Raw genomic sequence first — 57,671 nt, 5'->3', positions numbered from 1 at the left:
TCGTTATCGACGACCGCAATCGGAAGCTTGCGAAGGATCTGGTTCAGATAGGGCTGCGGATAGTAGATGCCGTAGACCAGGGGAGCGAGAAACAGCAGAGCGAAGGCGCCCCGCGTTCCCAGCACGCGCCGCCACTCCGCCACGAAGGCGCCGCCGACGCCGCGCGGTGTGGAGATGGCTTCGGATGGCTCGTCAGGCCGCGCTATTGCAAACCAGCCCTTGCGGGTGACGTTCGCCATGCGCATCCACGCCAGGCCGGCAAAGAGCAACGCCAAACCCGCAAGCGCCTCGAAGGGAATAGCGGAATCCGCGACCGGCAATCCCCGCGCGGCTTGTCCCAGCAGGACGGCCATGTACCAGCGAAGCGGCAGGATCGCGCTCCATGTCTGCGCAAAGGCATTCATGCCGATGGTGGGAAAGCCGACGCCGGCATAGCCGAATGCGGGCGAGGCAATGAGGCCCGCAAGCCCGAGTCCGGTGGCGAGATCGCCGGCCAGAAGCTGGAGCAGGGCGCCGAGCGACAGATAGGCGACGATCAGCAGCGAGGCCGCAGCGATCATCAACGGCAGGTCGCCCTTGAAGGGAATCTCCAGCACGCCCTCCAGGAACAGCGGCTCGGCCAGCATGATCAAAATGAAGAGGCAGAACAGCGGCGCGAGCTTGCCGGCCAGCGCGACAAGGGGATCGCCGCCGGCACTTTCGAGCCAGGCCCGCGCGTCGCGGCGGCGGAATTCGGAGCCGACGGAATAGCCGGCGGCAAGGGTAATCACAATGTGGATGATGGTCGGCAGGAGCGCGCGCAGCAGGAACTGCGCGTAGTTCTTCTGCGGATTGACGAGCGCCATGGTCTCCGCCTTGAGCGCTCCCAGGGACGCCGGCGCAGGTGCCGCGCGACTGGCGGGAGCGGCCACGGCTGCCGCGGCGGAAAGTGAATCGCTCAGACCCGAGGATGCGATGCCGGAGGGAGTCAAGAACTGCTGGTTGTAAAATCCGACGATCTGCGGGCGGCGCGCAGCCTCCAGGTCGCGCTCGAAATCCGGCGGGATGTAGACGGCCGAGATCGACCTGCCCGAACGTATGTCCTGCACCGCCGTAGACAGCGTCCCCGAGCGGTCGACGATTTTCAGGCTCGGAGACGCCGCGACATATTCCACCAGGGCCCGCGAGGCGTCCGACTTGTCCTCGTCGACGATCGTCACGCCGAGCCCGCGAATGACCGGATGGCTGAACACCGTCGTAAGCACCACGAAGGCGAACAGCGGCACGCCGAAGATGAGCAGAAGCGCCACGCGATCGTGAAACAGCCAGCGGCACTCGCGTCGCGCGACCAGCAGAAATCCGGGCTTTGGCGCCGGCCTCATGGCCGCAACCGCCAATCCAGATAGGCGCTCATTCCCGGTCGCAGCTCGGGCACGGGCTGGACGGGATAGGCACGGATCGAAAACGTACGCAGGTCGAAATCACCCGAAGCACGCGTGGCCCGCCAGCTCGCATATTCGCCCTTGGTCGCGATGAGCTTGACCTCGACCGCGACGGAGCGGTCGCCGAGGGCCGGAATGCGGACATCGAAGCGATCGCCGACCTTCAGGCCTTTGACGAGATCCTCGCGCAGATCGAAATGCACCCAGAGGTCGGCCAGATTGATCAAGGTCACCAGCGGCACGCCCGGCGAGACGTATTCGCCGGGTTCCACATTGCGCTGATAGATCTGCGAGGCTACGGGCGCGTAAACCACGAGCTGGTCGATGATCGATTGAACGCTCTGGATATCAGCACTGGCCTTTTCGACATTGGTCTTGGCAATGGCCCGCTCCTCCTTGGTGTAGCCATTGACCGCCTGCTCATAGGCCGATTTGGCCTGGTCGACGGCGCGTTCGCTTTCGTGCAGCGCATCGGTTGCCTGATCGAGCCGGGCTTGCGGCGCGTTGCCTTGCTCGGTCAAGGTATGTGTACGGTCAAACGTCTTCTGTGCCAGCACCTGCGCCGCCTGGGCGCGCTCCATCTCCGCCTTCCGTGCCGCGACGACCTCCACCCGCGTTCCGACGAGTACGTTGGCAAGCTGGGCGTCCGCGACCGCCTTGGCTGCCTTCATCTGCTCGTGTTTGGCGAGCGTTTCCAGATTGTCGATCTGGACCAGCACCGCGCCCGCCGCAACGTTCTGGCCACGTTCGACGGGGATCTTGCCGACCCGTCCGTCGACACGCGCGGCGATATCGAGCCGCGTTGCATCGACCTCGCCCTGAACGAGCAATGGTTCCGGTCGCAAGAGATAGAAGGCGGAAAGCGCGACGACGACAGCCGCAACGACACCGACGATGATGGAAGGAGTACGCGACGGGTTGCGCGAGATTTTCGCCTGTCCCTTAGCCGGCTCGTCGGGTGTGTTTTGAATGTCTTTGTCAGAGCTCGGCACGTCCATGCCTGACTCCCTTTCTCGTGACCGGATGGCCCACTCTATTCGGTTGCCAGGCCCAGTCGCAATCGCGAGGCGCTGATTTTTTCGAGTCAAAACCGACCATGTAACCTGTCCGTTGCCCGTGCTTGGACATTTGATGCCGTACTTGTCAAAAGCTGCTGCTCTCGCATCGATGATCGTCCCGTTGTCCTGGAGGGGCGCAGGGGATCGAGCAGCAGACCCATTCCAGCGGTGACATTCCTGTCCAAGATGACGGACGGCGATCGCGTCATAGTCGCGTCACCTGACCCGGTTCGCGGTCGGGCCAGGATGCAGGTGCTACATGCCAAAAGCCGTCACGAAATCAAGCCCCTCACTCCCTCGTCTCTTCGTTCTCGAGCTGAATGCTGGTTGCATTCACGCCATGAACACGGATGGCTCAGAACGCACGACCATCGTGACCGGCTGCCACCTTCCGGACGGCATCGTCGTGGATGTCGAGGCTGGCCATATCTACTGGACCAACATGGGCATCCCGAACCTGAACGACGGGTCCATCGAGCGCGCCGACATCGACGGCAAGAACCGCAAGACAATCGTCCCGCAGGGACACACCCACACGCCGAAGCAGATCATCCTCGATAGGAAGGGCGGCAAGCTCTATTGGTGCGACCGCGAGGGCATGCGCCTCATGCGCTGTAACCTCGACGGCTCGCAGCTGGAGACGCTCATCGAGGCGGGGCACAGCGAAGCCGATCGCAAGGACCAGACCCGATGGTGCGTCGGACTGGCGATCGATCCGAAATTCGGACACATCTACTGGACGCAAAAGGGCCCCGTCAATGCCGGGCTCGGCCGCATCTTCCGCGCCAATGTTGAAATACCCGCCGGCCAGACCGCAGCCACAAGATCCGACATCGAGATCTTCTATGACGGTCTGCCGGAGCCGATCGATCTGGAGATCGACCACACGAATCGGATTCTCTATTGGACCGACCGCGGCGATCCCCCGCGGGGCAACACGGTGAATCGAGCTTCGATCGACAACAAGCCCGCCGAGTCCGAGATCGTGGTGACCCATCTCATGGAAGGCATCGGCATCGCGCTCGACGTCCCGAACGATCGCATGTTCGTGACCGACTTCGCCGGCTCGGTCTACTCGGCGCGGCTCGACGGATCCGGCGAGCGCAACTTCCTCTTCGCCCAGGGCAATCTCACCGGCATTGCCTATGCCGAAGTCTGACCAACGCATTGGAGAGAATGACATGACCGACACCAAGCCCATTCGCCGCATCGCCATCATCGGCACCGGCGTGATCGGCGCGAGCTGGAGCTCGCTGTTTCTCGCCAAGGGACTTCAGGTCGTCGCGACCGATATCGCGCCGAACGCAGAAGCAGCGCTGAGGAAGTTCGTCGAGACGGCCTGGCCGGCGCTCGAGCGATTGGGCCTGTCGTCCGGAGCGTCGCAGTCGAACCTCACATTCACGCCCGACATCGCGCAGGCACTCGCCGGCGCCGACCTCGTCCAGGAGAACGGGCCCGAGCGGATCGAATTCAAGCAGAAGCTCTATGGCCAGCTCGACGAGCTGTTGCCGCCGGACGTGATCATCGCATCGAGCTCGTCGGGGCTCACAATGAGTGAAATCCAGAAGGGCGCCGCGTCCCATCCCGAGCGCTGCGTCATCGCCCATCCGTTCAATCCGCCCCACTTGATTCCGCTGACGGAGATCGTCGGCGGCGCAAAGACCTCCGAATCCACGATCCGTCGCGCAGAGGAATTTTATACGTCGATCGGACAACGGACGGTGCGCCTCAACAAGGAAATGCCAGGGCACGTCGCCAACCGCCTGCAGGCCGCGCTGAGCCGCGAGGTCTATTACCTCGTAGCAGAGGGTGTGGTGAGCGCCGCCGACGTCGACACCGCCCTGAGCTGGGGGCCGGGCCTGCGCTGGGGCGTCATGGGCAGCATGATGCTCAACCATCTCGGCGGCGGTCCGGGCGGCATCGAGCACTTCTTCCAGCAGTTCACCGGCCCGATGACAGCCTGGTGGAAGACCCTTGGCTCGCCGGTGCTGACGCCGGACGTGCAAAAGAAGCTCATCGACAGCGTCCATGCCGAGGCCGGATCGCGCACCATCGCGGAGTTGGAGGCGGAGCGCGACGAAGTTCTGCTCGGCCTGATCGAGCTGCGCAAGAAAGCGGCCAAGCCGAGCTAACGAAATCGGCGGCGGCGACGAGATCAATCAGAATCAAACCGGTCCTTCACTTTTCAGGCTTCCGAGCCGCAGCGAGGAGAGATTCCAAATGCCCACCGCAACCCCAGCAAGCAAAACCGCCGCTCCGAAGCCGCCGCCTGCGCCCGATGGCGACTTCTATCAGCTGGTCGACCTTCTCACCGCCGACGAGAGAGCGCTCGTCAAGAAGGTGCGGACCTACATGGAGACCAAGGTTCAGCCGGTCATCAACAAGTACTGGTCAGACGACGCGTTTCCGTTCGAGCTGCTGCCATCGTTCAAGGAGCTCGGCCTCGGCGGGCTCGGCTTCGAGGGTTACGGCTGCGCGGGCGGGAGCCAGAAGCTGTTCGGCTTCGTCGCCATGGAGCTGGCGCGCACCGACGCCTCGTTCTGCACGTTCTTCGGCGTGCACAGCGGCCTCGCCATGGGCTCGATCTATCTTGATGGCTCCGAGGAGCAAAAGCAGAAATGGCTGCCGGCGATGGCGCGCTGGGAGAAGATCGGCTGCTTCGGCCTCACCGAGCCGCTGGTCGGTTCCGGAACGAGCGGCGGTCTGACCACGACGGCCAAGCGCGAAGGCGATACCTGGATTCTCAACGGACAGAAGCGGTGGATCGGCAACGCACCATGGTGCGATCTCTCCATCATCTGGGCGCGCGATCTCGCGGACAACCAGGTGAAGGGTTTCATCGTCGAGAACAAGTCGACGCCCGGCTTCAGCGTCGAGAAGATCGAGCACAAGATTGCGCTCAAGGTGGTCCAGAACGGCCAGATCACGCTGAAGGACGTGCGGGTGCCCGAGGCGAACCGCCTCCAGGGAGGTAACTCGTTCCGCGATACTGCGCGCGTGCTGCGGATGACGCGGTACATGGTGGGCTGGGCGTCGACCGGCATCCAGATGGGCGCATATGAAGCCACCCTCAAATACGCCCAGGAGCGACTGCAATTCGGCAAGCCGATCGCCTCGTTCCAGATGATCCAGGATCTGCTCGCCAAGATGCTCGGCAATCTGACCGCGTGCCAGTGCCTGATGCTCCGCCTAGCGACGCTCGATGACGAAGCCAAGCTTGGCGATCATCACGCGGCGCTGGCGAAGGCGTTCTGCACCGCCAAATCGCGCGAGACCGTCTCCTGGGGCCGCGAGGTGCTGGGCGGCAACGGCATCGTCGCCGACTACAACGTCGCGCGCTTCTTCGCCGATGCCGAGGCGCTCTACTCCTACGAAGGCACCTATCAGATGCAGAATCTGATCGTCGGCAAGGCCATCACCGGTCACGGCGCCTTCCTCTGACCTTTCGGCGGGGCCGGCGCATCAGCGCCGGCTGCCCTACCCAGGAGATATGACCATGGCTTCGGGAACTGCACCATTCACCACTTCGCCTGCAACAGCACCAAACTCCGTGCCCAGAGCGGCGCTGGCCCTTGCGAACGTCCTCTACGAGAAAAAGGGGCCGATTGCGTACGTCACGGTCAATCGGCCGAAAGTGCTGAACGCGCTCAATACGCCGACCTGGACTGATCTGCATGCCGCGTTCGAGGACGCAAAAGCGGATGCGTCGGTGCGCGGCGTGATCCTCACCGGCGCGGGCGACAAGGCGTTCATCGCCGGCGCCGACATCAGTGAGCTCGCACATGTCGATGCCTACGACGCCGAGGAGTCGAGCCGGTTCGGGCAGCGTGTGCTGGATCTGATCGAAAATCTCGGCAAGCCCGTGATCGCGGCAATCAACGGTTTTGCCCTTGGCGGTGGCTGCGAGACCGCGATGGCCTGCACCATCAGGATCGCAGCGGAGCACGCCAAGTTCGGGCAACCGGAGGTCAAGCTGGGCCTGTTGCCCGGCGGCGGCGGCACGCAACGCCTGCCGCGCCTGGTCGGAAAGGGGCGTGCGTTGCAGCTGATCCTCACGGGCGAGACGATTTCCGCGCAGGAAGCCTATCGCATCGGCCTCGTCAACGAAGTCGTTCCCGCCGGCCTGATTGATCGTGCCGAGACGATCCTGAAGCAGATCATGGCCAACGGTCCGATCGCCGTGAAGTTCTCGCTGGAAGCCGCCAACAAGGGGATGGAGACGAGCCAAGGCGAAGGCCTTGCACTGGAAGCCTCCTTCTTCGGCATTTGCGCCGCCACCGAAGACAAGAAGGAAGGCACCGCCGCCTTCCTCGAGAAGCGTGCGCCGCAGTTTCGCGGACGCTGAAGCAAGGCCGCCCCTACGAGGATCTGGAAAGGACACCCATGGCAAACGACAATATTTTCTCCGGACTGAAGGTGGTGGACCTCGCGAGCTTCATCGCGGGCCCCAGCGCCGCCGTGATCTTGTCCGATTTCGGCGCCGACGTGATCAAGGTCGAGCCGCCGAGCGGCGAGCTGTGGCGGCACGCAAACCATCTCCCGCCGCAGCCGGTCGCCGACGATGCCTATCCCTGGCATCTGGCCAATCGCAACAAACGCGGCATGGCGCTCGATCTGAAATCTCCGAGCGCGCATCTGGTTCTCGAGAAGCTCGTCAAATGGGCCGACGTTCTCATCGTCAACACGCCGCATCCAGCGCGCAAGAAATTGAAGCTCGAGTATGAAGATGTGGTGGGTTGGAATCCGCGGCTGATCTACGCCGACATCACGGGTTTCGGCGACAAGGGACCGGATGCGAATCTTCCCGGCTTTGATATCACGTCGTACTGGGCCCGCAGCGGATTGCTGTCGATGACCCGCGATGCCGGTGCGGCGCCGACCTGGCCGGTGGCCGGCAGCGGCGACAACGCCACCGCCGTCGGGCTCTATTCGGCGATCGTCACCGCTCTGTATCGTCGCGAGCGCACGGGGGAGGGGGCGCATGTCACGACCTCGCTGCTCGCCGAGGGCGTGTGGTCCGCCAGCGTCTCGATCCAGGCAGCGCTCTGCGATGCGAAATTCTTCGGGCTGCATGATCGTATGCACCCCGCAAATGCGGCCATGAACGTGTACCGCGCCAAGGATGATACCTGGTTCGTTCTCATCATCACGCCCGACAAGGTGGAGGCCGTGGCGAAGGCGATCGGCCGACCCGGTCTCCTGACTGATCCGCGGTTCTCCGACCCGGCCAAGCTGATGGCGAACATGACGGAGCTCACGGCGATTCTCGACAAGACCTTCTGTTCCGAGCCGATGTCACATTGGTACGAGGTGTTCAATGGCGTCCACGTGACCTTCGGAGCGGTACGTGGGCCGCAGGAGGTGATCAATGATCCCCAGCTCCGGGCGAACGACATCATCGTTCCGCTCAATGGTGCCGGCGGCAAGCTGACGTCCACAATCAGCAGCCCGCTTCAAGTGCACGGCGTCGCCAAAGTACCCGCGAAGCGCGCCCCAAAGATTGGAGAACACAACGAGGAGGTTCTCCGGCAGCTCGGATTTAGCGCTTCTGAGATCGACGGCTTGCGTGCGGGCGGCGCCATTCCGAACACAAAGGAACCTTCGGCATAGGTCGAGGCAGCCCCAGTCAACCAAAACTCACGGTCTGCAGGCCCGTTCATCGCGTCATTGGCCGTGCAGAGCTCAATGCCAGGGTCGAGAGTATTCTCGTAGAAGACCGCCGAACATGATCTATGACGATGTCTTTGCGAAGGCCTTGACGCGGTTGCGCGACGAGCAGCGCTACCGCATCTTCATCGAAATCGAACGCATCGCAGGGCGCTGTCCGTACGCTATCTGGAATTCCCCGCGCGGTCCGCGAGAGATTGTGATCTGGTGTTCGAACGATTATTTAGGCATGAGCCAGCATCCGGATGTGATCAGCGCCATGTCCGAGACCGCGTCGCGCACCGGAACCGGTGCCGGTGGCACGCGCAACATCGCGGGCACCAATTCACCGCTGGTCGAGCTTGAGCGCGAGCTTGCCGACCTACACAGCAAGGCGGCGGGTTTGGTGTTTACCTCCGGCTATGTGTCGAATCAGGCCGGAATTTCGACGATCGCAAGGCTCATTGGCGACTGTCTTATTCTGTCGGACGAATTGAACCACAACTCAATTATTGAGGGTATCAGGCAGTCGGGCGTTGACAGAAAGATCGGGCAGCACAACGACGTTGCCGATCTTGAGCCCCTGCTTGCGGCAGAGCCCGCAAGGCCCAAGCTAATTGTCTTCGAAAGCCTGTATTCCATGGATGGCGACCTTGCGCCGGTTGGGCAGATTTGCGATCTGGCCACCCGCTACGGCGCTATGACCTATTGTGACGAGGTCCACGCTGTCGGGTTGTACGGCGCGCGCGGAGCCGGTATTGCGGCGCGCGACGGCACGATTCATCGGATCGATGTGATCGAGGGAACTCTTGCCAAGGCGTTCGGATGTCTTGGTGGTTATATCGCGGGGAGCAGCAATCTGATCGACGCGGTTCGTTGCTACGCGCCCGGCTTTATCTTTACTACCGCTCTTCCCCCTCCGCTTTGCTCTGCCGCGACTGCAGCGATCCGGCATCTCAAGACGTCCGACCAGGAACGCCGGCTGCAGCAGGCGAGCGCGGCACGCCTGAAGCAGGTTATGAGCGCAGCGAGGCTGCCGGTCATGCCGACAAGCACACATATCGTGCCGTTGATGGTCTGCGACGCCGGCCTTTGCAAGCAGGCCAGTGACTTGCTGCTGCGCGACCATGGGATCTATATCCAGCCGATCAACTATCCGACGGTGCCGAAAGGAACCGAGCGGCTTCGGATAACGCCGACGTCTTTCCATGGTCAGGCGTTAATAGACCAGCTCCTCGATGCGTTGATCGACGTTTGGCGGAGACCGGAGCTGCCATTCGCTCGATCGCCGTTGGCGGCGGAGTGACCGCTCCGGGCTGACAGGGGTCAAAATTGTCCAGCCCACATCTCATCAAATTCGTGGTGGCACGCAGCGCTGAAGCCTTGCAACAGATCGATCGTGCCGTCGATGGCCATTTCGCGCAGCTCGACGAAGCTCTTGTCCGGCTCCAAGTAGGTATCGAGGATTTTTCGGGCGACTTCGTCGGCACGCTGGACCACCGGCGCTGAAGACACGGCCCTCATCCTGCTCAACTTGGCGTAAAGACCGATCAGACCTGGAATGTCGCCTTCACCGTGCTGGAGCGCATCTATGTAGCACTTGGAGGCATCTTCGATGAATTCCGCGTAGAGGATCTGCCGGCGGCTCTTTTCGTGAAGCAGCCACTGGGCGCGGAGCTGACTTCGATGGTTCAACCAATTCGCAAGCCCGCTCGTCAAGCCACCGACAGCCGCTCCCATGAGGGCGGCGAGCCCGGAGATGATAGAAGCGTCCACAGATGCAGTCCCCAACCAGGTGCGGAATCCACCGGTAATAATTACTCAGCCTAACTATGACTATGACCCAGACGACCGCGGCCCTTCGGAAATCAGCCGTGAGCTCCGTTGCCCGGACAGATAAGTCCAGAACCATTGCGTTTGAACGCGGAACCGGTTCTGAAGCTGCGGCAGTGCGAGCACATGTAGTGCGGCCCACACCATCCAGGTCAGAAAGCCGCTGCTGCGCAAACGTCCGGCCTCGAGGATCGCAAAATTCTTGCCGACCACCGCCATATTGCCTTTGTTTCGGTACCGAAACGGTCGACCGTCCTTGCGTCCCTTGACACGGTTGGCGATGACACGCCCGACAAATCGTCCCTGTTGAATGGCTGCCTGCGCCACCCCGGGGACGGGGTGACCATCCTGGGTCATCGTAGCTGCGTCGCCGGCCACAAATACGTTGGGCGCCTCGGGGACGTCCATGAAAGAGCCAACGAAAGCGCGTCCGGCGCGGTCCGTCGTCGTTCCGAGCATTTTTACCACAGGCGAGGCGCTGACGCCCGCTGTCCAAAGCACGGTGGCGCTGGAAATCCGGGCGCCTGCCGCGATCACGCCCTGATCGTCAACCTTCTCGACCTTTACGCCCGTCGAAACTTCAACGCCGAGCTTCGTTAGTCGCTTGGCAGCCTTTCGTGACAGCGACTCTGCAAAGGTCGGAAGAATGCGAGCGCCCCCGTCCAGTAACAAAATTCGGCTCTTGGCAGGGTCGATCTTGCGGAAATTGTCGCGCAGGGTCACCGTGACCAGTTGAGCGATCGAGGCGGCAAGCTCAACGCCGGTCGGGCCACCGCCCACCAGCACGAAGGTCATTTGGCGAGCGCGTTCTTTCGGGTCGTCAGTCGACTCCGCCAATTCGAATGCACTCAGGATCCTGGTTCGAATGGTTTCAGCGTCGTTGAGGCTCTTGAGGCCTGGCGCGAACCGCGCGAACTCGTCATGACCGAAATAGCTCGGGCGCATTCCGGTGGCGACTACCAGGAAGTCGTAGTCGAGTTTTCGACTGCCAATCTCTGGGCAAATGACCTCGACCGTGCGAGCCCCGAGATTGATGCCCTTGACCTCGGCCAGCAACACGCTGAGATTCTTCTGTTTCGCCTCGAGCTGCCGGATCGGCGCCGCGATCTCGGATGGCGCCAGAACAGCGGTGGCGACCTGGTACAGCAGCGGCTGAAAGATGTGGTGATTGCGCCGGTCGATCAGCGTGATGTCGACATCGGCTCGCTTCAGTGCCCGTGCCGCTGCGATACCGGCAAAGCCACCGCCGACGATCAGGACGCGCTTTTTGCCCCGCGCCGCTTGTGTTGATGGCGGCTTTTCCTGCGGGAACGCTTTGGTCAAAACTGTCGTCATGGGTGCACCGACTCTTGGGGGCCAGCCGGCCCGACAGGATAATGCAGGGGAGGTGCGGACTGTTCTTGGATGGCGCTGCGGCGCATTGAACGGCCGTGCCTCATCATACGGGGGAGGGCGAGAGGCGTTCGTACAGCATGCGCGGGAGGATCAGCCCGAAGGCCATGGCCATGATGATCAGAAATGCCGTGGTACCGCTCGCGACGATACCGGTCAGCAGAGCCGCCGGCGCGTCCGGACCGATTGAGACCAATTCGACAAGGCCCGTCGCGGCATTGAACAGGAAGAAGCCCGGCATCAACGAGACGACGGCGGAGAAGGCGACAGCCGCAAAGGGCAGATGCAGGCGATCGACGACCGGCGCCGTGAGGATGCTGACGAGCATGCAGGCGACGAGCGCCCCCATCGGAGCACTTCCCCCGGCGAGGTAGATCAGCGCCCAGCGGGCCGCATGCGCCAGCATGCCGACCGCGATTGGGAACGTTAGCAGGCGCGACGGCATCGAGAAGAACGTGCCGAAGGAGGCGACGGCGCATCCTGCCGCGATCACGTCGATGATCAGGGGAACTGGCGGAGACGATCCGGCTATCGCGAGGTTTCCGCCGGCGGCGGTGAACCCAAACAGGCCGCCAGCGCAGATCAGGAGCACGATGACGCCGGCATAGGCCAGGCGCGCAGTTCCCAGCGCGATACGCGTACGAGCAAGGTCGATTGCACCGTTGAGAATATGCGGACCGGGGACCAGCACCATACAGGGACAGAAAGCGACCAGCGTTGATGCAACCGATAGTTGGATACGGCTGGCAGCAGCGGCCACGACTCCGGCGATAAGCGCGCCACAAAGCGGCTGGATGAGCGGGTTATGGCTGAAACCGGACAACCAGCGGCGGGCGAGCGCACCGATGGCGGCACTCGCTGCGATCAGCAGAAGGCTTGTCGTATCGAGCGCACCGAATATGACGCCAAGCGATGCCGCGCCGACGGCTGCGAACAAGATGAAGCGTGGCGTTGAGGACGGTGGCAGACGGCCGGCCGACTCGAGTGCGGATTGGGCAGCCTCGACCGGCAGTTTGCCATGGCAGACCTGTTCAATCACGCTCGAGACCGCAAGAACCCTGCCCATGTCGACACCGAGTGGCTTGGCGGGAACGATGTGTGAGAGGGGCGCGCTGTCGACCTTGACAATGAGCTCGCCCCAATATGGCAGCACCTTCACGGCCACGCCGAGTACGCGCGCAAGGCGCTCGGCGGCGACAACCGTTCGTTCCGTGGTCTGACCGTGAGCAAACAGAAGCGTGGCTGCCAGCGCGGTCATCTCCAATGCCGCCTCGCAGGCCGGTGGCTCGAGATACGACGTGTTCGTTTTCAGATTGGTCAATTGCGCTGTGCAGTCCAGTAGCCGGAGCATCGCTCACTTCCGGTGTGACCGCTCCATCTGCCGCCGCCCGTGGTCGCTGTAAGCCTGCCCGTGCCGGACGCGAATTTCTCATGAACCGTCACGGACGCTCGAACCGAGCCGGATTTCGCGACGTACCCTCTGAATTTCACCAGATTGGGGTGGGTCACGATGCCGTCGGAAATATTGACGGTGAAGTTGTAGCTGGGATCGCATGTGCCCCTTTGCGTCACGAAGACGAGATCCCAGGAGCCGTCATAGGCGGATCGCGCCTGTGCGGCGGACGCCGAGGCCATGAGGCAAACAGTTGCAACCATCCAGAGTGACGACGTCTTCATCGATAGTCCTCCAAGCCGCGTTGCTGGTATCCGAACGATGATCTGCATTAGAAAAAAGCCGGCGCAGGGCGCTTGTTGAAATGTGCTCAAATTGTCCTGAATCGTGCGATCGCAACGCGTGTCGTCAGGCCGGAATTCGCCAGCAGGAAATTTTGAGCAGGATTGGCCCCAATCGAGCAGCCCCGTTCAATCGCCGCCGAGGGCGCGAATGCATATTGCCTGCACGCATCGACGGCCAGCCGAACGCGAGAGGCGACACCGTTGAGAGAACCAGGAGGCAGCGAGATGAACGTCAAATCCATCGCTGTCCGGCTTGAGGAGAGACGGGGGCGCTTTGCATCATCGTCTCGTTTGGCTCGTCCGCAGGCCGGTCATCGCCGTGCATCCGACTTCGCCGCGCTCACGAAGCCGCGGGTGATGATTCTTGCCGTCTTCACAGCGCTCGTCGGAATGAGCATCGCCCCGACTCGACCTGATGTGCTAACCACTCTTGCCGCGGTTCTTGCCATTGCCGCCGGGGCTGGATCCGCCGGCGTCCTCAACATGTGGTACGACGCCGATATCGATGCGGTCATGAGCCGCACTGCCATGCGGCCAATTCCCCTCGGCAAGATCTCCCGGCTAGAGGCTCTTGTCCTTGGCCTCGTTCTTGGCGGTCTTGCTGTGGTGGTCCTCGCCTTGGCGACGAACCTCATGGCAGCCGCATTATTGGCCGGCACGGTTCTCTTTTATGTCGTCGTGTACACGGCGTGGCTGAAGCGGACGACGCCACATAACATCGTTATCGGCGGCGCCGCAGGTGCGCTTCCGCCAGTGGTCGGGTGGGTCGCGGCAACCGGACAAATCGGGTTGGAGCCGCTGACGCTGTTCCTCATCATCTTCCTGTGGACGCCGCCGCATTTCTGGGCGCTAGCGCTCAACCGCGCCGATGACTATGCCCGTGCAGGCGTGCCGATGTTGCCGATTGTCGCAGGACGCGCTGCAACAACGCGCCAGATCCTGATCTACAGCGGCCTTTTGGCTCTCGCCTCGGAGCTGCCCTGGGCGATCGGATTTGCAGGCACGGTGTATGGTGCGATCGCCGCCATCTGCGGAGCGCTTTTCCTTCTGCTCGCAGTTCAACTGAACAGGAGCTTTGGGCCTGATCGCCGCTCTGCTCACAGGCTATTCGTGTTTTCCATCGCCTACTTGTTCGTGCTGTTCGCGGCGCTCCTGGTCGATCGTGGCGGCAATTCATCCCCGCTCATGCGTGCCTCGCATGCTGGCCTCGGCATCTCGGTGCATGGCGAGCTTCTGTCGGAAACCGTCCGCACCGCGTGGCGCACCATCAACCTCAGCGAGGTCTAACATGCGATACGGCTTATTGGCTGGCCTCCTTATCGGAGCCATGATGCTCAGTGGTTGCACGGAAGGCGTGCTCGATCCGAAAGGGCCGATTGCGCTGGCGGAGCGGCAAATTCTGTTCAACGCGCTTGGCATCATGCTGGCGATCGTGATCCCAGTAATCCTTGCGATACTCGGCTTTGCTTTCTGGTTTCGTGCATCGAATGAGCGTGCGCGCTATCGGCCAGATTTCACATATTCCGGACGCTTGGAGTTGCTGGTCTGGTCCATCCCCGCGATGACGGTGCTCCTGGTCGGCGGCGTTGCATGGATCGGCGCACACGACCTTGATCCGGGCAAGCCGATTAGCTCAACCGTCAAGCCTGTCAACGTTCAGGTCGTCTCACTCGATTGGAAATGGCTGTTCATCTACCCGGAGCAGGGGATCGCAAGCGTCAACAAGCTAGTCGTACCGGTTGGCACGCCGATCAGCTTCGAGCTGACCTCATCGAGCGTCATGAACAGCTTCTTCGTGCCTCAGCTCGGGAGCCAGGTCTACACCATGTCCGGTATGGCGACGCGCCTCCACCTGCAGGCGGACCATCTCGGAACCTATGCAGGGATATCTGCCATGTTCAGCGGCGACGGCTTTCCCGACATGCGCTTCACGGTCGATGCAGTGACAGACGATAGATTCGCACAGTGGGTTCGCCAGGCCCGCGAAACCGGTTCGGCGCTCGATAAGCAGACTTATGCCGACCTGGTCAAGCCAAGCAAGGCGGTCGCGCCGTTCACCTATCGCGCCGTCGCCCCCGATCTGTTCAGCAGCATCGTAAACGCTGACATGGGTGCGCAAGACTCCTCTCTATCAATTTGTTCAACCTCGCAGAGGGCAGAGCGATGAATCTCCTTGGTAAGCTCGATTGGAACGCGATTCCCCTCCATGAACCGATCATCATGGGCGCGACGGGCTTCATGGTCCTGGTCGTGGTGGTTGTTCTCGGGTTCGTCACGGCGAAGGGAGCCTGGCTCTATCTGTGGCGCGAATGGCTCACCTCGGTCGACCACAAGCGGATAGGCACCATGTATTGCATATTGGCGCTCGTCATGATGCTGCGCGGCTTCAGCGATGCAATCATGATCCGCTCGCAGCAGGCGCTCGCAGCCGGCGGTGCACAAGGTTATCTGCCGCCCGAGCATTTCAATCAGATTTTCTCTGCCCACGGCACGATCATGATCTTGTTCATGGCAATGCCGTTCGTGGTGGGGCTCATGAACTTCGCGGTGCCGTTGCAACTTGGTGTTCGCGATGTCGCATTCCCTACGCTCAACTCCGTCAGCTTCTGGCTGACTGCGTCGGGCGCGTTGTTGGTCAACATTTCGCTGGCGGTCGGCGAGTTCTCAAAAGCCACCTGGTGGGGTTATCCCCCCCTGAGCGAAATGCAATATTCGCCCGGCGTCGGCGTCGACTACTATCTTTGGTCGCTGCAAATCTCCGGTATCGGCACCTTGCTGGCGGGCATCAACTTCGTCACGACAATCCTCAAACTGCGCGCGCCAGGGATGAGCTATATGCGCATGCCGGTCTTCTGCTGGACCGCGCTTGCCGCTAACCTGCTCATTGTCGCGGCTTTTCCGGTCCTGACCGCGACGCTCGCGATGCTGGCGCTCGATCGCTATCTCGGCTTTCACTTCTTCTCGCTCGAAGGCCAGGGCAATCAGATGCTGTACTCCAACCTCTTCTGGGTATGGGGGCACCCCGAAGTCTACATCCTGATCCTGCCGGCGTTCGGCGTATTCTCGGAAGTTATGGCGACCTTCTCCGGCAAGCCGCTGTTCGGCTATCGCTCGATGGTGGCCGCGACGATGACTATCTGCATCCTCTCCTTCTTGGTCTGGCTGCACCACTTTTTCACAATGGGTGCCAGCGCAAACGTCAACGGCTTCTTCGGCGTCATGAGCATGATCATCGCTTTGCCGACGGGCGCGAAAGTCTTCAACTGGCTGTTCACGATGTACGGCGGCCGGGTTCGGTTCTCGGTGCCGGTGCTGTGGTCGATTGGCTTCATGGTGACTTTCGTCATCGGCGGCATGACCGGCGTGCTCCTGGCGGTGCCTCCGGCCGACTTCCAGCTGCACAACAGCGTGTTCCTGGTCGCGCACTTCCACAACGTCGCCATCGGCGGCGTCGTGTTTGGCGTGATGGCGGGGTACAATTATTGGTTCCCCAAGGCATTCGGGTTCAAGCTCGACGAACGCTGGGGAAAAGCCTCGTTCTGGTGCTGGCTCGTCGGCTTCTATGTCGCCTTCATGCCGCTCTACGTGCTGGGCCTGATGGGCATGACCCGGCGCATGCAACATTACGATAATTTGTCCTGGCGGCCGTGGTTGATAGCGGCGGCCTTCGGCACCGCTATCATCTTGGTCGGAGTCGTTTGCCAAGTCGTGCAACTTGTTGTGTCGATCCGTAATCGCGAGGAGCTGCGCGACGTGACCGGCGATCCGTGGAACGGTCGTACGCTCGAATGGGCGACAGCGTCTCCGCCGCCGGCATGGAACTTTGCGTTCCAACCCAAGGTCGCCGAGCTGGACGCGTTCTGGAGCAGCAAGAATCGCGCGCAAGCGACAAAGGACGAGCCGACGCCGACGCGCAAGTACGAGCCCGTCGAAATGCCGAAGAACAGCGCCACCGGCTTTGTTACCGCCTTCTTCGCCGTCGTCATCGGCTTTGCGCTCATCTGGCACATTTGGTGGCTGGCCAGCGTCGGAGTGTTCGGCGCATTCGTGACGTTGCTTGCCTTCTCATTCCGCCGCTACAACGAAATCGAGGTGCCGGCCGAGGAGGTCGCCCGGTTCGTACGATCCCACCAGGCAGGAGTTGCAGCATGAATATCGCCGTCGCAATTGACCAGATTCCGCAAGACGAACTGCCAAGTGCGAGTGAGGCGGGACCCGCTCCAAAGAGGATCGTGGTCGCCTATGGCTTCTGGATCTTCCTGCTGAGTGACATCATCATGTTTGCCGCGTTTTTCGCGAGCTACGCGGTCCTCGTGCGCTCCACAGCCGGCGGGCCGACCGGCGCTCAGTTGTTCAATCAGACTACGGTCGCGATTGAAACGGTTTGCCTGCTCGTTTCGAGCTACACCTGCGGACTGATGTCCTTGGCGATCAATTCGCGCCGCTACCTCAGGACCTATCTAGGGGCCCTGATCACTTTCGCACTCGGAGCCGCGTTTCTCAGTCTCGAGATTCGCGAATTCTCTAGCATGATCGCCATCGGTGCCGCGCCGCAGCGGAGCGCCTTTCTGTCCGCATTCTTCACGCTTGTCGGATGTCACGGGCTGCACGTCGCGCTCGGACTGATCTGGCTGATCGTGATGATGGTGCAGGTGGCGGTATTCGGATTCGCTGCGAGGGTGCAGCATCGCCTGCTCTGCTTTTCCTTGTTCTGGCACGCCCTCGACATCGTCTGGGTTGGGGTATTCACGGTGGTCTATCTGATGGGAGTGAGTTCATGACCGACGCTCGACACGAACGCGCACCCGGAGACAGGCCGAGCCGCGAGATGCACGCATCGGCTCCCTCCGAGCTTCTCGTCTACACGATCGGCCTGTTTGTGGCGGTTCTTCTCACGGCCACGTCGTTCTGGGCTGCAAACACGACGCTGCTTTGGCCGGGCGGCGTACTCCTCGGGCTCGCTGTCCTCGCCATTGCCCAGATGGGCATTCACCTGGTGTTTTTCCTGCACATCACCAGCGGGCCGGAAAGCACCAACAACGTACTCGCGCTCGCCTTTGGCGTTCTCATCGTATTCGTCGTGATCGCCGGCACGATGTGGATCGTGGCAGATATGAGTACGAACATGATGATGCCTTCGGGTGCGCCGATGAGCATGCAGCACTGAGAGAGCTTGAGCCAAGACGCTACGTCGCGAGCTTGGCGAACGGATGGAGTGCGGAGAAATTCCGATGGATGGAATGATGACCGAGGCTTATGGACACCGGCTTGGCGAGCGAGCGCGAGTCGAAAACGCGTCTGCGATCGTTTCCCGAGCACTGCGCAACGCTGATATGGCCGTCACCGAGGTTCGATGCGATAATCCACGGCCGGGAATGAGCGGTCCGATTCGACCGGAAGATGCGTTCCTCGTCTCCGTGCAACTCCGCGATTGTCTCCATCGCAATACTGGTCGGATGGCCGACGAGCGTCAGTGTGCGATCTGCGGGCTGGCGATACTTCACTCCATGACCTGAGGCGAGATCCTGTCACTCTCCTCGACAAGCCCTATCACTCTCTGGTCGTTTATCTGCCGCGTGCGGTGCTGGACGTGATCGCTGACGAGGCCAACGCACCGCGAATTCGCGATCTGAGCTATAAGCCCGGTGTGGGCGTCAACGACATTACGATGTCCAGCCTCGGGAGCTTGCTGCTGCCCCCCTCAGACATCCCGACCAGGCCAACCCGTTGTTTGTCGACCACGTTCTGCTGGCGGTTGTGGCGCATGTCGCTCAGACTTATGGAGGCATGCGGCCAATGTCACAGCCGGTCCGGGGTGGGCTTGCGCCATGGCAGGAACGGCGCGCGAAGGAGCTGATCGACGCCAACCTAGGTGGTGTGCCTGTGGAGGAGTTGGCTCGGGAATGCGGGTTCTCCAAGGCCCATTTTTCGCGCGCGTTTAGCCAATCCGTAGGAATGGCGCCTCACCGATGGCTCATGAAGCGCCGCATTGAGGTGGCAAAGGAAACGCTGCGCGACGGGCGGCTGTCGATATCTGATGTGGCCGTGGCCTGCGGCTTCTGCGACCAGAGCCACCTCACGCGGGCTTTCACAGGGATGTTGGCGTAAGTCCGCGCGCGTGGCGCCGGGCTCTCGAACAGTAGACCCGCCACCAATAATCAGTAGATGCTCCTCCGGGAAGTCGTTTCAGCGAGCGGCTTGTTTTCGGACGGAAGGCATGTTGTCAGAAAATGTGCCTATCGGAGTATCTGGACCGATTGGACAACGCGAGTCATCTAGTCACCCTCGATATGCTCAGTTCGCTGTTGATCGGCAGCTTGCGCAGGTTCGTGACGTGACACACGGCCACAACGCAGATCAAGTGCCGAGCCAGCCAATGCGTCTACGACGACCTCGGCGAGCCAATGAACTGTCCACTCGATGATGGCGCCGAGGATGACTTCGCTGCCGCGATGTAGTGCGACCAGGAGCATTGGGACCGACGGTTGCGCAGTCAGCAGAATAATCGGGCAGGTCCACATCGCAACGCGAAGCGTTGGAAGCTCGCGCACGACCAGCGCACAGAGCGCCACCGCAATTGCCATCTGCACGGCAGTGGAGATTGCAGTGCGTGAGGCGATCTCGTTCACTGCGACGGTCACGCCGATCCCAAGCAGTGTGCCGAGAATGCGTCCTGTCAAGGACGAGCGCGTCTCGTGCAATCGTTCTTGCGAAACGATCATTGCCGACATCGCGGCCCAAAGTCCCTGCAGTCCCAGGAAGAACACGAACTCGTAGGCGACGGTTGCTGCTCCGGAGCAACGAAGGACAAAGGCAATCGCGCGAACGATCTTGCTTGCCACGGACGCCGCCCGATCGTCAGCGCGACAGTTGGCGAAGATGTCGATGAGTTCGCTGTGGTCGCGGCGAAGCGATCTTCATGAAAATCTCCGATCGGCTGCACGGCAGATCTGACACGCCGCCGTGGCTTGTTCAAGGTTGTTCACCGCCATTTTGAGCATGATCAGTCACGATCAAGCCGTCGCGTCCAAGAACGAACCGTCTGGAGAGAGCATTGTGTGTACGCAGCGACAAGTGCAGCGCTGCGAAACGGGATGAAATGCCGTTGCCGGAGCAGCGTGATGAATATCGAGACGACTGACGAAATGCGGATCGGCCTGGCGTCTTCATCGCGCACCGGGTTCTCCCTGCCACAGGGAAACACGCAGAATGGATAATCATATTTCCTGTTCACCGGAGAGCGAGCAGCGAGATATTCGCTGTCGGCGGCTTCTCTTTCGGTGCTGGCATCGCGGAACGCAGGAAAGCGACCTCATTCTCGGCCCGTTCGCCGAGGGCTCCCTCAAGACCCTGGACAGCAATCAACTCGGGCGGTTTGAAGCACTGCTCGATTGCACGGACCCGGATCTGTTTGACTGGATCTTCGGCGTCAGCGTTCCGCCGCCGGAACATGAACACGACGTGATGAGACTACTGCGCAGTTTCTGCACCGAGCGAGATCGTGCAGCGCGGCAGATTGGTCAGCATTGAAATCGGAATATCGACCGGAGCACCCCATGGAACGTCCGCTATCGCCCTTCATGTTTCCGATCTGGTATCGCTTCCAGATCACCTCGGCGCTGTCCATCCTTCACCGACTCACGGGCATCGCGCTGGCAATAGGCTCAATCCTGCTCGTCTGGTGGCTCATCACCGTGGCGACCGGCGGTGAACTGTTTGCAACCACCCATGCATTTCTCGCTTCGCCGATCGGCCTTGTGCTGTTGTTCGGCTGGTCGGTCGCCTTCTTCTACCACCTATGTAACGGCGTCCGTCATCTGGCTTGGGACGCCGGTTACGGCCTTGAAATCAGGGGCGCCTCTCGGAGCGGCTACGCTGTTCTCGCCGCGACCGTGCTCCTGACTGCCATGACCTGGCTCTGCGTGTTTCTGGCCTAGGAGACTCCAATGACAAAGACTTCCTCTCTATCGGACAAGACGGCGCTGCGCGACGAGGTGGTGCCTCGGCGCGTCCGCCAGTTCGGCAGCGCGCGCGACGGACTGCGCGAATGGCGATTGCAGCGCTTGACGGCCATCGCGCTGATCCCGCTGAGCGTCTATTTCGCAGTGTCGATCCTGTCACTCGCGACCTCGGACCGGAAGACGGCCGCCGACTGGCTTTCCTTGCCTGTACCAGCCCTGCTCGTGATCCTCGTCGTTCTTGCCGGGATCACGCATGCGCTGATCGGCGTACGCTCGGTCATTCTCGATTACGTGCACACACGCGCCCGGCTGCTGGCAGCCGAACTTCTCTTTCGGGCAGTTGCGGTGATCCTCGCAGGCGCCGGCGTGCTCGCTGTCCTCAAGCTCTTTCTCGGCCACTAAGGAGACCAGAATGCCAAACGCCTACGAAATCGTTGACCACTCTTTCGACGTGATCGTCCTCGGTGCCGGCGGCGCCGGACTCCGGGCCACACTCGGGATGGTCGCGGCCGGTTTGAACACAGCCTGCATCACCAAGGTCTTTCCCACCCGCAGCCATACCGTCGCGGCGCAAGGTGGTGTCAGCGCTGCCCTGGGAAATATCGAAAACGACGACTGGCGCTGGCACATGTTCGACACGGTGAGGGGGTCCGACTGGCTCGGCGACCAGGACGCGATCGCGTACATGTGTCGTGAGGCGGTAGACGCTGTCGTCGAGCTTGAGCATCTGGGGGTGCCGTTCAGTCGAACCGATGCCGGTAAAATCTACCAGCGGCGCTTCGGCGGGCACACGACGGACTATGCCAAGGGCGACATGGCTTACCGGGCCTGCGCCGCGGCTGATCGCACCGGCCACGCCATCCTGCACACGCTCTACCAACAGTGCCTGAAGCACAAAGCCCGATTCTTCATTGAGTATTTTGCACTCGACCTGCTGATGGACGACGACGGTTTCTGCCGTGGTCTGCTCGCCTTGTGTCTTGAAGACGGATCGATCCATCGTTTCCGCGCCAACATGACGGTCATCGCGACAGGCGGGTGCGGCCGCGTCTACCAGTCCTGCACCTCGGCGCACACCTGCACCGGTGACGGAAGCGCGATGGTGCTGCGCGCCGGCCTGCCGCTGCAGGACATGGAATTCATTCAATTCCATCCCACCGGCGTCTACGGCGCGGGCGTTTTGATTACCGAAGGCGCCCGTGGCGAGGGCGGCTATCTGACCAACAGCGAGGGCGAGCGGTTCATGCCTAAATATGCGCCGCGAGAGAAGGATTTGTCATCACGCGATGTCGTCAGCCGGGCCGAAGCTGTCGAGATCCGAGAAGGCCGCGGGGTCGGTGAGAAAAAGGATCACATCCATCTTCACCTCGAACATATCCCCGCGGATGTGCTCGACGCGCGTCTGCCCGGCATTGTCCAGTCAGCGCGTACGTTCGCCGGCGTTGACGCGCATAAGGAGCCAATTCCCGTTATTCCGACGGTGCATTACGTCATGGGCGGCATTCCGACGAACATCAAGGCTGAAGTCGTTCATCCGACAAAGGACAGCACAGAGACAGTCGTGCCGGGACTGATGGCGATCGGTGAAGCGGCATGTGTTTCGGTGCATGGCGCCAACCGGCTAGGCACCAACAGCTTGCTCGATCTTATTGTCTTCGGGCGGGCGGCAGCGTTGCGCGCGGCCGAGTTGATCAAGCCGGGAACTCGTGCGCGTGAGGTGAATGGTCACTCGCAGGAGGCCGCGTTGGCTCGTTTCGACCGGACCCGCCATAGCAAGGGCGGCAACAAGCCCGGTGAGATCCGTCCGCTGATGCAGGAAGCAATGCAATCGGGCTTTGGCGTATTTCGTCGTGAAGACACCTTGCAGGAGGGAATGAAGAAGCTGAACGACCTGCGCGATCCCCTGGAGCGCGTTACGGTCGATGACTCCTCGCTGAAGTGGAACGTCGCGTTGGTCTCGGCCCTTGAGCTCGCAAATCTGTCCGAGCAGGCGGTCGTGATTGCTCATTCCGCCGTGGCCCGCACGGAATCGCGAGGAGCACACGCGCGTGATGACTATCCGCAGCGCGATGACAAGAATTGGCTCAAGCACACCGTCGCCCGGAAAGATGCAGACTGGAAGGTCACCTTCGACTATCGCCCGGTGCGTCTGGAAACGCGCTCCAACGAAGTGGAAAGCTTTCCGCCGGCAGAGCGCACTCATTAGCGCGTCGGGTTCATCGATAGCAGCGAGTCATCATCAAACCAGGAGAGTCCCGAAATGTCGGAGTTCACACTTCCAGCGAATTCCAAAGTCGGAAACGGCAAACGCTGGCCGACACCGAACAATGGCGCGCGGGTCAAGAGCTTCCGGATCTATCGCTGGGATCCGGACAAGCAAGCGAATCCAACCTTGGATACATACGAGATTGACCTCGATCATTGCGGACCAATGGTTCTCGATGCGCTCGTCAAGATCAATGATCAGATCGATCCATCACTGTCGTACCGGCGGTCCTGCCGTGAAGGCGTGTGTGGCTCTTGTGCGATGAACATCGACGGACACAATACGCTGGCCTGTCTGACGCCGATCGACAGCCTGAAGACAGGCACGAGCCGGATCACGCCGCTTCCGCATCTGCCCGTCTTGAAGGATCTCATTCCTGACTTGACCGGATTGTACGCGCAGTACGCGTTGATCGAGCCTTGGCTGCAGTCAGATCAACCGCCGCCGGATCGCGAGCGCCGGCAATCCCCCGAGGAACGAGCCAAACTCGACGGCATGTGGGAGTGCATTCTCTGCTTCTGCTGTTCCACTTCGTGCCCGAGCTACTGGTGGAACCAGGACAAGTATCTCGGTCCGTCGATCCTGCTGCAGTCCTATCGCTGGCTTGCCGACAGCCGGGATCAGGCCACCGGGGAGCGGCTTGACCGCCTCGAGGATCCGTTCCGCCTCTATCGCTGTCACACGATCATGAACTGCACAAAGACGTGCCCGAAAGGGCTGAACCCCGCGCGCGCGATCGGCAACACCAAGCACATGATTTCCGAGCGCGGCTGATGTCACGGAGCAGATGAGAGCACCATGTCAGAATTTCGTACAGAGGCCGACAGCCTGGGCCGGGTCGAAGTGCCAGCTGAAAAGCTCTGGGGCGCGCAGACCCAGCGATCCCTGCAGCACTTCAGCATCGGTCGGGACCTGATTCCGCGCGAGATGATCGCTGCCTACGCGGTCATAAAGCGCGCGGCTGCCACGGCCAACCACAAGGGCGGCCGGCTCCCTGATCAAGCTTACGCGCTAATCACGCGCGTTTGTGACGAGATCCTTGGCGGCAGACATCAGGACATGTTTCCGTTGCATGTCTGGATGACCGGCAGCGGCACTCAGTTCAACATGAACGTCAACGAGGTGGTCTCGAACCGGTGCTGTCAGCTGACCGGCACGGAGCTCGGCAGCAAGCATCCGGTTCATCCAAACGATCACGTGAACATGTCGCAGTCGTCGAACGATTCCTTTCCATCGGCGATGCACATTGCCGCCGCCGTCAATGTCAAGGAGCGACTGATTCCTGCCGTCACCGCGCTACGCGATGCGATTGCGGCCAAGGCCGCCGAATGGGACGACATCGTGAAGATCGGCCGCACCCACATGCAGGATGCGACGCCACTCACGCTCGGCCAGGAATGGTCGGGTTATGCCGCGATGCTGGCGGACGACCTGGAGCGGGTCGAGCAGGCGCTGCCGGGTGTCTACCGACTCGCGCTCGGCGGTACCGCGGTCGGGACCGGGATCAACAGCGCGCCCGGCTTCGGAGAAGCCGCCGCCGCGGAGATCGCCAGGCTCACCAACCTTCCCTTTGTGAGCGCACCCAACAAATTTGCTGTTCAGGGTGCGCATGACGCGCTGGTGCAGCTCTCGGGGACGCTGCGCACCCTGGCGGTGTCTCTCTACAAGATCGGCAACGATATCCGGTTGCTCTCATGCGGCCCGCGCGCCGGTTTGGCTGAGTTGCTCATTCCCGAGAACGAACCGGGGTCGTCGATTATGCCGGGAAAGGTCAATCCCACGCAGGCTGAAGCACTGACGATGATCGCCGTGCAGGTCATGGCGAACGATATCGCGGTCGGCTTTGGCGGCGCGGGAGGCTATCTCGAAATGAACGTCTACAAGCCCGTGATGATCGCCAACATCGCCCAGTCGATTACGCTGCTCAGTGACGGGTGCACGAATTTCCGGAAATTTCTCGTCGAGGGCACGCAACCGAACCGCAAGAAGATCTCCGAATACGTCCACCACTCACTGATGCTGGTTACGGCACTCGCGCCGGTGATCGGCTACGACAAGGCTTCGGCGGTCGCCCATTTCGCAGCGGAGAACGATCTGACCCTGAAAGAGGCCGCACTACATCTCGGCCATGTGGACGAGGCGACATTCGACCGCGTGGTCGACCCGGCAAAGATGGTCCGCCCCTACGTAGCAGACAAAGCTGATCATGGCGTTCGGGGCGCAGACACTGTCGAAATCGCACGAATGGAGCAAACACGATGAACGCACTTAGCCAAAATGACTGCCAGGCAGCTTACGGGTCATGAACCGGCAGAGGACATGATCAATGGCAACTCTTTCGTCATTTGATTCCGGACTGCCCTTCGGTGATTTTCGCGCACTCATAGAGCGGTTGCCGCCGCTGGATGAGCGCGCGGCTGCCCGCGTTCGCGACGATTTCGGCCGCATCGAAAAACCCAAGACATCGCTTGGCCGCATCGAAAGGCTTGCCGGCTGGCTCGCCGCCTCGACGGGTCGGCCGCCGGCTGTTCGACGCCCGGTCGTGGCGATCTTCGCCGGCAATCACGGGATCGCGCGGCACGATGTCTCGCCGCGCCCGGTTGAGGCTACCCAGCGCTTTGTCGAGCTTGCGACGGCCAGCGGGGCGGGAGTCAACCAGGTCTGTGCCGCCCACGGCCTCGGGCTGAAGCTCTACGACCTCGCTCTCGACCTGCCGACTGCCGATTTCACCATGGGCGCCGCGATGGACGAGCGAGGTTGCGCCGCAACCATGGCATTCGGCATAGAGGCAGTCACCGACGGCGTCGATCTCATCGCAGTGTCGAGTATCGGCGTCGGTGCTTCGACTGCAGCCGCGGCGATATCGGCCGCGATCTTCGGCGGCAGCGGTGCCGACTGGGTCGGCGCGGGGTCAGGGGCCGATGCGGCGATGATCGGCCGGAAGGCGGAGACTGTCGATCACGCGCTCGCCCTGCACTCCGGACATCTCGAGGATCCGCTTGAGGTTCTGCGACGCTTGGGCGGGCGCGAATTCGCGGCGATCGCCGGCACAATCATCGCCGCGCGGACCCAGGCTACCATCCTCCTCGAAGGCTTTGCGGCGACAGCGGCCGCCGCGGTGCTTCATCGCGCCAATCCGTCGGCTCTCGACCACTGCCTGTTGGCCTATGTCGCCGCGACCGAGCCCGGCCATCGTCAACTCGCGGAGAAGATCGGCCTGACACCGCTCTTCGATCTCGGGATGGGCGAGGGTGAGGGCACCGGTGCCGCACTCGCCGCCGGCATGGTCAAGGCGGCTGCGCTCATCCATTCGGGGATGCACGCAGCAGACACTTTCGAAATTGTACAAAAGGAGCAAGCACGATGAACGCACCAGCCAAAATGACTTCGAAGCAGCTTACCGGTTACGATCGGCTGCACAACGCGCGTCTCAACAAAGGTACCGCATTCACGGAGGCAGAGCGCAGTGCTTTCGGTCTCGAAGGCTTGTTGCCGCCGGCCATGCTTTCGCTTGAGCTGCAGGTCGCGCGCCGACACGATGAGATCGTCCGCCTCGAAAACGATTTGCTCAAATACCTCGTATTGTCGGATCTGCAGGCACGCAATGAGACCCTCTTTTACGCGGTTCTGAGGTCGGATCCGGCGACCTACATGCCGATTGTGTATACGCCGACGGTCGGCGAGGCGTGCCAGAAATTCGGCCATATCTTCCGCCAGCCGCGCGGCATTTACCTGCCGATCAGCGCGCGCGGTCGCGTCAAGGAGCTGTTGTCCAATTGGCCCGAAAAGGACGTGCGCTTCATCGTCGTCACCGACGGCGAGCGCATCCTCGGGCTGGGCGATCTCGGCGCCGGCGGCATGGGCATCCCGATCGGGAAACTGGCGCTGTGCACGGCATGTGCCGGCGTGCCGCCGCAGTATTGCCTGCCGGTCGTTATCGACGTCGGCACGAATAACCAGGCTCTGCTCGATGACCCGCTCTATTTGGGACTGCGGCAAAGCCGCGTCCGTGGCGGCGAATACATGGCGTTCGTTGATGAGTTCGTGACGGCGGTGCAGCAGCTCTACCCGAAAAGCTGCATCCAGTGGGAGGATTTTGCCAACATCAATGCGGTGCCGATCCTCGAGCGGTACCGCAACGAGATCTGTACGTTCAATGACGACATCCAAGGCACTGCGGGAGTGGCCCTTGCTGGTATCCTGGCCTCGTTGCGCATCACAAAACAGAAAATCACCGATCAGCGGTTCCTGTTTCTCGGCGCTGGCTCGGCGGGGACAGGAATTGCAGAGCTGATCAGCAAGGCCATGGCAGAAACCGGCATGGATATACACGAAGCGAGGCGCCGCAATGCCCTCTTCGATGTCAATGGCCTGCTCGTCACCTCTCGGAAGGATATCGCGGATTTTCAGCGTCCGTTCGCACAAGACCGACAGCCGATCGCGAAGTTCGTCGAGGCGGTCAAGGCTCTGAAGCCGACTGGCATCATCGGGGTCAGCGGAATCCCGAAGCTGTTCACCCGTGAGGTGGTCGAAACCATGGCCGAGCTCAATCAGCGGCCGATCATCTTTCCGTATTCCAATCCGACCTCGCGCTCCGAATGCTCGGCCGAGGAAGCCTATCGCTGGTCCGGGGGGCGCGCCATTTTTGCCAGCGGCAGCCCGTTTCCTCCGGTCGAGATTGGCGGTCGGAAATTCGTGCCGAACCAGGGCAACAACGTCTACATCTTCCCCGCCATGGCCATGGCGCTCTTTGCGACGGAGGCGGAGCGGGTCACCGACGAAATGTTCCTTACCGCCGCGCAGGCCATTGCCGAACAGGTCAGCGAGGACAACCTCGCAGCGGAGCTCATCTATCCGCCGCGCGAACGGATTTTTGCCACCTCGCTGCACGTGGCCGAGCGGGTTGCCGCTTGCATTTTCGACCAAGGTTTGGCGCGAGTGCCGCGGCCTGCCGATATCGGCGCGCTGATCCGATCGTGTGTCTACCGCCCCGTCTATCCGGAGTGAGGACAATTTGAACCATTGATGAAAAGGTCTTCGGCCGTGGAGACGGTCAGCGACCCGCTCCGCACGAAGTTGCTAACCTTTGTGCTGAGCGTCATCGCAGGCAGTGTGGACGTGATTGGGTTCCTCGGGCTGGGAACCCTGTTCATCGCCCACGTCACCGGTAATCTGGTGATCCTTGCGGCAAGATCCACCGCAGGCGAGCACGCGTCGGCGGCGCATTTGCTGTCCGTGCCCGTTTTTGTCATCGCGCTCGTTGCAGCGCGACTTCTGGCGGCCGGACTCGATCGGTCCAGGATTGTTTCTCTGAGGCCACTGCTGCTCCTGCAGTTTCTTCTCCTTTCCGGCCTTCTCACGATCTGTATAGGGGTTGGCTCCCTCACTGATCCGGATGCGGCGATCATGATAGGTGCTGCCATGCTCGGCGTTTCCGCGATGGCCGTACAAAACGCACTTGTGCAACTCTCACTGAAGGATGCGCCATCTACTGCGGTGATGACGACCAACTTGACCCGGCTGGTCCTGGATCTTGGTGAGGTGTGGCTCGGAACGAACCCCGATAGCCGCGCCAAGGCCGTGACGCGGGCACGGCGAACCGGAGTAGCAATTGCGGGCTTTGTTGCCGGGGCGGGCCTTGGCGCCTGGTGTCAGGCGCACGTCGGACTGTGGTCGCTCGTATTGCCCACCGGTCTTGCGCTGGCGGCGCTCCTCATCACCTGTTGGTCACCCCGGTTCGAGCAGGCTGCGGATCATGCTCAATCATCGTTGTGAGGCGAAGCCGATTGACCCTGCGCGGCGGTGCCCCGAGAGGTGCCGGTTCAAGAGCGCGCTCGGCTAAGCGGGTCTGATCCGTAAAGGAGGCCAGTTGCTAATCAAGCATGCCTTCACGGCGGAGCGTGTTTTCGAGAGTCCTGGTGGCTTGGTCGATCAGACGGGGGTTGCTATCGGCGCACTTGACGGCGGTCTCCGCGGCGACCCATAGCCGGGTGCGGTCGCCGTGCATGTCGATGAACGCTGCCGCGTCGCAAAGGTCGACGATAATGGCGGGCCGAGCGCAAACATGAGCGACCAACTGCCGCGTGAGCCTCAGATTATTCTTTACCTGGTACATGCCTTGTCATAGAGCTGGAACTAGCGTTGTCGGCGCCGCGCAGTAGCACCCCCACCTGTCAAAACAAGATTGGAACAGGCGGATGTGTCTCGAGCATCAGCCACCATGATCGCGCCACGCGCTGTCGAGCAGCGCTGTCGCGACATCAACGGTCAGCTTCGGCCAGGCGATAGCGAGTTCGAACGGACTCGTTGAAGCAATCAACCCGACAAAGCCACTCATCACCATCCATTGGGGGTAGCAATCGATGCCGCAATAGCGTTTTGAGGTGGAAAGATCATGCAAGTAGCCCCGTTCCAGCGGTCGCGAACACTCCGTGCAGACAGAGGGCCTGCGCGGCGCCATGTCGTTCACCAGCATAAACTTCATTTTGTGAACAGACATCTCACCGATCCCTCTATCTCGAGGTGCGTTTGCGAGCTCCGGTGCTTTCGCTCGCGCTGGGAAGCTGCTTCATTCCCGCCTCGAGCGCCGCCCTGCATGCATCGCTGAGCTCGACATTCTTCTCTCTGAGACAAATCGTTATCTCATCTGCATTGGGGATGAATGCACTGCAAAGTCTGAACACGTCGGGCGTACACGCCATGCGTTGTTCTAATGTTCCTTGTGAGAAGGAGGGAGACGTCGTCGCGGACAGCAGGGCCAGCGCGACGCACCACTGCAGCGAGGACCTTAGCCGAAGTATCATCCCTATATTCTGGCGTTCTACATTCATTACAGGACCTGCCATTGGTAATCGATCACGGCAGAAACAAATACGCCCTCGCCGAGGCCCATGCTTGTAGCAAAGCGTCAGCCTTTGGAGCTTTCGACCTCGCTGCAGTCCTTCCGCTTCCCAAAAGCGTGAGTGCGGCGCATCGATTAGATAAGTGAGGCTGTTCGGTCTGATCGAATTCGCCATCAACATCGGGGGTGCACAAACCACCAAGTCACCGCACGTCTGTCCAAGCGTTGGGAACGACACCAACACTAACGTTGCACGTTGAAGTGACGAACGGCTAATACGCAATTGGTGGTGGGGACGAGGAAATGCTCAAAGGATTCACCGCCCCTCGGTCCCCTTTGGGCGCTGCTGCATTGGTCCCTTCGCCGCCCTGGCATTTTGCAGGCGACGTTCTGGCGGTCGAGTTCTGGAATGACCCCGATGTGTCAGTCCATACTCTTCCGACGGGTGTCGAGCTTGACACGAAATGTCCGGGCCACTCTGTTGCACTCTTCACGGACTACCAGTTCACCGCGCAGAACAATGAGTATCTCGATCCTGCCAGATACCAGAGTCGCGGATTCAGTGTCCTCCTGGACGCGATGTGGAAGGGGGCACGAATAGCGTGGTGTCCATATTGTTATGCCGATAACGATGCCGCCTTGATGAGAGGCTGGATCCAGGGATATCCAAAGAAGTTCGGTGCCGTACACCAGACCCGCACTTTTGCCGCCCCGAGCCCGGCCTCGGCACAACTCTCGCAAGATAGCAGGTTCGCCGCCTGCATGTCCGCTCATGGTCGGTTGCTGGTGCAAGCCCGCGTCACCTTGCGTGAAAAGGTAGACCGTCTTGTTGGCTTGCTCGATCGCCGGGTAGTGGGACGGCGATATTTTCCGCGGCTCTCCGCGGGCATGCACGACAAGCCAGCCGTGGATGAACTGGTGCGATGCGTCTCGGACCGCCTCCTGATCACAAACATCTGGAGTGGCGAGGGTGAGCTCAGTTTTCCGGAAGCCTATGGCGAAGAGCTGGAAGTGCTGGGGCCACTGAAGGTGGGGCGCGGATATCGGTTCTCGTTTTCCTATTCGGTCACCGATATCGAGATCCTGGCAAATCTGACCGCCTAGCAAATGGCGCGTGATGCTAACAAGCGCGTTCTCGATTGTGGCAGGAATAAACAAGTCAACGCACTTCAATCAAATCAATTGTGGCTGGAGTCGGTAGGCTGTTTGCGGAAAGAGATGCGTCAGGACACGAGAATGCTAAAGGGCTTTACAGTTCCGAAATCGCCATTCGGCCAGGCCGCTCTAACTCCGCCACCACCTTGGCACTATGCCGGCGACGTTGTTGGAGTCGAGTTCTGGACGGACCCCGACGCGACGGCGGCGACATTGCCGAGTGGTCTTTCCACAGATCCGAACTCAAACGGTCACGCCGTCATGATGTTTCTGGATTGGCAATTCACGGCCCAGGACGACGAACATCTCGAGCCGGCTCGTTATCAGTATCGCGAAGCGTTTATCTTAGTCGCCGCGATGTACCGCGACGTGCCGGTGATGTGGTGTCCCTACATCTTTGTAGACAATGACGCTGCGCTGGCGCGCGGTTGGACGCAGGGTTTTCCAAAGAAAATGGGTAGCATTTTCCAGACGCGATCCTTTGCGGCCTCAGGTCCCGCCGCGGCGCCGGTCGCGTCCGGGGGCCGGTTTGGCGCCAGCCTTTCCGCACATGGCCAGCGTCTTGCGGAAGCCTGCGTCACCTTGCACAAGCCGGTCGCAAACGGACTGTCTCTCCTCAGCCGACCCACGGTCTTGATGCGATATTTCCCGAGATTGGCGGCCGGCTACCAGGACAAGCCTGCGGTCAACGAACTGGCGATGTCGATCACCGACAATCTCACCGTCGCCGGCGCATGGATCGGGAAGGGCGAGCTTAACCTTCCGGAAGCGAAAGGTGAAGAACTCCATGCGCTCGCGCCAAAAAGGATCGAGTCCGGGTTTCGTTACTCACTTTCTTACTCCGTGAGCGATCTGAAGGTTCTCGAAGACCATAGCTGCTAGGGGGCTGAAAGCACCCTCGCCGTAGCGGCGAAGCGTCGAGTCCCTCGCTCCGCCGAGAGGGTCTCTGCGGCACCCCCGTCCCGTGGAGACCCTCAGCGGGAGTCGTTCTTGTGATAGGAAAGAAAATTCGATGAGCAGAACTGCATCTGGATATTTGGTCGAAGCTCTCGAGAAGGCTGGCGTGAAGCGCGTCTATGGAGTTGTGGGAGACTCGCTGAACGGCTTTACTGACGCGCTGCGGCGAAGAAAATCCATCGACTGGATTCACATGCGGCATGAGGAGGCCGCGGCCTTTGCGGCGGGCGCTGAAGCTCATCTTACCGGCAGCCTTGCTGTGTGCGCGGGGAGCTGCGGTCCAGGAAACCTTCATCTGATCAACGGCCTGTTCGACTGTCAGCGCAACGGCGTGCCTGTTCTGGCGATCGCGGCCCACATCCCCAGCAGCGAAATCGGGATCGATTATTTCCAGTCAACCCATCCGGAAAACCTGTTCAGGGATTGCAGCCATTACGTCGAGCTGGTTTCCAATCCCAAGCAGCTTCCGCAGATTTTGAAACGTGCAATACGGGTCGCGATCGCCAAACGTGGTGTTGCAGTTGTTGTGCTACCCGGCGACGTCGCACTGATGAAGATTGATGACGACGTTCCGGAATGGATAGCACCCACCGCGCCTGTTTTGCGGCCAAGCGAGGCCGATATCGGGCATCTGGCAGACTTTCTCAATAAAGCATCCCGGGTCACCGTGTTCTGCGGCGCTGGGTGTGCAGGCGCCCATGCAGGGGTCATAGAAATTGCCCGCAAACTGAAGGCTCCGATCGTGCATGCCTTTCGCGGCAAGGAGTTTGTCGAATACGACAACCCATACGACGTGGGAATGACGGGCCTGGTCGGCTTTGCATCCGGCTACGTCGCCATGAAGAATTGCGATGCGCTCTTGATGCTCGGTACCGACTTCCCATACCGGGCGTTCTATCCGGAGCATGCAAAAATTGCTCAAGTGGATATGCGGCCTGAAGCGCTCGGCAATCGCTGCTCGCTTCATCTAGGCTTGCTCGGCAATGTCAAGGACACGCTCGATGCCGTGCTACCTTCGATCAAGGAGAAGACGGATTCAAGTCATCTCAGCGATGCGCTGATCGATTACCAGAGAACGCGCAGAGACCTCGACGCCTTGGCAGAGAGCGGTCCGAACGGCGACATCATTCATCCCCAATATGTCACCCGCGTGGTCAGCGAATTGGCGGCCGATGATGCGATCTTCACCTGTGATGTCGGAACGCCGATTATCTGGACTGCACGCTATCTCAAGGTCAACGGCAGGCGCCGCATTATTGGATCGTTCAATCACGGATCAATGGCGAATGCGATGCTGCAAGCAATTGGCGCACAGGCGACCTATCCGAAGCGCCAGGTTATCTCAATGTCGGGCGACGGCGGTTTCAGCATGATGATGGGAGACTTCATCACGCTGACCCAGATGGGACTTCCAGTAAAGGTCATCGTCCTCAACAATGGAACGCTCGGCTTTGTCGAGATGGAGATGAAAGCGAACGGATTCCTGGACACAGGCTGTGATCTCAAGAACCCCGACTTTGCCCTGATGGCGGAAGCCATGGGCGTCCGCGGCATCAGGGTTGAAAAGCCGCGGGAGTTGAAGGCCGCCATCGAGGCAGCACTGGCGCACAAGGGACCGGTTCTCGTCGATGTGATGAGTGCTCGGCAGGAGCTTGCCATGCCACCCAGGACCACACTGGATCAAGCCTATCATTTTGGGATGTACATGATGAGGGCCGTTCTCGATGGTCGGGCGGCCCAGCTTGTCGACCTCGCGAAGGTAAATCTCTCCCGGTGACTGCGGGAGGTAGGAGCAGGGACATGATGGGGGGCGAGCTTCTACGGGGGGCGTGGCGCTTTCCCAAGGCATTCCAGTTCATTGCGGAGGACCAGAGCCGTCCCTTGAGAGCACATGACGTTCGCGCATGGTAATACCGGTTCACATATGGGTCTATGCCTTCAGGATATGGTTGGCGGCCGTAATCGCGCTTTACGTCGCGTTTTGGCTGCAGCTTGGAGGAGCCTCATCGGCAGCCGTTACGGTGGCAATTCTGGCGCAGCCGACGCGTGGCGCGGCGCTTGCCAAGGCAGCCAACAGGATCGCGGCCACACTTATTGGCGCTACCATGTCAGTCGTGATCGCCGGCCTCTTTGCCGGCGAGCGGATCGGAATGCTCGGCGCTTTCATTTGCTGGATATGCGTTTGTGTATTCCTCGCAAGCTACCTCCGCGGCTATCAAGCCTACGCTGCGGTACTGTCCGGTTACACGGTCGCAATCATTACCCTCGTTAACATCGATACTCCGCAGAATGTGTTCACGACGATGACCGACCGAATGGCTGCGATCACGATCGGCATCCTGTGCGTGACCTTGATAAATGATGTCTTCGGATCACCGCCGGTGTGGCGCGGATTGGAGCGCCGAATAAACGATATCTGGGCCGATATTCGAAGTTATGTGCGCGTTGTGCTGAGTGGGAACGAGGAGAAGTCCGAGCATGCGGGAGAACTCCTTGCACAAATCTCGGGATTGAGAGATCAGGTCGATATCGTCGCTCACGATATGGCGGACGGGCAGCATCGGGCTGCGGGCGCAAGGAGCGCCATGCTCGCGCTCGTCGAGATCGTCCAGCAGGTTCGGCTGTTGCGTTTGCTTGCCCACGGAGATCCGTTGGCCGTCACCATCAGAGATCAATGTCTTGCCGTTATCGACGATCACCACTCCGAGGCACCTAACCTCCTGACAAAGCTGCGTGAGACCGAGCTGTCCCGCCCGGATGTTGTGATCGGGGCGGTTTGGCAGCTTCAACAGGCTATCCGCTTCGTGGAATCGAAAAGCCTTCTCGATGACGGACTGCTGTCTTTGCGCGAAGGGCTTGAGCCCGCGCGTGACATACGCCTGCCGCATCGCGGGGAATTTGCAGTTGCATTGGGCAACGCAACGCGCATCGGAATTGCGCTAGTCGCTGGAGCGACATTCCTCGTGTTTGCCGGCTGGCCCGCATCCGTTGCTGCCCTGACGATTACAGCGATCCTGTGCGCGCTCAGCACCACAATGCCAAATCCTTCAAAATTCGCGGTAGCAGCTATGGTGAGCTTCGCGCTCGCCTCGGTGAGCGCTGGAATCGTACGCTTCTACGTCCTGACGGAGTCGCAGGATTTCTTGAGACTTGCCGTTGCAATCGCGCCCGTCGTGTTTTTTGGCTGTTTGCTCAGTGTCCGTCCTGCGATTGGCGGCATCGGTCTGATCATGAATATCATTTTCCTGGTCCTGCTCGCGCCGTCCAACCCTCAGGTCTATAACCCGCTCACTTTCTATTCCGAATGCGTGTTCGTCGCTCTCGCCCTCGGGGTGGTGTTTCTGGCCTCCCGCCTGGTGTGGCCGGTGTCCGCGCTCGACAAGCAGCATGCGGTCGTCAAAGCGACACAGGAAAGCTTGACGACATCCGTTTCGGGCACCGAGTGCAGCCTGCCAGCGCTGGAGTGTGATTTGGCGTCCCGGGTCGCCGACTACGTCACGTCGGCTGCCGGCGCACGCCGGCCGCGTCGGCAAGTGCTCAAGGCCCTCCTTTCGATCAATGACTTGTCGCTTGCTGCGGCGTCGGCCCACCTTCATTTGGTGCAGAGCTCGGACGACCCGGCAATCCGCTCGAGGATTGATCAATTGCAACGTGCTCTTTGGTCCGGCAACAGCCGAAGACTTTTAGCTGGCGCCAGGTCGGTTCTCCGACGGATGCGCGGAAGTCAAATCGAGGCACGCGAGGCGCTTCTGGCGGCGGCGACGGATCTCTGGACGGCAGGGCTGGTGCTTGCGCACGAGCAGCGAAGGATCCGGCACTTCTGTGACCATGGCTCGGTCAGGAAAGGAGATGTTCCATGGTCGTTGCACTGAAGACGAGAAGGCGGGCTGCGCTCAAGGCGTTCCGTTATGTTGCCACCGGCGTACTTGTCGTCGCGGCGCTTGTTGTCGCACGCCATGGCTGGCGGATTTACATGACATCTCCGTGGACGCGCGATGGTATGGTCCGTGTGCAGGTCGCAAACGTTGCACCACAGATATCGGGGCAGATTGTTGAGGTGCGAACAAACGACAACCAGCATGTTCACAAGGGAGATGTGCTCTACGTCATCGAAAAGTTTGATTTCGAGGTGGCGCTGGACAATGCCAAGGCGACGATCTTGACCCGAGAGGCCGACCTCGCAGTCAAGAAGGCGCAGAACGCCCGGCGCGCGATTCTTACGACGCTGTCGACCTCGATTGAGGAGAAGCAGGTGTTCGACGGCAACGCGAAAATGGCGGAAGCCGCGCTTGCGAGCGCCAAGGCAGGGCTCTCGCAGGCCGACATCAATCTTCAAAGGACGGAGGTGCGGTCTCCCGTCGACGGCTACGTCACAAACCTCCTGATGCGCGTGGGAGACTTTGCTCGAGCCGGTACGCCAAACTTGTCGGTGATCGATGAGCATTCTTACTGGATCGATGCCTATTTTGAGGAGACAAAACTCGCCAACATCCATGTCGGCGATCCAGTTGAAGCGACGCTGTTGGGTTTTCAAGAGCCGATCAGGGGGCAGATCGAGAGCATCACGGGGGGCATCAGTGCTGCGAACGCGGCAAGCAGCACACAAGGGCTTCCAAACGTCGACCCGATCTTTACTTGGGTTCGGCTTGCGCAACGAATTCCGGTGCGTGTCAGGATCGAACAAGTCCCGCCGGAGGTACCGCTCGTTGCGGGAATGACCTGCAGCGTCTCGGTTGTCGGAGGAGAGGGAATGCCGGCGGCCAGGCGCGACCGGGGGCTCTTCTATCGGCTGGAAAACCTGCTTTAGGGAAATTCGATGGGCGCACCAAGGGATATTGATTTGGGAGGCATCCTGGTGGATCCCTTTGTGCGATATCTGTTTTTCGCGTTGGTGATTCTGATAGCCGTCCGATTTGTTGTCGGTCGCCTCGGATTGAGATCAATGTTCGCGAATCCTCCGCTCGCGGAGGCGGCCCTGTACGTCTGCATCCTCGTTTCCCTTGTAGCGCGTTGGATCTGAGCCAGCCTAAGGCGTTCCGCACAGCTCTTGTTGTCGGCGATCGGTCCGCGACTGGGGCCCCGTCGCGCCGGCAACGAATTGAAAATAAACAGTATTTCATTCGATCCGAGCGTTTGCTCATGGAAAGGGCATTTGCCCATCTTTAACAGTTCAGAACGCTACTTAACAAGCCAAGGCGGGCTCCTTGCTGCACTCTCTCGCCGACCCGAAGCCTCGGATAGAGTTCGTCGAGGGAGTGATCATGGAAGGACTTCAAATTGGACCCGACTCTTCTCTGGCAGCCGGCCAGCAGTTCCACCTTGTTGCGAGCAGCCTGGCCCAGTTGCTTGAAACCGCGACGCGAGAGTTCGCGCGTGATCGGGAGGCGGCCAAGGCGTCGTTGGTCACAGCATCGCACATCCTGCAAGCGGAGATTGAACGCTGTTCAGGCGCTAACGGCTCCACAGAAGGCGGTCTGGCGGCATGGCAGGTCGCTCGCGTGCGAGCTTACGTTGACAGCAATTTACACCGCACCATTCACATTCGGGATCTCAGTGCGGTCGCGCGTCGAAGCAAGGCGCACTTCTCTCGGAAATTCAAACTGGCCGTTGGCGAGTCGCCGCATGCCTACGTGGTGAAAAGGCGTCTCGAGAGAGCCTGCCATCTAATGATGACCAACGAGGCATCGCTGAGCGAAATAGCCTTGAGCGTTGGCTTTTCGGACCAAGCTCATCTATGCAGGCTCTTTAGACGGGCCTTTGGTCAAAGTCCGGCCCGCTGGCGACGCGAGCGCGGAATCCATGGCGAAGCCTCGAGAACCAGCGCGGGCGAGAACATCCCATGAGCGGTCAGCAGGGGAAAGTCCTGAGCTTCGGCCCCTTCGAGCTGTCGATCGGAAGCAGACTTCTGACAAATGGTTCCAAGGTCGTGCCGCTTGGCGCGCGCGCCATGGATCTCCTGATCGTCCTAGTGGAGCAGGCAAACAAGGTCGTCGACAAGAGAGCTCTGATCGAGTTCGTCTGGCCAAAGAGAGGAGCCGAACAGGTCAGCCTGCGCGTCCATATCTCGGCACTACGGAAGGCTCTCGCTCAGACTGACCCTGGCAGGCGATATATCGCGAACGTGCCCGGGCGGGGATACAGCTTCGTTGTTCCGGTAACGTCACTCTCCTCGCCAACGCCGGGGGATCTCAAGCCATCCTCGAGGTCCCAACTGCCTGCGCGCTTGATGCGGATGCTCGGACGAAGAGAGGCGCTCGCCGCAATCCAGATGAAACTGGCCGAGCAGAAGTTTGTGACGATCGTCGGTCCTGGTGGCATCGGCAAAACCACGGTAGCTGTGGGAGTTGCCCATGAGATGAGCGCTACCTTCAATGGCGAGCTTCATTTCGTCGACCTGAGTGCTCTCAGCGACGCTTGGCTCGTCGCACCAGCCGTGGCCGCGGCACTCGGTGTGTCGGTACAAACAAATAATGTCGTACCAGCCTTGATCGACCGTTTGCAGGATAGGCCAACGCTCATCATTCTCGACTGTTGCGAACACCTTATCGACGGGGCGTCGGCTTTGGCAGAAGAACTGATTCGCCGTGTCCCGACACTGCATTTGCTCGCTACCAGCCGGGAGGCGATGCGTGTTGAAGGTGAGCATGTCTATGAACTCTGCCCGCTTGAATGCCCTCCTGAAGACCGCAGCGTGTCGGCACACGATGCCCTGCAATATCCCGCGGTTCAACTGCTGGTCGACCGTGTGCGGGCCGTGCGAGGTGCCTTCGAGTTGGTCGATGCGGATGCGCCGATTGCCGCGGGAATGTGTCGGCGGCTTGATGGAATTCCATTGGCGATCGAACTCGCAGCCGGCAGGGTTGACATATTTGGCCTCAGCAAGACCGCGAGCTTGCTCGACGACCGACTAAACCTGTCATGGGTGGGGCGTAGAACGGCCCTGCCGAAGCACCAGACCTTAAACGCCGCGCTGGAGTGGAGCTATGATCTGCTCGGTGAAGCAGAGAAGCGCGTACTGAGCCGGCTTAGTGTTTTTGCCGGCGGATTTATGTTCGAAGCTGCGGTCGCTGTTGTCGCTGACGAGATGATAGATGAAGCACATGTCTCGGATTGCCTTTGGGAGCTTCGTTCGAAATCGATGATTGCCGCTCGAGGGCAGGAAGGGCGGCTGCGTCTACTCGACACCACTCTTGCTTTTGCTTCACAGCGGCTTGCCAAAAGCGATGAAGGAAACCACTGTCGCCGGCGCCACGCCCTCTACTTCTTCGACTTGTTCAAACAAGGCGCTTCAATGGATATGCCTGAAAGGCTCAGGGCGCTTGGGGGCGAGGTCGACAATCTCAGAGCCGCCCTGAACTGGGCTTTTTCAATCGAGGGTGATGCGAAAATTGGCGTTGAACTTGCTGCCGCCTCGGCAAGCACCTGGATGGCAATTGCTCTTCTTACCGAATGCCGGGAGTGGATGACGAAAGCCATCAGTCGACTCGACGATGCAAGTGCCGGCTCCCGGCAAGAAATGATAATTCAGTCCGCACTCGCCAGTTGCATGATGTTTACAGATGGTATGACCGAAGAGTCGTACGCGAGCTGGGCGAAAGCGCGCCTTCTTGCCGAGTGCCTCAACGACACCGAATGCCAGCTCGATTCTCTGCTTGTTCTCTGGGCTCACCAGATACGGGTTCCAAGTTATGCCGAGGCAACAGAATTGGCAGATCGATGCGGCGATGTCGCTGAGGGGAGCGGCAATCGTGGCGCGATCGCAACGGCCAATTACATGCGCGGCGTAACATACCACCACATTGGGCGAATATTGCAGGCCGAAACTCATTTCGAATTGTCCCTGCATCGCGATGATGAAGCGTCTCGACAATCTCTCATCAAGCGGTTTGGCTACGATCGGAAAGTCGACGCCCTGGCCGTATTGGCCAACCTGGCCTGGCTCCGGGGCTGTCCTGATCAGGCGCGGCGCCTTAGCCTGATGTCGATCGCTGAGGCACGCCAACTAGATCACGCGGTACCGCTCTGCGTGGCGCTCGCCTGGGCAAGCTTCAACACGTACCTGACAAGTCCGGACGATCTCGAGACTGAAGCGCTCGCCAACGAACTTGTCGACTACGCTGGAAAATACGCCGTGGAGAGCTATCACGGCTTTGGCCTCAGCATGCAGGCTCTCTGCAGAGTCAGGCGGGGCGAGGGCGATGCAGCTTCGGCGACGCTCTACCGCGGTTTGGAGAAGTTGTCAGCGGCGCGCTATGGAGTCTTCAATTGGATCCTGCAAGCAGAGTTTGCAAGATGTACGGCGGTCGCCGGTCGGCCCCGGCAAGCACTTGCTGTCTTCGAACGAGCGAAGGTCAATCTTGACGATACCCAATGGTACGCTCCGGAGCTGCGTCGTATCAGGGGCGAACTGGCCCTTGGCAACGACGAGGGACTTGCAGTTGGCAGGCAGTATTTTCTCAGTGCGCTCGAACTATCGGACAGACAAGCGAGCTTGTCGTGGGCGCTCAGGGCCGCGACCAGCCTTGCAATTGTCGAAAAGTCGGCCGGGCGAAAGGAGGCCGCGTGGCGGACCTTACAGGCCACTCACGCGAAATTTCGAGAGGGGTTTGATACTTCCGATCTACGGTTGGCCACGCAGGTATTGAACGGCTCATACCGGCCCGATAGCGCCATCAACTCGTTACACTGACCGCTTGTTGCTGGAGGAGGTTTCGGCTAACATTTGATGGGGCGGGGTGCAAGCGGCCTAAGGCCATGCTCAGACGCCGCCTGGCGAATGAAACATTCATCGACCGGCCCTGCTCCGTGGCTTCGACGATTGCGCGCCCCGCAACGCGGATCAATAAACTCCAATTTATTTGTCCTCGAATCGTCCGCCCCTTACAATTTGCACAAGACTGACGGCGAACGATCGAATCGTCGAAGATCTTGGCGGAATAACTCATGTCGATTCAACAAATTGGCTCACCGGGTGCAATCCGGCTCCGGTTTGGCCCATTCGAGCTGAATGTCGCCGAGCGCTCTCTCAAGAAGGCAGACCAGGTCATTCCGCTTGGCGGCAGGGCCTACGACATCCTGATTGCTCTTCTCGAAAAGCCGGGTGAGGTTGTCGCGAAGGCCGAGCTGATCGCAAAGGCGTGGCCTGACGTAACGGTCGAGGAAGGCAGTCTTCGCGTCCATCTATCGGCGCTGCGCAAGGCACTTGGCGACGGTCAGTTCGGCGACAAGTATTTCGCGAATATCCAGGGGCGCGGCTATAGCTTCATCGCGCCGATCACGCGTCTTCCCGCGGACCGCGACAGGGGTGGCGCGTCTGAGGGATTGTCCAACCTGCCGCCCGCACTGGGCCGCATGGTCGGTCGCGACGATGTTGTTCGTAAAATTCAAGTCAGGCTCCAGACGGAACGTCTGATCACGATTCTGGGTGCCGGCGGCATAGGCAAAACGACGGTTGCTCTGGCCGTCGGACACTCGGTGCTGGCGCGCTTCTCCGGTGCGGCTTCCTTTGTCGACCTTTCGATAGTTAGCGACAAGGAGCAGGTCATAGGCGCCATCGCTTCTGCGATCGGGCTCGGTCCGCAGTTAGTCGATCCAAAGGAAGCGTTGCTTGAATTTCTACGCCCTCGCAGGGGGCTTATCATTCTTGATAGTTGCGAGCATCTGATCGAGAAAACCGCAGAGATCGCCGACTATATTTTTCAAAATACCACCGACGTCTACATAATTGCGACCAGCAGGGAGGCGTTGCACGTCCCTGGTGAAAACGTACTTCGTCTTTGTCCACTGGATTGCCCGCCAGAGCAGCAGCCGGGACAGACCGCGTCAGAGGTGCTTGCCCATCCGGCTGCACGGTTGTTCGCTGAGCGTGTCAGTGCTCGCCGCGGCGACTTTTCGCTCGGTGACGACGAAGCCCCCATGGTTGCCGAGATTTGCCGCAAGCTTGACGGCATTGCGCTCGCCATCGAGCTCGCCGCCGGAAGGGCCGCTATCTTTGGCGTCGGGAACACGGTGGAAAGACTGGGTTCACGCCTCGATCTCTTGAAGTTCGGCCGACGAACCGCAAATCCACGGCATCAAACGCTCATCGCAACGCTGGACTGGAGCCACGACCATCTTTCGGAGATCGAACGAGTCCTCTTGCGACGTGTCGCAATTTTCGTGGGGCACTTCACGCTGGAGGCAGCGCTCGCCGTGGCGGAGGAAGTGGGGATAGACAGGTCTGAGATCGCGGGTGCGTTAGTAAATCTCGTCAATAAATCCCTGATTGAGGTTTGGACCAGCTCTCGGGGACCGCGCTACCGGTTGCTTGATACGACGCGCGCCTACGCTTTGGAGAAGTTGGCCACCAGTGGCGAGCAAGATTCTATTGCTGAGCGGCACGCGAGCTTCTCGATTCAAATGCTGGAAGGCAACCCGGTCAACCTCTTCGATCTGGAGTCCACAGAAGCGGCAGCCAACGCCGTGCGAGACCATCTTGGAAATATCCGCGCCGCGCTTGAATGGAGCTTTGGTCCCAATGGAAACGACCTTAAAGCCATAAGATTGGCGGCTGCAGCTTCGCAGCTACTCCTGGCCATGTGGCTTCTTTTGGAATGCCGAACATGGATGGAGAAGGCGATCGACCGGATGACGCCGGACTGCGATCCTCGGCATCAGATGAAGATTCAGGCAGCGCTGGCTTTGTCGCTTATGTATACCGAAGGGAATAGTGAGAGGGTTCGCGAGGCTTTCCATGCAGCGCTGAACTTTGGGCAGCGGCATGAAGATACGCGTCTGCATTTGTCTCTACTTAGCGGAATGTCGATGTATCTTCATGGCATTGTCGACGCGGCAGGAACGTATGAACTCGCGCTTCGTAGCGAGGCCGTCGCACGGAAAACCGGAAGTCCAGACGATGCGGCCATCGCTGATTCCATGCTGGGGGCAGCATACTGTCTGCGTTCTGACCAACTGCGGGCGCAAGAGCATCTGAAACGGTCATTGCATGGCTTGCCTCAGCTCCGACGGTTCAACGCGAGCCAATACTTGTTCGATTTTCGGAGTTCTTCGCTTAGCGTTCTTACCCATTCACTTTTTTTCTCTGGCCATCTCGACCAAGCCGTCGACTGTGCCAAAATGAACATTGAGGAGGCCGCAAGGTCAGGGCATCCAATTGGACTGTTTCGGTCGCTCACCCACCCGATGCGGCTCTATTTTTGGATCGACGATTTAGAGCAGGTCGAACTTAATCTTTCAAAGCTTGAGCATACCGCTGAGAGCTATTCGTTGGCACCAGCTCGTGCGGTCGCTTTGGGGCTTAGGGGCCGCTACTTGGTCCGTGTCGGCCGAATGGCAGATGGCATACAACTTCTGCAAGAGAGTTTGGAGAAACTTGCAATTCACCGGCACGAAGTACTGACGAGCGATTATATCTCTGAATTAACGGTTAGCTTGGCGAAGCAAAACGCGCGCGCGGAAGCATTGACGCTTATCGATCGATCGATTGCCGCTGTTATCAAGGCCAAGAAGCCTCTTCACCTGCCCGCATTCTTCCTGGCGAAAGGCTCGGCGTTCGCGTCCGGGGACGGGCCCGAGAGTCTCTTGGCAGAGGAGTTTTTTGCGAAGGCGATGATGCAGGCACGGCAAGAATCAGAGCTGCCGTTCGAATTGCGTGCTGGATTGGAACTTGCGCATATCTGGATAGGGCGCGACGAAGTGCAGAGGGCCCATGATTTGATCAGTCCCGTCTACAGTCGGTTCTCCGAAGGTCTCACTACACCCGATCTCATTTTGGCTAGGCGAATCCTCGAACAGACGAGCGTTCGGGCGCGGCAAACCGGGCGAAGGGTGGCGAAATCATCAGGCAGAGCGAAAGCTTGAACGGACGGTTGCCCGAATGGCAAATAATTGAAACACAAGCCGAATCCAAAACGTCGTTTGTTTCTAGCGCTGCGACCACCGAAACTCTCGAGGGGTAGTGCCGAGCATATGACGGAAATGACGCGCCAGATGACCTTGGTCGAAAAAGCCCACGGCGAACGCAATTTCCGCTAACGGAAGATCCGTTTGAACCAACATCTCCTGGGCACGTTCGATTCGCTTTTGCGTGAGATAGGCATGCGGGGGCATCCCGGCGGATTGCTTAAATTGTCGCGCAAAATGATGCACTGATAGTCCGGCGACTCCAGCCAGCGTCGACAGATCGATGCTTTCGCCCAAATGCACTTCGACGAATTCCCGCACCCGACGCATCGCTCCGGGCGACAATCCGCCCTGTGCTTGCGGTGCTGGTGGCAGCTTTGAAATATCGATCGAGCCCAGGCGCGGGCGCGTGTGCAGGTTGGCGTCAGTCATGGGGTGACCGGGTGGAGTCACAAGCGCTGGCCGGCTGTCATTACTGCCGGCGATCAGCAATCGCGCAGCGATATCGGTCGGGTCCTGGCGCCGGAAGAGGTCGATGTTTCGCTCGAAAATCGACCACAAGCTGGTACCTGCATGGAGCCCGCGATCATCGAGCATGAGGGACGTGCGCGCGGCCCGGTTTGCGCCGACGATGCGTTGGTTGCCGGCAACCGCCAGCAGCATATCTGAAGCGCCTCCTTCCGGCGGCGCTACCGCGACGATCCACTCTCGACGAAACTGCTCACGAAAAAATCGTTCTTCTATCGCGCGCGCCGATCGTACCGTGAGCACGCCGGTCAGCGCGTGCGCTCGTTCGGAGAGTTCAGGATCGATGGCAGAGACGTCCAGGACTGCAATCAGTCGCCCATCGACCCCGAACACCGGCGCGCCAGAGCAGCTCAAGTTAATGTGTCTGGACCTGAAATGCTGGCTTCTGTGAACGGTGACAGGCCGCTCTTCGGCGATGACGGTGCCGATGCCGTTTGTGCCCTCCACCTCCTCGGACCAAACCCCGCCGAGCCAGGTTCCCCAATATTGGAACTGGCTTGCCAGCGCGTTTTCACCACGATGCGCGACTGCGACGCCCGAGCTATCACAGAGCAAGACGGTGTATCCAGCCTCACGAACCACCTCGTACAATTCATCTATCTCCTGCCGGGCAGTGAAGATGAGCTTATCCAGCGGTTCGCGAAAATGTTTCAGCTCAGCAGGCGTGAGGATGCGTGGCGCCTGGCTATCGAGTGGATCGAGGCCGTGTTTTTTTGCTGATCTTTGCCAGGAGCTTGATACCGGTTGTATCCCCAGCGGAGGCGCTGCCCCCTCGGCAACCGAATAAACGTGTTCAGCGTGCCCCGCGATAGTGTCGAGCGAGCTCGCAGACCGCTCCAAGAGTCCCATCACCGCACCCGGTTTACTATGGACGCGCTCCTGGCGACGGCGCGCCGTCCAGTTCTCGACCGTGGCGAAACGCGTTGTCGCGGTGAACGGCGCCGCAGCTCCTCAAAACCGCGGACACCAAAAGGCATTGTCGTGGCGGTATCATGATACGCCATGCGAACCACCCCTCGATCGCCGAAGGCGATTAGCGGAGCTGTGTCCGCCAATTTAGCAAAGTGCGCGCAAATTGCCGATTCCGAAGTAGCCAGATTTGGACAATCGAGCCCGACCCGTCTCTTAAAGGCGCAACAGGCCAAAATTCCACATGAAATAAGCAAAGGCCTCCGGGCCGGATCAAACTCCTCCAAGAGGGCATTGATCATTCGGGGGATGCTTACGCCGCCAGATATGCCTTCCTGCGGATTTGTGCTCCGTTCCGAGGATGCCGAGAGCACTATGATTGATTATTCGACATCTGGGCGCCGCGCCCCTTGCGCAGTTTAGCCCCGCGACCGGCTGTGATCACCAACAGGGGCTAGTCCGGCGATGGAGATGACCTTGTCTCGCAGCATAGCGAAGAGCCGAACGCGAGGTCGCAAGCTTCACTTGACTGAAGCGAAGGCGCGCGTTGGTCGGGCTCGCAAGACCCGCGCCGATCTCGAACAGGAGCTCAAAGTATCCAGACGAGAGATCGCCGACGCGCGTGAGCGCCTCGCCGAGGCGAAGATGCAGCAGCGCGCCACCTCCGAGATGCTGCGGCTGATCTCGAACTCGCCGATTCAGTCGGTGCTGGACACGGTGGCCGAAAATGCCGCCCGCCTGTGCGATGCGAACAATGTGGAGATCTTCCGCCTGGAGGACAACCTTCTTCGGTTGGCAGCTTCATACGGGGAAATTCCAGTGGTTATCCATGCCTATCAGGGCGTTCCCGTAAATCGAGACACGGTGACCGGACGGGCCGCATGCGATCGTCGGACCATTCATGTCCATGATCTCGCTGCAGAGGAGGGCGAGTACCCGGTGGGCAGCAGTAACGCAAAACGCGAGGGCCACCATACCACGCTTGGCACGCCGTTATTGCGCGAAGGTACCCCCGTTGGGATAATTCTAGTACGGCGAATGGAGGTCCGACCGTTCTCCGATCAACAGATCGCGCTTCTCGAGACCTTCGCCGATCAGGCGGCTATCGCGATCGAAAACGCGCGCCTGTTCAACGATCTCCAGGAGCGGGAGGCTAGGATTCGACGCCTGGTCGACTCGAACATCATCGGCATTTTTATCGGAGATTCTCGGGGCCGGATCATCGAAGCCAATGATGCCTTTCTGGGGATGCTGGGCTACGACCACGATGACGTTACCTCCGGTCGGATGCGTTGGACAAAATTGACACCCACCGAGTGGGTTCTTGCCGACGAAGATGCGTTGGCCCAGCTGAGCTTGACCGGAACCTGCAGACCTTACGAAAAGGAGTATTGCCGCAAAGACGGCAGCCGTGTCCCGGTTCTGGTCGGCGGCGCATTTTTCGAGAGAAAGGCAGACGAGGGAGTCGTCTTTGTCATCGACATGAGCGACCGCAAGCGCGCCGAAGGGGCATTGCGGGAACGCGAAGCGAAGATCCGGCGCTTGGTCGATTCCAATATCATCGGGATTTTCACTACAGGCTTGGAAGGTCGGGTCCTTGAGGCCAATGACGCGTTTCTTCGTCTCGTAGGACATGATCGGGACGATCTTCTTTCAGGTCGTGTACGCTGGACGGACCTGACCCCACCGGAATGGCACGAGCACGACGAGCGCGCCCTACGGGAGCTATACTCCAATACGGTAGCTCAGCCTTATGAGAAAGAGTTTTTCCGAAAAGACGGCAGCCGCGTTCCCGTGCTTATTGGAGGCGCGTTGTTCGAAGAGGGTGGCGACGAGGGCGTCGCGTTCGTCCTCGATTTGACGGAGCGAAAGCGGGCCGAGCAAGCACTGCGAGAGAGCGAATACAGGCACCGCCAAATCATCGATACGGTACCGAGCCTTCTCTGGTCGGCGGGGCCCGACGGCGAACCGACCTACGTCAATCAGCGCATTCTGGACTATACCGGCACGCAACAGGAGGATTTTAAGCATCGTGGTTGGGAGGCATTCCTGCACCCGGACGACCTTCCGGAAACTGCACAGGATTTCTATCGGGCAGTTCAGACCGGCACGTCCCACGAGGCTGTGCACCGTGTGCGTAGGTCCGACGGCGAGTATCGTTGGCACCATACTCGTGCGGAGCCCCTGCGCGATCAACTGGGACGCATCGTCCAGTGGCATGGCGTTTCTGTTGACATCGATGAGCGAAAGAAGGCCGAAGAGCGGCTACGTCGCAGCGAAACCTATCTGGCGGAAGCACAAAGGCTGAGTCACAGCGGTGTGGCGGCCTACAACGTGACGGCGATTCTATATGGGTCGGAGGAGACATACCGCATCTGGGGATTTGACCCGGCGCAGGGTGTTCCGACCCGCGAAGCCATATTCCAACGGGTCCACCCCGACGACCGGGGTGCGTTGTACGGAGAAGTTGAACGCGCGGTGAGCGAGAAAAGAGACTACAAGGCTGCGTACAGGATCGTGCTCCCCGATGGGACAACCAAACACATCGAAGTAATCGGCCGTCCTGCGTTTGCCGCGAGCGGAGAACTAGTCGAGATTGTCACTACCCAGATCGATGTGACGGAGCGCAAGCGCGCCGAGGAAGCATTGCGTACAGTAGAGGCAGAAGCTCGCGAAAGCGAGCGGCGCTACCGTGAGGCGCAACTGGAGCTCGCGCATGCCAACCGCGTCGCGACGACGGGCCAGTTGACGGCCTCGATCACCCATGAAGTGAACCAGCCGATCACGGCGGCAGTCACGTACGCGTTAGCCGCTCGGCGTTTCCTAAGCGCCGAGCCACCGAACCTTCGCGAGCTGGATGACGTGCTCTCTCTTATTGTAAGGGAGGGGAATCGCGCAGGCGAGGTGGTCGGGCGAATCCGCGCACTCATTAAGAAGGCGCCCGCACGAAAGGACGCCGTAGCGATCAACGATGCCATCCTCGAGATTATTGCTCTCACGCGTGCGGAGGCCGCAAACAATAGCGTCGCGGTGCGGACGCAACTCGCAGAAGGCTTGCCGCCTGTCCAGGGAGATCGGGTCCAGCTGCAACAGGTATTGCTTAACTTGATCATCAATGCCATCGAAGCGATGCGAGACGTCGGCGAAGAGGAGCGAGAATTGCTCATCAGCACCCGTAACGAACCGGATAGCGTGTCAGTCGAGGTGCGAGATTCAGGTCCTGGCTTCGCGCCAGAGACTCTTGACCGCGTGTTCGAAGCTTTCTACACCACGAAACCGAGCGGTTTGGGGCTTGGGCTGTCGATCTGCCGGTCGATTATCGAAGCGCATAACGGACGATTGTGGGCGAGCCATAACGTGCCACGTGGCGCTGTCTTTCGCTTCATTGCGCCGGCTCATCCTGCCGCCTCATCGTGAGTGGAATGCCGCTTCGGATGGAAAACAGGACAGACGTCGAGCCTAACAGGCGCCCTGATGATCGGTGGTGAGACGCATCGGATCATTACGGCGGATGCAGGTTGAGCGTTTGCGCTAGGCAACGCGACCCGGGTTATGCGGCTTTGTCGGCGTCAGCTGTAATTGGTCGGCCATGCGCGCCAAGTCAGGCAAGGACGAGGCCCGCATCTTGCGCATGACTTGGCCGCGATGAACTTTTACCGTGATTTCGCTCACGCCGAGATCGGCTGCGATCTGCTTGTTTAACCGCCCGGTCACCACGAACGCCATGACCTCACGCTCCCGCGGCGTCAACGTTTCGAAACGAACTTTAAGCTCTGCGATAGCTCGTTCCCGCTCAAGCCGCGCTTGGTCACGGGCATGACCAAGCTGAATCGCTTCAAGCAAATCCTGCTCTCGGAATGGCTTTGTCAGGAATTCGATCGCGCCACCCTTCATTGCCTGCACCGACATTGGAATGTCACCATGTCCGGTAATGAAGATGATTGGCAACTGCCTTTTGGCACCTGCCAGTTCGCGCTGCAGTTCGAGTCCACTCTGGCCGGGAAGCCGCACATCCAGCACCAGGCAAGCGGGTCCCTCTGGCCGTTGCGCCGCGAGAAATTCGCTCACCGAACCGAATAGGCTGACCCGAAAGCCCGCCGATTGAAGTAGCTTGCCTAATGAGTCCCGCACTCCCGGATCATCGTCGATGACCATCACTGTTGGCGGTTGCTCTACCACATGTTCCTCGTTGACATGCGCATTAGCTTTGCCAGTTCACGATGGAGCATAGCGAGATTATCGCGTGGGCGATAGAGGGGAGGACGAGCCCAATTCGGTTCCGCGGATCGCAGCCATCGGCGAACCGGCCGGTTGAAGTCGGCCGGTGTTCTGCGACAGACGCCAGGTGCCGCCAAAGTCGGCCCGACTGGCAGCCCAACCTTTGTATAGTGTGCATGCGCCTATTTGGTAACCGACCCTTCCGCCGGATCAATTGTGAGTGCCAACGTGTGCCGTTATGGTCAGGCTCTCCTCCCTCGAGGCCGATCACTCCTGCGGCCTCTCTTGCCCCTCCAGCGCGGTCTACGCTGGAGGGGCCTCTTGCGAGCTAACAGGGGTCAGAGTCAACGAGGGGTCTATGCCCGTGGCGCCGCTTGCTCCATGGACGACCAGATTTCCGGCCACCGAAGTCAATCGTTGAGTACCTATACATTTGTACAATCGAAACACGTAGCGGTTGTGCCTAAGCTAGATAAGAAAGAGTCGTCACGGGCGATATCCCTTGCTCCGTGGAAGCTGCTCGCGGTTACCGGTCCTGCCAAGTGCCACATAGCCAACCAATAGTTGCCATAGTCGATGACGACCAAGCGGTTGGAAACGCAATCGAAGTTCTGATGCGTTCGATAGGGTTGGTCGCCCAGGCATTTTCGTCGGGGGAGGAGTTCTTGCGCTCACCCGAACTGAGCCGCACAGGCTGCCTGGTTGTCGACTTCGACATGCCCAAGATGAGTGGCCTTGATCTGCACAACAATTTGTCTCGATCGGGTAAAACGATTCCCACGATACTGATAACGGCCTATCCGAGCGATGAAATTCGTGCTCGCGCACTTCAAGCTGGGGTCATCTGCTATCTGCCCAAGCCGTTCGATGAGAGCGACCTCCTGAATTGTATTCAATCCGCGCTAGATCGCACAAAGGGGAATAGAGGCGCGCACTAGTTTGCCTATGTCGCGTCAATAGCCACTAGCCCGGCCAAAGGTCGCCTCCGCTGGCCACCGCCGATGCAACTCAATTCACATCGGCATCTCAGAGTGCGCGAACAAAAGATCTGTCCATTATCTGCGGACCGATCCTTGTGCAACCGGCGTCAGCGGCTGGACGCGCAGCGTAGGGCGGGTTGTGCAGCCGCATGCTGCTCGTTCTCGGTCATTGTCGTCGCAGCGGCGCGGCGTTCGGCTTCCTCCGCATTGAGCGCCATCGAGTTATACCAAGGTTTAGTTCGTGCTTTCCAAAGGCATGGGAAAGCCTACGAGCTTCGTAGTAGCCAACTTTACGCGCGCACAGTTGCAGCGTTTGCCGACCGGCGGTAGGCATACTTGGGAAATCCCTCATTTTGGCTGACACATGTCTGGCGCCGCCGTTCATAGGAAGCTGAAGTTCGGCCCTTTCGAACTTTCGATCGGCGAGAGGGTGCTCCGGCGCGACGGGCAGGCGCTCCCCCTCGGGGATCGGGCGCTGGATATTTTGATCTACCTTGCCGACCGCCCGGGTGAAGTCATCGCGAAGCAGGAGCTGATTGATCGCGTCTGGTCAGACGTCACCGTGGAGGAGGGGAGCCTCCGGGTCCACGTGGCCGCGATCCGCAAAGCGCTTGGTGATGGCCAATTTGGCAGCCGGTACATCGCAAACATCAAGGGCCGGGGCTATTCGTTTGTGGGCACCGTGGCCCCTCTTGGTGGCGGCACGGAAAGCAGGACCGCCAAGTTTCGGCACCAAGGCAGACTCCCCGTGCGACCGGTCATGCTGATTGGGCGCGAAACGGTCGTCAGCGAGGTTAGCGATAAGCTTCGAAATGAGCGGTTCGTGACACTGCTCGGCCCCGGCGGCATTGGCAAGACGACCGTTGCCTTGGCTGTTGGCCGCGCCGTTGCCGAAGAGTTTGGCGGAGAGGTCTACCTCGCAGACTTGGAAAGCCTTACCGATCCGCAGCATGTCGCGGGGGCTGTCGCGACATCCCTGGGACTTGCACTCAAATCGAAAGAACCCGGCTCGGAGCTGATCGACCTCGTTCGTTCACGAAAGCTCCTTATCATTCTCGATAGCTGTGAGCATGTGATCGAGGCGATCGCATTGCTCGCCGAGCAACTCTACCAGGAAACGGAGCAGATCTATCTTCTGGCCACGAGTCGCGAATTGCTCAAGGTAGAGGGCGAGCATTGTTGGCGGGTGCTTCCTCTTGATTTTCCACCAGATGACTCAGAGCAAACGGCAAATGCCGTGCTTCGATATCCGGCAGTGCAGTTGTTTGTACGGCGTGTGGCGGCGAAGGCAGGAAGCGTCCTTCTCACCGACGAGGAGGCGCCGTTTGTCGGGGAAATGTGCCGAAATCTCGATGGTATGCCGTTGGCAATTGAGTTGGCAGCGGGGCAGGTGGCCGCACTCGGCCTCAAGAGCACCGCTTCCCGCCTGGTGTCTCGGCCGGAATTGCTGAAACTAAGCCATCGGACGGCAGTTCCCAGACATCGGACCCTCAAGGCGACATTGGATTGGAGCTATGATCTGCTATCTGACGCAGAGAGGATTGTCTTTCGACGCATTGCTCCTTTCGTCGGCCATTTTACCTTGGAGGGCGCGCGGTATGTCGCAGGCAAACTCGGTGAAGACGCCGGTGAGATTTTCGACGCGATCGCCGGCCTGGTCGAGAAGTCGTTGATCGTAACTCGGCTTGACGATGGCCAGCAACGGTACCGACTGCTTGACCCGACGCGGGCATACGCACTCGGAAAATTGGAGGAGCATGACGAGCTCGATGTGATCTCCGGCCAACACGCGAAATACGTTGCGGAACTTCTCGAATCACAGAGGGAGATGATGCCGTCCTTGCCGAGAGCGAGGAGGACCGCAGCCTATTCCGACCAATTGAGCAGCATCCGTGCGGCGCTCGAATGGAGCTTTGGGCGACGCGGTGATGACGAGATAGCGACGCGACTGGCCGCGGCTTCAGCACAGGTATTTCTGGAGCTATCACTACTCATCGAAAGCCAAGCGTGGGCGGAACAGGCGATAGCGCGCCTTGGAATTCGAAATCAAGACTCTCGCCGGGCAATGGAAATCTATGCATCGTTATCGTCGGTATTGATGCATACTGAAGGTAACGATCAACACGTTCGAGCGTCTTTTTCGCGCGCACTGGAGATTGCGACCAATCTGGGGGACATCGCCTATGAGCTGAGGCTCCTAAGCGGACTCTTCATGTATTCGCATTGGACCATGGATATTCGTGGTGCGACCGACATCGCCGCCCGGAGCAGGGAATTGGCGCTGAAGACGCGGGACTCCGATGACATGGCGCTGGCAGAATCGATGCTGGCTGCCTCCAATCATCTGCTGGGAAATCACATCATCGCACAACAACACTGCGAGTCCGGTCTCCGCTACTCGCAGTCCGTTCCGCGCTTTCGACCCGGCCAGCACCTGTTTCACTACACTAGCTTCTTGCTCATCGGCATGGCACGTTCTTTGCTGTATAGCGGCTTGCTCGATCGATCACTGCAGTACGCGAAGCTCGCCTTAGAGGAAGGTGAAAAGTCGGGGCATCCGGCCACATTTTGCCGATCCCTGGCTCTGATCGTTCCTATCTTTCTGAACATGATGGACACTAGACGGTCGGATCAGTACATCGCCGAATTGAGCGATCTCTCGGCAGCGCACTCCTTGAAACCATACTCCGCCATAGCGACTGGTCTGCGAGGTCAATGGTTGCTTCTTCAAAACAATCTCCTTGATGCAATCTCCTTGCTGAAGAGGGCTTTGGAGGAGCTTCACGCTCAGCGTCAAGAAATGCTGAGTATGGATTTCGCCTGCGATCTGGCCGCAGCGCTCATGAAGGTTGGTGGGCACGAGCAGGCGTTGAGGCTGATCCTGGACGCAATCGACGTCCAGCAGCGCGTCGGAAAATTGCTGCACATGCCCGCCTTGTTCAGGATGAAAGGACTCATCTTGGCGTCTCGATCGGCCGAGCATCATTTCGAAGCGGAAGGGAGCCTGCTGTCCGCAATCGACTGGGCGAAACGCCAGTCTGCCACCCTATTTGAATTGAAGGCCGCGACGGACCTTGCCGAGCTATTGCTGGAACAGAGGCGCGTGTCAGAAGCCTACAAACATCTCAGGGCGGCTCTTGATCGAATGCCAACCGGAATTGTATCCCCCGACCACGAGCGCGCTCTGCAAGTCCTCAATCGACTCCAATCAGGCACCAAGGCCGTCGGCTAAAGCGGAGACTTCGACGATTGTGCGCTGTCTGCGCAGTCGGGTTCAAATCCTCGCATTCCAATACAAGCCCGAGCCTGAAGTCGGGTGCATGTTGTGGCAGGAATGGTCACAGCAGGGTTTGAATGCAATGGGCAGGCTGGTCGCGGACATCATTGTCGAAACCTTGCAGAATGCGGGCGTCAAGCATTGCTACGGCATCGTGGGCGACACGCTCAATCTGATCGCCCGCTCGCTCGAAAAAAGCGAAATCGAGTGGGTGTCGGTAAGACATGAAGAAGCAGGAGCGTTTGCCGCGCAGGCGGAGGCGCAGGCAGCAGATCGCTTAACGGCAGTCGCAGGCAGCTGCGGTCCCGGTAGTCTGCAGTTCATCAACGGGATATTCGAGGCCAATCGGAACCGTGCGCCCGTCATCCTGATCGCAAGTCAAATCGTTCGCGACGAATTGGGCTTCGATTTCATCCAGAGGTGGACTTCAGGCAGGTCTACAAGGACTGTAGCGTCTTCTGCGACATGATCCATACGCCGGAGCAGGCGCGCCGCAAGACCGTGATCGCCTGCCAAACGGCCCTGGCGAAACGCGGTGTCGCCGTTCTGATCGTGCCGGCGGATATCTCCGCATCCGTCGTGGATGATAATATCCCTTACTCGGTGCATGTCGCCAGGCCGGTCACACGGCCGAGCGACGCCGATCTCGCCGAGATCGCAGAAATCCTCAACAAAAGCGAAAATGTTGTGCTGTACGGCGGATCGGGCTGTCAGGGAGCGCACCAGGAGATTCTCGCGGTTGCCAACAAGCTGAAGGCGCCAATCGCGCACACGTCGCGGGCAAAGGACTTCCTTGAGTTTGACAATCCTTACAACATCGGAATGACCGGGATGCTCGGCAATGAGGCCGGCTACCATGCCCTGCTGGACTGCGATGCGTTGTTGATGCTGGGCGCAGACTTTGCTTGGCGACAATTCTACCCAGACAAGGCAAAGATCGTGCAGGTCGATATTGACCCGACCCATCTGGGACGACGTCATCCGATCACGAAGGGCGTAGTCGGCGATGTCAAGGCGACGATGGCGTCGTTGCTGCCCATGCTGGCCGAGCGCACCGACGACTCGTTCCGAAGCGCATACGTTAAGCGGCACGCGAAGTATCGGGAGTCGGAAAGGGCTAAAGTCGCTGTCGGCCACGATGGCAGCATTCCCGGAACCTATCTGACACAGGTGATGAGCCGCCACGCGGAAAAAGATGCGTTGTTCACGGCCGACGACGGTACCCCCGCCGCTTGGGCCTATCGCCATATCGACGCGAACGGTCAGCGCCGCATTTTCGCAAGCCTGCTTCATGGAACGATGGCCAATGGCATGCCGTCAGCGATCGGGCTCCAAAAAGCAGAACCCGGACGACAAGTTGTGTGCATGGCAGGTGACGGTGGAATTTCGATGCTGTTCGGAGATCTGATGACGGTCGTGCAGCAGGAGGTGCCGATCAAGATTGCCGTCTATGACAACGGCAAGCTTGGTTTTGTGGAGATTGAGCAGAAGGCCGAGGGGATGCTCGATACCTTCACGAAATTGAAGAACCCGAACTTTGCAGGGATTGCGCGCGCGTTAGGTCTCTGGGGCCAGGCGGTTTCGGATGCGGACCAGCTGGAGACCTCGGTCAAGGACTGGCTGGCGCAACCGGGACCAGCACTTCTGCACGTGCACGTCAACCCGATGCAGCTCGTCATGCCGCCATTCATGCGAGCCGGCGATCGGAATGGCGCTCTATTCGGCTCGCGCCATCCTGCGCGGCCGTGGAGGGGACGTCTGGGAAATGGTGAGGGAGAATTTTCTCTGATTGAAGGCGCGATGTGGCAGCGCGTCACCCCCAATCGAGCTGCCGCGCAGCATGCGTGTGGTCAAGAATCGCTGCCATGGGCTGACCGCGATTGCTCAATTCGCGGGAGCCATCGGCTGTGCCCATAGCCAGATATCTTATCGTTGTCGGAAGCGCGCTTGTGGTTCTTCTACTGATAGCCGGCTGGTCTTTGCCGGAGCCCCTGCCAAGTTTTTCTGAGCGGCCGGAGATCATCGACAGGGCGACTATTCGGATCAGATCTGAGCGCAAATGGCCGGAAAAGGTCGTCCTGGATACTAATCAGCCGACGATCGCAGCACCGTTCATTAAGGTGGCGCCGACCGAGCAGTCGGTCGCGCGCCTGCCCGACGAGATGACGGATCAAACGTCGGCGGACCCGCTGCCAAAGCCAAATCCTGATGTACGAGCGATCTATGCTCATCGCCGGCCCGCGCCAGCCAAGCGTAAGCCTGCAAGGGCAGTTCTATCGACGCATGTGGCCAAGGCCCGTCATCGCAACGAGTCCCCAACATGGGGCACGGGCGAGGAGTGCTGTCGATTGGAGTGGGCGGATAGGGCAACAATATCGAGAGCTGCATCGCGCAAGCGCATCGCACATCGGGCCCCATGGATGGGCTGGCATTTCCCGGAGGTAAATTGAAGGTCATGCCGCGTCTGTTAGCGTCATCCCATACTCCGTTGCTTGATTTGGCGCGATCAGAGAATGCGAGGACGCTACTATTTGCTCCTCTCGAAGGGGCGAGAGCAAAACCGCATTTCCCCTCTAAACAGGTCACGACTGAGCAAGATTGCTTTGGGTGTGTAGGATATCCCTGAGTTCGCGATGGGAGCACGATCGCCGACACCGTCGAGCAATCGAAGTCTCGCATCGAGAAGTGGCTTTCGAGCGCCATAGACCTTCGTATCGTTTCCGTGACGCCTTTGGATGCCGCACGATTACCTGCGTGCAATTGAGCCGTTAATCGCGATCGTCTTAAGTTGCATGCGTTGGAAAAGCGCACAGGCTGATGAAGTGCGACGGTGAAAAAGGGATGATCGACGAACAGCGACGATAGAATCAAGAGGAGGCTACAGTGCCAAACTGCTTCGAAAGCCTCAGATCTGGCAGAGCCGCGCGATGCGCTGTTTGCGATGGTAAGTCTGGTCTCGTTCGGCACTACTCGTGGCGAACCCAGCTTTGTTCGACGAAGTGCGTCGATCGCTTCAGGGCTCGCAGGGAAAGTGATCGCAGTTGGATGGGCTGGCTCCAAATCGCCTTTCGGCTGCCAGAGAACCGCGCGAGGGTTTCATGACGGTCCAGATCTCGCAACGGGGCAAGGAATATCTAGAGACAGCACGGACCTTGCTCCGCGCCGCCAAAACCATGACGGACCAAGCGATTGCGGGTCAGCTTAAGGCCCTTGCCGATGACTACGAGCGGCGAGCCGAGAAAGCTTCGTATGTTGATGCGGCCAAAGCATCCGCGCGATCGGCTGCCAGCGCTGAACGCGAGTGGACCTGATGAGCAGCTTCACAGCCCCACTTGCGGAAGAATGCCCAGTGACGTTGGGATGCGGGCGTGCGGCCCAGTCACGAGCTTTGTATTCCTTCGTTACCGTCTGCAGAGCTTCAAAGTTGCGGTGATATCCTAGATCGTTATGGAGTTATCATCGTCATCTAACGGCGGAATCGTTCTGCGGATCCCTTCTCTAACTAATGGTTTGGAGCGAGTATGGGAGAAATTATTCGATTTGTCTCAAAGTCTGAGCTTGAGCGAGTTCGCCTAACATTACAGTTGCGTT

The 57,671-nt window shown here is 59.9% G+C and carries 47 protein-coding genes (1 of these 47 running past the window's edge); 36 read left to right on the top strand and 11 right to left on the bottom strand.

The window, feature by feature from the left end; all coding sequences use genetic code 11:
* Both FXV83_RS12140 and FXV83_RS12135 read right to left on the bottom strand, forming a co-directional pair.
* Positions 1-1,361: the 5' portion of an ABC transporter permease gene (locus FXV83_RS12140; RefSeq protein ID WP_148739411.1), read on the bottom strand. It extends 970 nt beyond the left edge of the window; 1,361 of the gene's 2,331 nt are visible here — the first part of the coding sequence; the start codon lies at positions 1,359-1,361; its stop codon lies beyond the left edge, outside the window.
* Complete coding sequence (locus FXV83_RS12135; RefSeq protein ID WP_148739410.1) at positions 1,358-2,419, bottom strand: HlyD family secretion protein; 1,062 nt, start codon at positions 2,417-2,419, stop codon at positions 1,358-1,360. The genes FXV83_RS12140 and FXV83_RS12135 overlap by 4 nt, the downstream gene beginning before the upstream one ends.
* Before the next feature lie 400 nt (positions 2,420-2,819).
* Between FXV83_RS12135 and FXV83_RS12130 the strand changes: the two genes are divergently transcribed.
* From FXV83_RS12130 to hemA, 6 genes are all read left to right on the top strand, one after another.
* A complete protein-coding gene (locus tag FXV83_RS12130) occupies positions 2,820-3,638 on the top strand; it encodes a 3-hydroxyacyl-CoA dehydrogenase (protein ID WP_347341048.1) in 819 nt (272 codons plus the stop codon).
* 22 nt (positions 3,639-3,660) lie between these two features.
* Positions 3,661-4,611, top strand: a complete 951-nt coding sequence (locus FXV83_RS12125) for a 3-hydroxyacyl-CoA dehydrogenase NAD-binding domain-containing protein (protein WP_148739408.1) — start codon at positions 3,661-3,663, stop codon at positions 4,609-4,611.
* An 88-nt stretch (positions 4,612-4,699) separates the two neighbouring features.
* Entirely contained in the window at positions 4,700-5,920 is a 1,221-nt protein-coding gene (locus FXV83_RS12120; protein ID WP_148739407.1) for an acyl-CoA dehydrogenase family protein, read from the top strand.
* A 55-nt stretch (positions 5,921-5,975) separates the two neighbouring features.
* Complete coding sequence (locus tag FXV83_RS12115) at positions 5,976-6,824, top strand: enoyl-CoA hydratase-related protein (RefSeq protein ID WP_148739406.1); 849 nt, start codon at positions 5,976-5,978, stop codon at positions 6,822-6,824.
* Positions 6,825-6,862: 38 nt separating this feature from the next.
* Positions 6,863-8,089 (top strand): CaiB/BaiF CoA transferase family protein, encoded by a 1,227-nt coding sequence (locus FXV83_RS12110; RefSeq protein ID WP_148739405.1) that lies wholly within the window; start codon positions 6,863-6,865, stop codon positions 8,087-8,089.
* A gap of 115 nt (positions 8,090-8,204) precedes the next feature.
* Complete coding sequence (hemA, locus tag FXV83_RS12105) at positions 8,205-9,431, top strand: 5-aminolevulinate synthase (RefSeq protein ID WP_148739404.1); 1,227 nt, start codon at positions 8,205-8,207, stop codon at positions 9,429-9,431.
* Between the two features lie 20 nt (positions 9,432-9,451).
* Here the strand turns inward: hemA and FXV83_RS12100 are convergent, their stop codons facing one another.
* The 4 genes from FXV83_RS12100 to FXV83_RS12085 form a co-directional block, all read right to left on the bottom strand.
* Positions 9,452-9,901, bottom strand: coding sequence for a hypothetical protein (locus tag FXV83_RS12100; protein WP_210250728.1), 450 nt, complete (start codon positions 9,899-9,901; stop codon positions 9,452-9,454).
* Positions 9,902-9,961: 60 nt separating this feature from the next.
* Entirely contained in the window at positions 9,962-11,293 is a 1,332-nt protein-coding gene (locus FXV83_RS12095; RefSeq protein WP_148739402.1) for an NAD(P)/FAD-dependent oxidoreductase, read from the bottom strand.
* Positions 11,294-11,396: 103 nt separating this feature from the next.
* On the bottom strand, positions 11,397-12,701 hold the full coding sequence (locus FXV83_RS12090; RefSeq protein WP_235939440.1) for a threonine/serine exporter family protein: 1,305 nt from the start codon (positions 12,699-12,701) through the stop codon (positions 11,397-11,399).
* Positions 12,668-13,027, bottom strand: coding sequence for a hypothetical protein (locus tag FXV83_RS12085; RefSeq protein ID WP_148739401.1), 360 nt, complete (start codon positions 13,025-13,027; stop codon positions 12,668-12,670). Before FXV83_RS12085 ends, FXV83_RS12090 begins: the two co-directional genes overlap by 34 nt.
* Positions 13,028-13,312: 285 nt before the next feature.
* Here FXV83_RS12085 and FXV83_RS12080 point away from each other — a divergent pair, with 285 nt between their 5' ends.
* The 6 genes from FXV83_RS12080 to FXV83_RS12055 all read left to right on the top strand — a co-directional run bounded on the left by FXV83_RS12080 (position 13,313) and on the right by FXV83_RS12055 (position 19,195).
* On the top strand, positions 13,313-14,374 hold the full coding sequence (locus tag FXV83_RS12080; protein ID WP_148739400.1) for a heme o synthase: 1,062 nt from the start codon (positions 13,313-13,315) through the stop codon (positions 14,372-14,374).
* Position 14,375: 1 nt separating this feature from the next.
* Positions 14,376-15,254 (top strand): ubiquinol oxidase subunit II, encoded by an 879-nt coding sequence (gene cyoA, locus FXV83_RS12075; protein WP_235939429.1) that lies wholly within the window; start codon positions 14,376-14,378, stop codon positions 15,252-15,254.
* Positions 15,251-17,239 carry a cytochrome o ubiquinol oxidase subunit I gene (gene cyoB / locus FXV83_RS12070; protein ID WP_148739399.1) on the top strand — a complete coding sequence of 663 codons (1,989 nt, stop codon included), beginning with the start codon at positions 15,251-15,253 and terminating at the stop codon, positions 17,237-17,239. The genes cyoA and cyoB overlap by 4 nt, the downstream gene beginning before the upstream one ends.
* Complete coding sequence (gene cyoC, locus FXV83_RS12065; protein ID WP_148739398.1) at positions 17,236-17,868, top strand: cytochrome o ubiquinol oxidase subunit III; 633 nt, start codon at positions 17,236-17,238, stop codon at positions 17,866-17,868. The genes cyoB and cyoC overlap by 4 nt, the downstream gene beginning before the upstream one ends.
* Positions 17,865-18,254 (top strand): cytochrome o ubiquinol oxidase subunit IV, encoded by a 390-nt coding sequence (gene cyoD, locus FXV83_RS12060; RefSeq protein WP_148739397.1) that lies wholly within the window; start codon positions 17,865-17,867, stop codon positions 18,252-18,254. Before cyoC ends, cyoD begins: the two co-directional genes overlap by 4 nt.
* A gap of 629 nt (positions 18,255-18,883) precedes the next feature.
* Positions 18,884-19,195, top strand: coding sequence for a helix-turn-helix domain-containing protein (locus FXV83_RS12055; RefSeq protein WP_187435847.1), 312 nt, complete (start codon positions 18,884-18,886; stop codon positions 19,193-19,195).
* A 167-nt stretch (positions 19,196-19,362) separates the two neighbouring features.
* Here FXV83_RS12055 and FXV83_RS12050 read toward each other — a convergent pair whose 3' ends face one another.
* Positions 19,363-19,929 (bottom strand): FUSC family protein, encoded by a 567-nt coding sequence (locus tag FXV83_RS12050; RefSeq protein WP_148739395.1) that lies wholly within the window; start codon positions 19,927-19,929, stop codon positions 19,363-19,365.
* A 367-nt stretch (positions 19,930-20,296) separates the two neighbouring features.
* On the opposite strand from FXV83_RS12050, the gene FXV83_RS12045 reads away from it, so the two are divergent.
* The 9 genes from FXV83_RS12045 (at position 20,297) to FXV83_RS12005 (ending at position 29,089) form a co-directional block, all read left to right on the top strand.
* A complete protein-coding gene (locus FXV83_RS12045; RefSeq protein WP_148739394.1) occupies positions 20,297-20,617 on the top strand; it encodes a succinate dehydrogenase assembly factor 2 in 321 nt (106 codons plus the stop codon).
* 26 nt (positions 20,618-20,643) lie between these two features.
* The gene (gene sdhC / locus FXV83_RS12040) at positions 20,644-21,024 is read left to right on the top strand and encodes a succinate dehydrogenase, cytochrome b556 subunit (protein WP_148739393.1); all 381 of its coding nucleotides are present in this window, start codon (positions 20,644-20,646) and stop codon (positions 21,022-21,024) included.
* A gap of 9 nt (positions 21,025-21,033) precedes the next feature.
* Entirely contained in the window at positions 21,034-21,450 is a 417-nt protein-coding gene (sdhD, locus tag FXV83_RS12035; protein ID WP_148739392.1) for a succinate dehydrogenase, hydrophobic membrane anchor protein, read from the top strand.
* Between the two features lie 10 nt (positions 21,451-21,460).
* On the top strand, positions 21,461-23,254 hold the full coding sequence (sdhA, locus tag FXV83_RS12030) for a succinate dehydrogenase flavoprotein subunit (RefSeq protein WP_148739391.1): 1,794 nt from the start codon (positions 21,461-21,463) through the stop codon (positions 23,252-23,254).
* Positions 23,255-23,308: 54 nt separating this feature from the next.
* A complete protein-coding gene (locus FXV83_RS12025) occupies positions 23,309-24,088 on the top strand; it encodes a succinate dehydrogenase iron-sulfur subunit (RefSeq protein ID WP_148739390.1) in 780 nt (259 codons plus the stop codon).
* A 24-nt stretch (positions 24,089-24,112) separates the two neighbouring features.
* Positions 24,113-25,576: a class II fumarate hydratase gene (fumC, locus tag FXV83_RS12020; protein WP_148739389.1), complete on the top strand. Its 1,464-nt coding sequence runs from the start codon at positions 24,113-24,115 to the stop codon at positions 25,574-25,576.
* Positions 25,577-25,640: 64 nt separating this feature from the next.
* The gene (locus FXV83_RS12015) at positions 25,641-26,681 is read left to right on the top strand and encodes a nicotinate-nucleotide--dimethylbenzimidazole phosphoribosyltransferase (RefSeq protein ID WP_148739388.1); all 1,041 of its coding nucleotides are present in this window, start codon (positions 25,641-25,643) and stop codon (positions 26,679-26,681) included.
* Complete coding sequence (locus FXV83_RS12010) at positions 26,678-28,321, top strand: NAD-dependent malic enzyme (RefSeq protein ID WP_430648934.1); 1,644 nt, start codon at positions 26,678-26,680, stop codon at positions 28,319-28,321. Before FXV83_RS12015 ends, FXV83_RS12010 begins: the two co-directional genes overlap by 4 nt.
* An 18-nt stretch (positions 28,322-28,339) precedes the next feature.
* On the top strand, positions 28,340-29,089 hold the full coding sequence (locus FXV83_RS12005; RefSeq protein WP_148739387.1) for a YoaK family protein: 750 nt from the start codon (positions 28,340-28,342) through the stop codon (positions 29,087-29,089).
* A 97-nt stretch (positions 29,090-29,186) separates the two neighbouring features.
* Here the strand turns inward: FXV83_RS12005 and FXV83_RS12000 are convergent, their stop codons facing one another.
* Together FXV83_RS12000 and FXV83_RS11995 are read right to left on the bottom strand one after the other, a co-directional pair.
* The gene (locus FXV83_RS12000) at positions 29,187-29,429 is read right to left on the bottom strand and encodes a hypothetical protein (protein ID WP_148739386.1); all 243 of its coding nucleotides are present in this window, start codon (positions 29,427-29,429) and stop codon (positions 29,187-29,189) included.
* A gap of 96 nt (positions 29,430-29,525) precedes the next feature.
* Complete coding sequence (locus tag FXV83_RS11995; protein WP_148739385.1) at positions 29,526-29,813, bottom strand: hypothetical protein; 288 nt, start codon at positions 29,811-29,813, stop codon at positions 29,526-29,528.
* A gap of 645 nt (positions 29,814-30,458) precedes the next feature.
* On the opposite strand from FXV83_RS11995, the gene FXV83_RS11990 reads away from it, so the two are divergent.
* From FXV83_RS11990 to FXV83_RS11950, 9 genes are all read left to right on the top strand, one after another.
* Entirely contained in the window at positions 30,459-31,259 is an 801-nt protein-coding gene (locus FXV83_RS11990; protein WP_148739384.1) for an acetoacetate decarboxylase family protein, read from the top strand.
* A 132-nt stretch (positions 31,260-31,391) separates the two neighbouring features.
* Entirely contained in the window at positions 31,392-32,192 is an 801-nt protein-coding gene (locus tag FXV83_RS11985; RefSeq protein ID WP_148739383.1) for an acetoacetate decarboxylase family protein, read from the top strand.
* Between the two features lie 130 nt (positions 32,193-32,322).
* Positions 32,323-34,044, top strand: coding sequence for a ubiquinone-dependent pyruvate dehydrogenase (gene poxB, locus FXV83_RS11980; protein ID WP_148739382.1), 1,722 nt, complete (start codon positions 32,323-32,325; stop codon positions 34,042-34,044).
* Between the two features lie 127 nt (positions 34,045-34,171).
* Positions 34,172-36,139 carry an FUSC family protein gene (locus FXV83_RS11975; protein WP_148739381.1) on the top strand — a complete coding sequence of 656 codons (1,968 nt, stop codon included), beginning with the start codon at positions 34,172-34,174 and terminating at the stop codon, positions 36,137-36,139.
* Entirely contained in the window at positions 36,124-37,074 is a 951-nt protein-coding gene (locus FXV83_RS11970) for an efflux RND transporter periplasmic adaptor subunit (protein ID WP_148739380.1), read from the top strand. The genes FXV83_RS11975 and FXV83_RS11970 overlap by 16 nt, the downstream gene beginning before the upstream one ends.
* Before the next feature lie 9 nt (positions 37,075-37,083).
* The gene (locus FXV83_RS11965) at positions 37,084-37,287 is read left to right on the top strand and encodes a DUF1656 domain-containing protein (protein WP_148739379.1); all 204 of its coding nucleotides are present in this window, start codon (positions 37,084-37,086) and stop codon (positions 37,285-37,287) included.
* A 241-nt stretch (positions 37,288-37,528) separates the two neighbouring features.
* On the top strand, positions 37,529-38,110 hold the full coding sequence (locus FXV83_RS11960; RefSeq protein WP_148739378.1) for a helix-turn-helix domain-containing protein: 582 nt from the start codon (positions 37,529-37,531) through the stop codon (positions 38,108-38,110).
* Positions 38,107-40,956 (top strand): ATP-binding protein, encoded by a 2,850-nt coding sequence (locus FXV83_RS11955; RefSeq protein WP_148739377.1) that lies wholly within the window; start codon positions 38,107-38,109, stop codon positions 40,954-40,956. Before FXV83_RS11960 ends, FXV83_RS11955 begins: the two co-directional genes overlap by 4 nt.
* 254 nt (positions 40,957-41,210) lie before the next feature.
* Entirely contained in the window at positions 41,211-44,126 is a 2,916-nt protein-coding gene (locus tag FXV83_RS11950) for an ATP-binding protein (protein WP_148739376.1), read from the top strand.
* Between the two features lie 63 nt (positions 44,127-44,189).
* On the opposite strand, the gene FXV83_RS11945 is transcribed toward FXV83_RS11950, so the two are convergent.
* Positions 44,190-45,545, bottom strand: coding sequence for a helix-turn-helix domain-containing protein (locus tag FXV83_RS11945; protein ID WP_148739375.1), 1,356 nt, complete (start codon positions 45,543-45,545; stop codon positions 44,190-44,192).
* 585 nt (positions 45,546-46,130) lie between these two features.
* Here FXV83_RS11945 and FXV83_RS11940 point away from each other — a divergent pair.
* Positions 46,131-49,022: a PAS domain S-box protein gene (locus FXV83_RS11940; RefSeq protein WP_187435845.1), complete on the top strand. Its 2,892-nt coding sequence runs from the start codon at positions 46,131-46,133 to the stop codon at positions 49,020-49,022.
* Between the two features lie 114 nt (positions 49,023-49,136).
* On the opposite strand, the gene FXV83_RS11935 is transcribed toward FXV83_RS11940, so the two are convergent.
* Complete coding sequence (locus FXV83_RS11935) at positions 49,137-49,784, bottom strand: response regulator transcription factor (protein ID WP_148739373.1); 648 nt, start codon at positions 49,782-49,784, stop codon at positions 49,137-49,139.
* Positions 49,785-50,332: 548 nt separating this feature from the next.
* On the opposite strand from FXV83_RS11935, the gene FXV83_RS11930 reads away from it, so the two are divergent.
* The 5 genes from FXV83_RS11930 (at position 50,333) to FXV83_RS11910 (ending at position 57,391) form a co-directional block, all read left to right on the top strand.
* Entirely contained in the window at positions 50,333-50,761 is a 429-nt protein-coding gene (locus FXV83_RS11930) for a response regulator transcription factor (protein WP_347341047.1), read from the top strand.
* A 406-nt stretch (positions 50,762-51,167) separates the two neighbouring features.
* Complete coding sequence (locus FXV83_RS11925; protein WP_148739372.1) at positions 51,168-54,035, top strand: ATP-binding protein; 2,868 nt, start codon at positions 51,168-51,170, stop codon at positions 54,033-54,035.
* A gap of 88 nt (positions 54,036-54,123) precedes the next feature.
* On the top strand, positions 54,124-54,549 hold the full coding sequence (locus FXV83_RS43985) for a thiamine pyrophosphate-binding protein (protein WP_235939417.1): 426 nt from the start codon (positions 54,124-54,126) through the stop codon (positions 54,547-54,549).
* Positions 54,546-55,997: a thiamine pyrophosphate-dependent enzyme gene (locus FXV83_RS11920; protein WP_235939406.1), complete on the top strand. Its 1,452-nt coding sequence runs from the start codon at positions 54,546-54,548 to the stop codon at positions 55,995-55,997. Before FXV83_RS43985 ends, FXV83_RS11920 begins: the two co-directional genes overlap by 4 nt.
* A gap of 1,181 nt (positions 55,998-57,178) precedes the next feature.
* The gene (locus tag FXV83_RS11910; RefSeq protein ID WP_148739370.1) at positions 57,179-57,391 is read left to right on the top strand and encodes a hypothetical protein; all 213 of its coding nucleotides are present in this window, start codon (positions 57,179-57,181) and stop codon (positions 57,389-57,391) included.
* Positions 57,392-57,671 lie beyond the last annotated feature (280 nt).

Origin of the sequence: Bradyrhizobium hipponense, assembly GCF_008123965.1 — a bacterium.
GTDB classification, from domain to species: domain Bacteria; phylum Pseudomonadota; class Alphaproteobacteria; order Rhizobiales; family Xanthobacteraceae; genus Bradyrhizobium; species Bradyrhizobium hipponense.
Note: the sequence above shows the minus strand (reverse complement) of the source record. Positions and strands in the feature narration are given on the sequence as shown.

Coding starts and splice junctions, on each gene's coding strand:
- FXV83_RS11910 (WP_148739370.1), top strand. CDS start 57,179: ATGACGGTCCAGATCTCGCAACGGGGCAAGGAATATCTAGAGACAGCA.
- cyoD (WP_148739397.1), top strand. CDS start 17,865: ATGACCGACGCTCGACACGAACGCGCACCCGGAGACAGGCCGAGCCGC.
- FXV83_RS12090 (WP_235939440.1), bottom strand. CDS start 12,701: ATGCTCCGGCTACTGGACTGCACAGCGCAATTGACCAATCTGAAAACG.
- FXV83_RS11990 (WP_148739384.1), top strand. CDS start 30,459: ATGCTCAAAGGATTCACCGCCCCTCGGTCCCCTTTGGGCGCTGCTGCA.
- FXV83_RS11965 (WP_148739379.1), top strand. CDS start 37,084: ATGGGCGCACCAAGGGATATTGATTTGGGAGGCATCCTGGTGGATCCC.
- FXV83_RS12120 (WP_148739407.1), top strand. CDS start 4,700: ATGCCCACCGCAACCCCAGCAAGCAAAACCGCCGCTCCGAAGCCGCCG.
- FXV83_RS12080 (WP_148739400.1), top strand. CDS start 13,313: ATGAACGTCAAATCCATCGCTGTCCGGCTTGAGGAGAGACGGGGGCGC.
- FXV83_RS11985 (WP_148739383.1), top strand. CDS start 31,392: ATGCTAAAGGGCTTTACAGTTCCGAAATCGCCATTCGGCCAGGCCGCT.
- FXV83_RS12025 (WP_148739390.1), top strand. CDS start 23,309: ATGTCGGAGTTCACACTTCCAGCGAATTCCAAAGTCGGAAACGGCAAA.
- hemA (WP_148739404.1), top strand. CDS start 8,205: ATGATCTATGACGATGTCTTTGCGAAGGCCTTGACGCGGTTGCGCGAC.
- FXV83_RS11960 (WP_148739378.1), top strand. CDS start 37,529: ATGGAAGGACTTCAAATTGGACCCGACTCTTCTCTGGCAGCCGGCCAG.
- FXV83_RS12000 (WP_148739386.1), bottom strand. CDS start 29,429: ATGTACCAGGTAAAGAATAATCTGAGGCTCACGCGGCAGTTGGTCGCT.
- FXV83_RS11925 (WP_148739372.1), top strand. CDS start 51,168: ATGTCTGGCGCCGCCGTTCATAGGAAGCTGAAGTTCGGCCCTTTCGAA.
- sdhA (WP_148739391.1), top strand. CDS start 21,461: ATGCCAAACGCCTACGAAATCGTTGACCACTCTTTCGACGTGATCGTC.
- poxB (WP_148739382.1), top strand. CDS start 32,323: ATGAGCAGAACTGCATCTGGATATTTGGTCGAAGCTCTCGAGAAGGCT.
- FXV83_RS11970 (WP_148739380.1), top strand. CDS start 36,124: ATGGTCGTTGCACTGAAGACGAGAAGGCGGGCTGCGCTCAAGGCGTTC.
- cyoC (WP_148739398.1), top strand. CDS start 17,236: ATGAATATCGCCGTCGCAATTGACCAGATTCCGCAAGACGAACTGCCA.
- sdhD (WP_148739392.1), top strand. CDS start 21,034: ATGACAAAGACTTCCTCTCTATCGGACAAGACGGCGCTGCGCGACGAG.
- FXV83_RS12010 (WP_430648934.1), top strand. CDS start 26,678: ATGAACGCACCAGCCAAAATGACTTCGAAGCAGCTTACCGGTTACGAT.
- sdhC (WP_148739393.1), top strand. CDS start 20,644: ATGGAACGTCCGCTATCGCCCTTCATGTTTCCGATCTGGTATCGCTTC.
- fumC (WP_148739389.1), top strand. CDS start 24,113: ATGTCAGAATTTCGTACAGAGGCCGACAGCCTGGGCCGGGTCGAAGTG.
- FXV83_RS11955 (WP_148739377.1), top strand. CDS start 38,107: ATGAGCGGTCAGCAGGGGAAAGTCCTGAGCTTCGGCCCCTTCGAGCTG.
- FXV83_RS12135 (WP_148739410.1), bottom strand. CDS start 2,419: ATGGACGTGCCGAGCTCTGACAAAGACATTCAAAACACACCCGACGAG.
- FXV83_RS11995 (WP_148739385.1), bottom strand. CDS start 29,813: ATGTCTGTTCACAAAATGAAGTTTATGCTGGTGAACGACATGGCGCCG.
- FXV83_RS12110 (WP_148739405.1), top strand. CDS start 6,863: ATGGCAAACGACAATATTTTCTCCGGACTGAAGGTGGTGGACCTCGCG.
- FXV83_RS11945 (WP_148739375.1), bottom strand. CDS start 45,545: ATGGGACTCTTGGAGCGGTCTGCGAGCTCGCTCGACACTATCGCGGGG.
- FXV83_RS11950 (WP_148739376.1), top strand. CDS start 41,211: ATGTCGATTCAACAAATTGGCTCACCGGGTGCAATCCGGCTCCGGTTT.
- FXV83_RS11920 (WP_235939406.1), top strand. CDS start 54,546: ATGATCCATACGCCGGAGCAGGCGCGCCGCAAGACCGTGATCGCCTGC.
- FXV83_RS43985 (WP_235939417.1), top strand. CDS start 54,124: ATGTTGTGGCAGGAATGGTCACAGCAGGGTTTGAATGCAATGGGCAGG.
- FXV83_RS12125 (WP_148739408.1), top strand. CDS start 3,661: ATGACCGACACCAAGCCCATTCGCCGCATCGCCATCATCGGCACCGGC.
- FXV83_RS12005 (WP_148739387.1), top strand. CDS start 28,340: ATGAAAAGGTCTTCGGCCGTGGAGACGGTCAGCGACCCGCTCCGCACG.
- FXV83_RS12115 (WP_148739406.1), top strand. CDS start 5,976: ATGGCTTCGGGAACTGCACCATTCACCACTTCGCCTGCAACAGCACCA.
- FXV83_RS12015 (WP_148739388.1), top strand. CDS start 25,641: ATGGCAACTCTTTCGTCATTTGATTCCGGACTGCCCTTCGGTGATTTT.
- cyoA (WP_235939429.1), top strand. CDS start 14,376: ATGCGATACGGCTTATTGGCTGGCCTCCTTATCGGAGCCATGATGCTC.
- FXV83_RS12045 (WP_148739394.1), top strand. CDS start 20,297: ATGGATAATCATATTTCCTGTTCACCGGAGAGCGAGCAGCGAGATATT.
- FXV83_RS12095 (WP_148739402.1), bottom strand. CDS start 11,293: ATGACGACAGTTTTGACCAAAGCGTTCCCGCAGGAAAAGCCGCCATCA.
- FXV83_RS12130 (WP_347341048.1), top strand. CDS start 2,820: ATGAACACGGATGGCTCAGAACGCACGACCATCGTGACCGGCTGCCAC.
- FXV83_RS11975 (WP_148739381.1), top strand. CDS start 34,172: ATGGTAATACCGGTTCACATATGGGTCTATGCCTTCAGGATATGGTTG.
- FXV83_RS12085 (WP_148739401.1), bottom strand. CDS start 13,027: ATGAAGACGTCGTCACTCTGGATGGTTGCAACTGTTTGCCTCATGGCC.
- FXV83_RS12055 (WP_187435847.1), top strand. CDS start 18,884: ATGTCACAGCCGGTCCGGGGTGGGCTTGCGCCATGGCAGGAACGGCGC.
- cyoB (WP_148739399.1), top strand. CDS start 15,251: ATGAATCTCCTTGGTAAGCTCGATTGGAACGCGATTCCCCTCCATGAA.